This is a genomic window from Paenibacillus sp. A14, from assembly GCF_036864815.1.
Lineage (GTDB): Bacteria > Bacillota > Bacilli > Paenibacillales > Paenibacillaceae > Fontibacillus > Fontibacillus sanfengchensis.
Genome location: NZ_JBAGJD010000017.1, coordinates 1 through 56901, shown reverse-complemented (window position 1 = coordinate 56901; position 56901 = coordinate 1). Strand labels below are relative to the sequence as shown.

General features: G+C 52.8%; 58 protein-coding genes, 2 tRNA genes and 1 other annotated feature (1 of these 61 only partly in view). Of the genes, 10 read left to right on the top strand and 50 right to left on the bottom strand.

The window, feature by feature from the left end:
* The 8 genes from V4U88_RS25070 to V4U88_RS25035 all read right to left on the bottom strand — a co-directional run.
* On the bottom strand, positions 1-145 hold the 5' end (the start) of the coding sequence (locus V4U88_RS25070) for a TraX family protein (RefSeq protein WP_334075929.1). It extends 497 nt beyond the left edge of the window; 145 of the gene's 642 nt are visible here — the first part of the coding sequence; it begins with the start codon at positions 143-145; its stop codon lies off the left edge, out of view.
* Positions 146-329: 184 nt separating this feature from the next.
* Positions 330-1151 (bottom strand): glutamate racemase, encoded by an 822-nt coding sequence (gene racE / locus V4U88_RS25065; RefSeq protein WP_334075928.1) that lies wholly within the window; start codon positions 1149-1151, stop codon positions 330-332.
* 195 nt (positions 1152-1346) lie between these two features.
* A complete protein-coding gene (locus V4U88_RS25060) occupies positions 1347-1769 on the bottom strand; it encodes a YtxH domain-containing protein (RefSeq protein WP_334075927.1) in 423 nt (140 codons plus the stop codon).
* Between the two features lie 117 nt (positions 1770-1886).
* On the bottom strand, positions 1887-2315 hold the full coding sequence (locus V4U88_RS25055; protein WP_334075926.1) for a DUF86 domain-containing protein: 429 nt from the start codon (positions 2313-2315) through the stop codon (positions 1887-1889).
* Between the two features lie 33 nt (positions 2316-2348).
* Entirely contained in the window at positions 2349-2636 is a 288-nt protein-coding gene (locus V4U88_RS25050; protein WP_334075925.1) for a Dabb family protein, read from the bottom strand.
* 159 nt (positions 2637-2795) lie between these two features.
* A complete protein-coding gene (locus V4U88_RS25045) occupies positions 2796-4109 on the bottom strand; it encodes a 6-phospho-beta-glucosidase (protein ID WP_334075924.1) in 1314 nt (437 codons plus the stop codon).
* Entirely contained in the window at positions 4106-5098 is a 993-nt protein-coding gene (locus V4U88_RS25040; protein ID WP_334075923.1) for an N-acetylglucosamine kinase, read from the bottom strand. Before V4U88_RS25040 ends, V4U88_RS25045 begins: the two co-directional genes overlap by 4 nt.
* Positions 5099-5178: 80 nt before the next feature.
* Complete coding sequence (locus V4U88_RS25035; protein ID WP_334075922.1) at positions 5179-6063, bottom strand: AraC family transcriptional regulator; 885 nt, start codon at positions 6061-6063, stop codon at positions 5179-5181.
* Positions 6064-6257: 194 nt separating this feature from the next.
* Between V4U88_RS25035 and V4U88_RS25030 the strand changes: the two genes are divergently transcribed.
* The gene (locus tag V4U88_RS25030) at positions 6258-6572 is read left to right on the top strand and encodes a hypothetical protein (RefSeq protein WP_334075921.1); all 315 of its coding nucleotides are present in this window, start codon (positions 6258-6260) and stop codon (positions 6570-6572) included.
* Between the two features lie 62 nt (positions 6573-6634).
* Here V4U88_RS25030 and V4U88_RS25025 read toward each other — a convergent pair.
* From V4U88_RS25025 to V4U88_RS25005, 5 genes are all read right to left on the bottom strand, one after another.
* Positions 6635-6707: transfer RNA gene (locus tag V4U88_RS25025), tRNA-Lys, on the bottom strand.
* 9 nt (positions 6708-6716) lie between these two features.
* A tRNA-Ala gene (locus tag V4U88_RS25020) sits at positions 6717-6791 on the bottom strand.
* A gap of 163 nt (positions 6792-6954) precedes the next feature.
* Positions 6955-8877, bottom strand: a complete 1923-nt coding sequence (locus tag V4U88_RS25015) for a PTS fructose transporter subunit IIABC (RefSeq protein WP_334075920.1) — start codon at positions 8875-8877, stop codon at positions 6955-6957.
* Between the two features lie 45 nt (positions 8878-8922).
* Positions 8923-9837, bottom strand: coding sequence for a 1-phosphofructokinase (gene pfkB / locus V4U88_RS25010; RefSeq protein ID WP_334075919.1), 915 nt, complete (start codon positions 9835-9837; stop codon positions 8923-8925).
* A 3-nt stretch (positions 9838-9840) separates the two neighbouring features.
* Positions 9841-10587, bottom strand: coding sequence for a DeoR/GlpR family DNA-binding transcription regulator (locus V4U88_RS25005; protein ID WP_334075918.1), 747 nt, complete (start codon positions 10585-10587; stop codon positions 9841-9843).
* A gap of 206 nt (positions 10588-10793) precedes the next feature.
* On the opposite strand from V4U88_RS25005, the gene fabV reads away from it, so the two are divergent.
* Positions 10794-11984, top strand: coding sequence for an enoyl-ACP reductase FabV (fabV, locus tag V4U88_RS25000; RefSeq protein WP_334075917.1), 1191 nt, complete (start codon positions 10794-10796; stop codon positions 11982-11984).
* Between the two features lie 173 nt (positions 11985-12157).
* Positions 12158-14215: a HelD family protein gene (locus V4U88_RS24995; RefSeq protein ID WP_334075916.1), complete on the top strand. Its 2058-nt coding sequence runs from the start codon at positions 12158-12160 to the stop codon at positions 14213-14215.
* 13 nt (positions 14216-14228) lie between these two features.
* Here V4U88_RS24995 and V4U88_RS24990 read toward each other — a convergent pair whose 3' ends face one another.
* The 4 genes from V4U88_RS24990 to V4U88_RS24975 form a co-directional block, all read right to left on the bottom strand.
* Positions 14229-15209 (bottom strand): helix-turn-helix transcriptional regulator, encoded by a 981-nt coding sequence (locus V4U88_RS24990; RefSeq protein ID WP_334075915.1) that lies wholly within the window; start codon positions 15207-15209, stop codon positions 14229-14231.
* A 58-nt stretch (positions 15210-15267) separates the two neighbouring features.
* The gene (locus tag V4U88_RS24985; RefSeq protein ID WP_334075914.1) at positions 15268-15765 is read right to left on the bottom strand and encodes a DinB family protein; all 498 of its coding nucleotides are present in this window, start codon (positions 15763-15765) and stop codon (positions 15268-15270) included.
* Positions 15766-15952: 187 nt separating this feature from the next.
* A complete protein-coding gene (locus V4U88_RS24980) occupies positions 15953-17302 on the bottom strand; it encodes a lytic polysaccharide monooxygenase (protein ID WP_334075913.1) in 1350 nt (449 codons plus the stop codon).
* A gap of 347 nt (positions 17303-17649) precedes the next feature.
* Positions 17650-18483: a patatin-like phospholipase family protein gene (locus V4U88_RS24975; RefSeq protein ID WP_334075912.1), complete on the bottom strand. Its 834-nt coding sequence runs from the start codon at positions 18481-18483 to the stop codon at positions 17650-17652.
* A 444-nt stretch (positions 18484-18927) separates the two neighbouring features.
* Here V4U88_RS24975 and V4U88_RS24970 point away from each other — a divergent pair, with 444 nt between their 5' ends.
* Positions 18928-19134 carry a hypothetical protein gene (locus V4U88_RS24970; protein WP_334075911.1) on the top strand — a complete coding sequence of 69 codons (207 nt, stop codon included), beginning with the start codon at positions 18928-18930 and terminating at the stop codon, positions 19132-19134.
* Positions 19135-19197: 63 nt separating this feature from the next.
* Here the strand turns inward: V4U88_RS24970 and V4U88_RS24965 are convergent, their stop codons facing one another.
* The 8 genes from V4U88_RS24965 to nrdR form a co-directional block, all read right to left on the bottom strand.
* On the bottom strand, positions 19198-19827 hold the full coding sequence (locus V4U88_RS24965; RefSeq protein ID WP_334075910.1) for a DedA family protein: 630 nt from the start codon (positions 19825-19827) through the stop codon (positions 19198-19200).
* Between the two features lie 137 nt (positions 19828-19964).
* Positions 19965-20477 carry a PadR family transcriptional regulator gene (locus tag V4U88_RS24960; protein ID WP_334075909.1) on the bottom strand — a complete coding sequence of 171 codons (513 nt, stop codon included), beginning with the start codon at positions 20475-20477 and terminating at the stop codon, positions 19965-19967.
* Between the two features lie 154 nt (positions 20478-20631).
* A complete protein-coding gene (pstB, locus tag V4U88_RS24955) occupies positions 20632-21390 on the bottom strand; it encodes a phosphate ABC transporter ATP-binding protein PstB (protein ID WP_334075908.1) in 759 nt (252 codons plus the stop codon).
* A 10-nt stretch (positions 21391-21400) separates the two neighbouring features.
* Positions 21401-22288 (bottom strand): phosphate ABC transporter permease PstA, encoded by an 888-nt coding sequence (gene pstA, locus V4U88_RS24950; protein ID WP_334075907.1) that lies wholly within the window; start codon positions 22286-22288, stop codon positions 21401-21403.
* On the bottom strand, positions 22285-23187 hold the full coding sequence (pstC, locus tag V4U88_RS24945; RefSeq protein ID WP_334075906.1) for a phosphate ABC transporter permease subunit PstC: 903 nt from the start codon (positions 23185-23187) through the stop codon (positions 22285-22287). The genes pstA and pstC overlap by 4 nt, the downstream gene beginning before the upstream one ends.
* A 78-nt stretch (positions 23188-23265) precedes the next feature.
* Entirely contained in the window at positions 23266-24225 is a 960-nt protein-coding gene (locus V4U88_RS24940; protein WP_334075905.1) for a phosphate ABC transporter substrate-binding protein, read from the bottom strand.
* A gap of 169 nt (positions 24226-24394) precedes the next feature.
* Positions 24395-24580, bottom strand: a complete 186-nt coding sequence (locus V4U88_RS24935; protein ID WP_334075904.1) for a hypothetical protein — start codon at positions 24578-24580, stop codon at positions 24395-24397.
* A gap of 37 nt (positions 24581-24617) precedes the next feature.
* Positions 24618-25088, bottom strand: coding sequence for a transcriptional regulator NrdR (nrdR, locus tag V4U88_RS24930; protein WP_334075903.1), 471 nt, complete (start codon positions 25086-25088; stop codon positions 24618-24620).
* 161 nt (positions 25089-25249) lie between these two features.
* On the opposite strand from nrdR, the gene V4U88_RS24925 reads away from it, so the two are divergent.
* A complete protein-coding gene (locus V4U88_RS24925; protein ID WP_334075902.1) occupies positions 25250-25471 on the top strand; it encodes an alpha/beta-type small acid-soluble spore protein in 222 nt (73 codons plus the stop codon).
* A 59-nt stretch (positions 25472-25530) separates the two neighbouring features.
* Here the strand turns inward: V4U88_RS24925 and V4U88_RS24920 are convergent, their stop codons facing one another.
* From V4U88_RS24920 to V4U88_RS24875, 10 genes are all read right to left on the bottom strand, one after another.
* On the bottom strand, positions 25531-26094 hold the full coding sequence (locus V4U88_RS24920) for a lytic transglycosylase domain-containing protein (RefSeq protein WP_334075901.1): 564 nt from the start codon (positions 26092-26094) through the stop codon (positions 25531-25533).
* Complete coding sequence (coaE, locus tag V4U88_RS24915; RefSeq protein ID WP_334075900.1) at positions 26091-26687, bottom strand: dephospho-CoA kinase; 597 nt, start codon at positions 26685-26687, stop codon at positions 26091-26093. Before coaE ends, V4U88_RS24920 begins: the two co-directional genes overlap by 4 nt.
* Complete coding sequence (gene mutM / locus V4U88_RS24910; protein WP_334075899.1) at positions 26684-27631, bottom strand: DNA-formamidopyrimidine glycosylase; 948 nt, start codon at positions 27629-27631, stop codon at positions 26684-26686. The genes coaE and mutM overlap by 4 nt, the downstream gene beginning before the upstream one ends.
* A 69-nt stretch (positions 27632-27700) precedes the next feature.
* Entirely contained in the window at positions 27701-30358 is a 2658-nt protein-coding gene (polA, locus tag V4U88_RS24905; RefSeq protein ID WP_334075898.1) for a DNA polymerase I, read from the bottom strand.
* Positions 30359-30497: 139 nt separating this feature from the next.
* Complete coding sequence (gene phoU, locus V4U88_RS24900; RefSeq protein WP_334075897.1) at positions 30498-31157, bottom strand: phosphate signaling complex protein PhoU; 660 nt, start codon at positions 31155-31157, stop codon at positions 30498-30500.
* Positions 31158-31176: 19 nt separating this feature from the next.
* A complete protein-coding gene (gene pstB, locus V4U88_RS24895) occupies positions 31177-31932 on the bottom strand; it encodes a phosphate ABC transporter ATP-binding protein PstB (protein WP_334075896.1) in 756 nt (251 codons plus the stop codon).
* A 156-nt stretch (positions 31933-32088) separates the two neighbouring features.
* A complete protein-coding gene (locus tag V4U88_RS24890) occupies positions 32089-33198 on the bottom strand; it encodes a methyl-accepting chemotaxis protein (RefSeq protein ID WP_334075895.1) in 1110 nt (369 codons plus the stop codon).
* Between the two features lie 146 nt (positions 33199-33344).
* Positions 33345-34070, bottom strand: coding sequence for a response regulator transcription factor (locus V4U88_RS24885; RefSeq protein ID WP_334075941.1), 726 nt, complete (start codon positions 34068-34070; stop codon positions 33345-33347).
* A gap of 121 nt (positions 34071-34191) precedes the next feature.
* The gene (gene pnpS, locus V4U88_RS24880; protein WP_334075894.1) at positions 34192-35994 is read right to left on the bottom strand and encodes a two-component system histidine kinase PnpS; all 1803 of its coding nucleotides are present in this window, start codon (positions 35992-35994) and stop codon (positions 34192-34194) included.
* Positions 35995-35996: 2 nt separating this feature from the next.
* Entirely contained in the window at positions 35997-37592 is a 1596-nt protein-coding gene (locus V4U88_RS24875; RefSeq protein WP_334075893.1) for a fumarate hydratase, read from the bottom strand.
* A gap of 118 nt (positions 37593-37710) precedes the next feature.
* On the opposite strand from V4U88_RS24875, the gene yfbR reads away from it, so the two are divergent.
* Positions 37711-38316, top strand: a complete 606-nt coding sequence (yfbR, locus tag V4U88_RS24870; RefSeq protein WP_334075892.1) for a 5'-deoxynucleotidase — start codon at positions 37711-37713, stop codon at positions 38314-38316.
* A 287-nt stretch (positions 38317-38603) separates the two neighbouring features.
* Here the strand turns inward: yfbR and V4U88_RS24865 are convergent, their stop codons facing one another.
* Positions 38604-39473, bottom strand: a complete 870-nt coding sequence (locus V4U88_RS24865; RefSeq protein WP_334075891.1) for an SDR family oxidoreductase — start codon at positions 39471-39473, stop codon at positions 38604-38606.
* Between the two features lie 168 nt (positions 39474-39641).
* Positions 39642-40523, bottom strand: coding sequence for a glycosyltransferase family 2 protein (locus tag V4U88_RS24860; RefSeq protein WP_334075890.1), 882 nt, complete (start codon positions 40521-40523; stop codon positions 39642-39644).
* Between the two features lie 176 nt (positions 40524-40699).
* Between V4U88_RS24860 and V4U88_RS24855 the strand changes: the two genes are divergently transcribed.
* The 3 genes from V4U88_RS24855 to V4U88_RS24845 all read left to right on the top strand — a co-directional run bounded on the left by V4U88_RS24855 (position 40700) and on the right by V4U88_RS24845 (position 42074).
* Positions 40700-41035, top strand: coding sequence for a helix-turn-helix domain-containing protein (locus V4U88_RS24855; RefSeq protein WP_334075889.1), 336 nt, complete (start codon positions 40700-40702; stop codon positions 41033-41035).
* A 122-nt stretch (positions 41036-41157) separates the two neighbouring features.
* Positions 41158-41631, top strand: coding sequence for a MarR family transcriptional regulator (locus tag V4U88_RS24850; protein ID WP_334075888.1), 474 nt, complete (start codon positions 41158-41160; stop codon positions 41629-41631).
* Between the two features lie 29 nt (positions 41632-41660).
* Complete coding sequence (locus V4U88_RS24845) at positions 41661-42074, top strand: nuclear transport factor 2 family protein (RefSeq protein WP_334075887.1); 414 nt, start codon at positions 41661-41663, stop codon at positions 42072-42074.
* A gap of 106 nt (positions 42075-42180) precedes the next feature.
* Here the strand turns inward: V4U88_RS24845 and V4U88_RS24840 are convergent, their stop codons facing one another.
* From V4U88_RS24840 to V4U88_RS24825, 4 genes are all read right to left on the bottom strand, one after another.
* Complete coding sequence (locus V4U88_RS24840; protein ID WP_334075886.1) at positions 42181-42612, bottom strand: hypothetical protein; 432 nt, start codon at positions 42610-42612, stop codon at positions 42181-42183.
* Between the two features lie 125 nt (positions 42613-42737).
* Positions 42738-43679 (bottom strand): malate dehydrogenase, encoded by a 942-nt coding sequence (gene mdh / locus V4U88_RS24835; RefSeq protein ID WP_334075885.1) that lies wholly within the window; start codon positions 43677-43679, stop codon positions 42738-42740.
* A 15-nt stretch (positions 43680-43694) separates the two neighbouring features.
* Positions 43695-44990 (bottom strand): NADP-dependent isocitrate dehydrogenase, encoded by a 1296-nt coding sequence (icd, locus tag V4U88_RS24830; RefSeq protein WP_334075884.1) that lies wholly within the window; start codon positions 44988-44990, stop codon positions 43695-43697.
* Positions 44991-45067: 77 nt separating this feature from the next.
* Positions 45068-46180, bottom strand: coding sequence for a citrate/2-methylcitrate synthase (locus V4U88_RS24825; RefSeq protein ID WP_334075883.1), 1113 nt, complete (start codon positions 46178-46180; stop codon positions 45068-45070).
* 413 nt (positions 46181-46593) lie between these two features.
* Between V4U88_RS24825 and ytvI the strand changes: the two genes are divergently transcribed.
* Positions 46594-47712, top strand: coding sequence for a sporulation integral membrane protein YtvI (ytvI, locus tag V4U88_RS24820; protein WP_334075882.1), 1119 nt, complete (start codon positions 46594-46596; stop codon positions 47710-47712).
* A gap of 28 nt (positions 47713-47740) precedes the next feature.
* On the opposite strand, the gene argS is transcribed toward ytvI, so the two are convergent.
* From argS to V4U88_RS24775, 9 genes are all read right to left on the bottom strand, one after another.
* Positions 47741-49480, bottom strand: a complete 1740-nt coding sequence (gene argS / locus V4U88_RS24815) for an arginine--tRNA ligase (protein ID WP_334075881.1) — start codon at positions 49478-49480, stop codon at positions 47741-47743.
* Between the two features lie 45 nt (positions 49481-49525).
* Positions 49526-49765 (bottom strand) — a binding site (T-box leader).
* Between the two features lie 53 nt (positions 49766-49818).
* Positions 49819-50211: an FxsA family protein gene (locus V4U88_RS24810; protein ID WP_334075880.1), complete on the bottom strand. Its 393-nt coding sequence runs from the start codon at positions 50209-50211 to the stop codon at positions 49819-49821.
* 84 nt (positions 50212-50295) lie between these two features.
* The gene (locus V4U88_RS24805) at positions 50296-50715 is read right to left on the bottom strand and encodes an acyl-CoA thioesterase (RefSeq protein WP_334075879.1); all 420 of its coding nucleotides are present in this window, start codon (positions 50713-50715) and stop codon (positions 50296-50298) included.
* 139 nt (positions 50716-50854) lie between these two features.
* A complete protein-coding gene (gene pyk / locus V4U88_RS24800) occupies positions 50855-52276 on the bottom strand; it encodes a pyruvate kinase (protein ID WP_334075878.1) in 1422 nt (473 codons plus the stop codon).
* 110 nt (positions 52277-52386) lie between these two features.
* Positions 52387-53409, bottom strand: a complete 1023-nt coding sequence (locus tag V4U88_RS24795) for an acetyl-CoA carboxylase carboxyltransferase subunit alpha (protein WP_334075877.1) — start codon at positions 53407-53409, stop codon at positions 52387-52389.
* Positions 53399-54304 (bottom strand): acetyl-CoA carboxylase, carboxyltransferase subunit beta, encoded by a 906-nt coding sequence (gene accD / locus V4U88_RS24790; RefSeq protein WP_334075876.1) that lies wholly within the window; start codon positions 54302-54304, stop codon positions 53399-53401. The genes V4U88_RS24795 and accD overlap by 11 nt, the downstream gene beginning before the upstream one ends.
* Positions 54305-54397: 93 nt before the next feature.
* Positions 54398-54586: a hypothetical protein gene (locus tag V4U88_RS24785; protein WP_036624401.1), complete on the bottom strand. Its 189-nt coding sequence runs from the start codon at positions 54584-54586 to the stop codon at positions 54398-54400.
* A 116-nt stretch (positions 54587-54702) separates the two neighbouring features.
* Entirely contained in the window at positions 54703-54918 is a 216-nt protein-coding gene (locus V4U88_RS24780; RefSeq protein WP_334075875.1) for a hypothetical protein, read from the bottom strand.
* 610 nt (positions 54919-55528) lie between these two features.
* Positions 55529-56581 (bottom strand): IS4 family transposase, encoded by a 1053-nt coding sequence (locus tag V4U88_RS24775; RefSeq protein ID WP_334073952.1) that lies wholly within the window; start codon positions 56579-56581, stop codon positions 55529-55531.
* Between the last annotated feature and the right edge of the window lie 320 nt (positions 56582-56901).

The window sequence follows — 56901 nt, the reverse complement described above, 5'->3', positions numbered from 1 at the left end:
TGGAAGTGTGGGCGTATCCTTGGACCAGCGCATAGGCGTAAATCGGAAAGGCGATTCGGCCGATCACTCTCCAGATCAGGTCTCCCGGGAAAAACAGCAGCCCGATGTGGTCGATCAGCATCGTAATCATGGCAATCAGTTGCATAAGGTTGCTCCTTCTTCACATAATAAATGATTTCCCTTTACCTCTATTTTACTTTACACGAACAACGGGCCGGAAATGCTTGCTATCCATATAATTAACCCGCAATCGCAATACGACCGCATCTTTCACGTACGAAAAGCAAAAAACCTTTGGCGCAGCGCATAGCTGCCCAAAGGTTTTGCGGTTAAAAGGCCGGGTTGGATACCTGCCAGACGATCGGAGTCAGCTCAATCTGTCTGCCGAGCCACTGCAAGGCGATGCTTCGGAACAAGTCCGGGTCGCCGCTGCAAAAAAATTGGTGTACGGGGATATCGCTGCCCCGGGCGAGCCTTCCTTTTTGATGAAGCACGGTGCTGATCTCCCGGGCCGTCTCATCCGCGGAGCTGATCAGCTTTACCGCAGGTCCCATTACCTGGATCATCGTTCTCGCCAAAAACGGATAATGAGTGCAACCGAGGATTAAGCAATCGATCGGATATTGCCGGATTTCACGGAGCGCGTCTTCCACGATCCCCAGAGCCTCCGGCATTTCGTAACGTCCCTGCTCCACCAACGGAACGAGCGTAGGACAAGCTTCGCTGACGATTTCAATCGCCGGATTCAGTTCCTTAAGCGCCGCGGTGTAGGCGCCGCTGCGGATCGTGCCGATCGTCCCGATGACGCCGATTTTTCCGGTTTTCGTGGCGCTGATAGCCGCACGGGCTCCCGGATGAATCACGCCGATCACGGGAACGGCCACTTTGGATTGAATATAATCCAGAGCCGCGGCCGTAGCGGTATTGCACGCGATAACGATCATTTTCGGATCGAATTGAATCAGAAATTGAACAATTTGCTCGGTAAAGAGGCGTACCTCTTCGGAGGATCGGGGGCCGTAGGGAGCGCGGGCGGTATCCCCGAAATAAATAATTTTCTCCCGGGGAAGCTGTCTCATGACTTCCTTGACGACGGTAAGACCTCCCACACCGGAGTCCAGTATTGCGATGGCTTGCTGCTGCACGAACATACCGCTTCCTTTAGACTAGTTATTTTAAATTTCCGTTTTCTCTTCCTACTTTATGTATTCAAGTCATAAAGCGTACCTAAATCTTAACTCAATTTATACGGAGGGACAACTAAATAGAGACCTTCCATTTTTAACCGGCGGCAACAAAAAAGACCCATATCGGGTCTTGATCGTCACCGGCGGTTCGGGCCGGAATTAAGCTTTCTGTTCCGTCTCGCCGGCGGCTGTAATTTGCTCGCTCGAGACATCGCTTTCGGGATGATCATTGTCGCCAGCCACGCCGATCACCGCCGTCTCCTCCGGCGCCTCATTCTCCCCGAGTGACGAAACGCGTACTTCCGTGTCCTCGTTGTCTTCCTTCTCCTTGGCTGCGCGCCAAGCCTGGAATTCACTAACGAGACCGCCGGCCGTTTCCTTGACGCGGCTGGCCAGTTCCGCACTTTGTTCGCTGACTTTTTCGGCCACTTGCTGCGTCTTCTCCCCAACCTGACGAGCTCCGTCGGCGATATCCTTCCGCAGTTCACGCCCCGGTTTCGGAGCAAACAGCAATGCCGTCACCGAGCCTACGACCGCGCCGATCGCAGCTCCCCAAATCCAACCCTTCGCGTTTTTACTCACGTCACATCTCTCCTTATCCGGCCTTCCCCTACCGGGCGAATGCCTATATCGATAGTTCATTATAAGCAGGAGGGGGCCGTCCTGTCACAGTCCACGGGAAAAATCGTCACTTCGCTTCTAGGACGGAATATTTTCCTTGTCCAGATAGGTTCGTACGTTTGCCGCGAATTCCTCCATCGCTTGCGGAAGCTTTCGGGCAAGCGCATGTCCTGCGCTCCGGTCCCATTCGAAATACTCCTGCACGAGCGGCTTCCGCAACCGTACCAGTTCGGTTAACAACTCGAACAGATGCTGACCGATCACTTTTTCATCACGCATAATATCTATAATGTCCTCATAGCTGCTGGCATCCCGCATTATAAATCCGTCAATGAGGTAGCTTCCCACATCGGTCACGACCTCAATCGCCAAATGCAGAGCCCGTTCCTCGGCGTACCGCAGGATGAGCGGATTGTCCTCGGCGGAGCAAGCCGCCGCAAAAACCTGTTCCAGCTCGGGAAGCACATTCAGCCTGCGTTCAATTTGTTCCCGGTTCACATAATACAAGGCGCTTCCTCCCTCGGGGCTTCTCGCATCCCGCTAAAATTCGAAATCCACCGCAACCTGGCTCTCCCGAACCTGCGTCATATGCTCGATCACTTTCTTGTGCTCGGGATGAACCTGGTATCCTTCCAAATCCTCCAGCGAATCAAAGGTTGCCACCAAGGCAATATCATAGGAACGCGGCGATTTCACGACATCGATGCCTACCTCCAGATCGCGAAGCTGCTCCACCTTGCCTTTTAGTCCGCGAAGCACCCCGGCGGTGGTTTCAATACTTGCCGGAGACGAATCTTTCAGTTTAAACAATACGATATGCTTGATCACTTGCCCACTCTCCTTCAGTCGTCGTCACGGCCGTTTCAAACCGTGCATGTCCTTACTCTTCTATACAAAATATAACATAAAGCGCAGCGTCAAAACAGCCCGGCGCCTTCTCGCGGGCACCGGGCTGTTTATGCGGACAAACATCATAAAGAAAAAGGACTAAGCGTAAAAATTGGGCAAATAGCGGCGGTGGGCCTCCAGCATTTCATCCAGCAGCAGCTTGGCCGTCGAAACCGACGGGACCAACGGATGGTGAACCATCGCCTGTAAAGCGAGTCCGCGATCGCCGCTGACCGCCGCGTCGATCGCCAGGCTCTCATACGTTTTTACCGCATGAAGCAGTCCCTTGATATGCTGCGGCACATGCTGGGGAGTTAAAGGAATCGGGCCGCCCGCGGTAACGACGCAATTGATCTCGATGCTTGCGTCCGCCGGGAGAAAATCATAGATCCCGCCGTTCGGCACATTCAGCGTTTGAATATCATTTCGTCCGGTATACAGCGACTGCATTAAATGAACGGCCGCTTCGGAATAATACGCGCCGCCCCGCTGCTCCAGCTGCTTTGGCTTCTCCTCCAGCGATTCGTCGGCATAGAGTTTAAACAGTTCCTTCTCCACGCGGCTGACGATCTCGGCCCGGGTCCCATCTTTCTCCAAGGAAGCGATCTGTTCGTTCAGCATCTCGGTCGTCATGTAATAATATTTCAAATAGTAAGTCGGAATAGCGGAGAGCGACTGTAAAAATTGCGGGTCCCATCCCAGGGTGGGCACGTTTGTCGCCGAATACTCCTTCTTCCCTCGCAGAAGCTCGGGTAATACCTCTTTCCCGTCAACCAGGGCGGAGGTGACCCAATGCAGGTGATTTATGCCGACAAATTCGGGCAGTACCCGGCTTTCCGGCGTTGCGAACTCCTCGGCCAGAAACTTTTTAAAGTTGATCGGAGAGTTGCATAGACCTACAGTCTTTACGCGGGAATATTTCGTCACCGCTTCCGTCACCATGCCTGCCGGATTGGTGAAATTGAGCATCCAGGCGTGAGGAGCCAGCTCTTCAATGTCACGGCAAATCTCAAGAATGACCGGGATCGTCCGCAGCGCCTTGAACATGCCGCCCGGGCCTGTCGTTTCCTGTCCGATTACGCCGTGCCGCAGCGGGATATGCTCATCCAGCTTCCGAGCTTCAAGCAGGCCTACGCGCATTTGCGTCGTCACAAAGTCCGCTCCTTGAATCGCGGCCCTCCGGTCCAAAGTCAGATGAACTTCGATGGGAAGTCCCGACTTTTTAACCATCCGCTTAGCCAGATTGCCCACGATATCCAGCTTGTGCTTGCCTTCCTCGATATCCACCAGCCAAAGCTCCGATACCGGCATTTCACCGTATCCTTTGATCAGCCCTTCCACGAGCTCAGGGGTATACGAAGACCCACCCCCGATTACCGCAATCTTCACTTTCTTCGGGTTTTGTTGCTTCATTGGTTCACCACTCCCTTTTTATCGGCAAAAGATATTTCTTGCAGCTTCTTCAGCATTTCGGGACCGGCGGTGTATTCCGTCCGATCCATGGCACTCAGCACCGCGCCAACGACAGGCTCCATCGTAATCCGCGTAATCCGGGTCCGGGGCGCGGTCAACCGCACAGTTTCCGCAAGGGCATCCTGCATGATGTTGGTAACGCTTTTTGCCAAAACGCTGCCCCCCAATACGACATCAAACTTTTCGCTCTCCATCCCCAGCCTTCGGATTAACGCCGCCACCGCGTTGCCTAACTCGTGCCCCTGTTCGGTGAGGTGTGACGAGGCGACCTCATCTCCTTGCGCCGCCGCCTGGAACACCAGTTCCGCCAAATGCAAGGGCGGCGCGTAGCCATCGTCCAGAGCGGCGTCGATCATCTCCGGTACGCCGGGAAACCCGGTCGCTTGGAGCACCAGGGGCTGAAGCAGCGTCGGCTTGCCCCGGCCGTCCCAAGCCCGGACGGCCGAGCGAAAAGCGAAATTGGCCAAATCCCTCCCGGCCCCTTGGCCGTCGCCGAACAGGTAGCCAAAGCCGCCGTACTGCAGCTCTTCCCCCGCCGGATTCCGGGCGGCCGCGTTGAATCCGGTCCCGCAGATGACCACCGCTCCAAAGGGCCGGTCCGTTCCCGCCCGCATGGCGATCATCGTATCGCAGGCGATCGTCCAGCGGGGGAAGCCGAGCCTTGCGATCATGGGCCGCAGCACCCGGTAATCCGGTTCACGATCAGCTCCGGCAAGACCAAAGAAAGCATGATCGACCGCCGCAGGCGTAAGGTTCGACTCCCTCAAAGCTTGAAAACAGGAGGCGGCAATATTTTGCTCCGCTTCCGCTTCATGAATCTGATGGTTTCCGTTGCCGGCCACACCCCGCCCGACTACGTTCCCTTTGTCATCCACAATCAGGCAGTAGGTTTTGCTCCCTCCGGCATCCACGCCCAAAAAATACCCCATACGCATCTCTCCTTCTTCTCCAGCATACAAAACAGGACTATCGCATTTCCTCTGCAATAGTCCTGTTTTCTGATACAATCTTACTTTTTTTCTTCTCCCAGCAGTCGTTTTTTCAATACACTGGGCGGCGTTCCGATATGATGAAGAAATAAGCGGTTGAAGTTCGAAAGGTTGCGGAATCCGCTGGCTTCCGCAATCTCCAATATACTGAGCTCCCCCTGCTCCAAAAGGCTTACCGCATAATCCAGCCTTAGTTGAACCAGGTAATTCATCGGTGAGGTACCGGCCATTTGGCTGAACAGAGCGCTGAATCGAGAGGGACTTAAATGGACAAGCTCCGCCAATTCCTTCAGCGTCCAGGGGCGGGCCAGTTCGGCATCCATGATCCGGATCACTTGGCGAATCTGGTCCAGATGCTTGGCCTTCGTGCGCCGCGAATCTCCGGGGTCCAGCCGAAACCGCCGGTTCACCTCCGCAAGAAACAGCAGCAAAAGCCCGCGTATGGCCGAGGCGTGGGAAGGGGAAGCGGCGTTATACTCCTGCATCATCGTTTCAATATAACCCCGGAGCGTTGCGCTGGCCGGATGGGAATGCGGGATGTGATTGGAGAAGCAAATTCCTGTCTGGCGGAACGGCTGCATAATATCGGGATCGTAACGCTGCTCGGGGGCCAACAGCGTCGGATCGAACATGACGATCACCATCTCGAGGTTTTTCCCCTCAAAAGCGCGATGCAAATCGTGAGAGTCAATCAGAAAAAGATCGCCCCGTTCGAATTGAAATTCCTGGCCGTTGATCAAGTAAATTCCGCTTCCGCCAGCGATCCAGTTAATTTCCAGGGCTCTGTGCCAATGAAGCCGCTGAAAGGAAGGCGTCACCCCGGTGGAACTGGATATCGTCAACGGAAAGTGGACCGGCAACGAGATATGATCCGGCTGGATCGGTGTGAATGTTGAGCGGTTCACGCTGGGTTCCCCCTCATTAAAATCATACGATGATCTTCTTTTCCCTCATTGAACCACAAATCCCCAATCCTGCACAACCGCGTTTTCGGTCTATACCCTATCAAACTATCAAACATATTCTATAGTAACTCCCAATGGAATTCATAGATTTCTGGGGAGCCATCAACATTATTCCAGAAAGAGAGGTGAAAGACATGAGTTTGCTGCGATTTCTGCTGTACTCTCCCATGCGAAGACGTCTTCGCATCCTTCAAGCCAGGCTGGAGCTGCTGTCCGATCGGCTCGAACGAATGGAGAAGCACTTGGAGGAGAGCAGGTTTTTGGACCCGGCCACCCGTGAGAAACTAAGGGCGGCATTGGGCAAAACCGTAGCGCTCCAAATGGACGCATCCTCGATTCGGGGCACCTTGGTGTCCGTCCAGTATCACTCGCTCGAAATGAAAAATGAAGCCGGCCAAATGATCACGGTTCCCGTATCCCGAATTACGGCAGTAATGTTTGACGACTGAGTCTTTTCCCGCGTAAAAAGAAATAACCCCTCGGAAACGAGGGGTTATTTCTCAATGTATGATGGACTCTCAGGGACTCGAACCCTGGACCAATTGATTAAGAGTCAACTGCTCTACCAACTGAGCTAAGAGTCCACGATATTATGGTGGAGCGTAGGGGGGTCGAACCCCTGACCTCTTCGCTGCCAGCGAAGCGTTCTCCCACTGAACTAACGCCCCATAGAATCATTAGCAACGAAATATAATATACCATTGCACAGCATGGTTGTCAACCATAAAAATAAAAAAAGTTAAGTATAGACAATAATATAGACAGTATAAAAGGGATGTCCCGGCCAGACGCTATGGCAATGGACATCCCTTTTTTTATTATTGGATTTGTTTAACCCTGCGCTTCCGCATTCTTCTTCCAAACGCCGAGAAGGAGACCCGAGACAACCGCGCCGATCAATACGGCGAGCATAAACAGCAAAGCGTGGTTGGCCAGCGCGGCCACGAAGATCCCGCCGTGCGGCGCGGGCACGTTAATTTTCCACAGCTGAGTCAAACCTCCCGCCACCGCGGAGCCCAGAATACAGGACGTCAGGACGCGCAGCGGGTCGGAGGCGGCAAACGGAATCGCGCCTTCGGTAATAAAGGAAAGACCTAAAACGTAGTTGGTAAGACCGGATTTACGTTCCTGTTCCGTAAATTTACGTTTGAAGAACGTCGTGGCCAACGCGATCGCCAGCGGCGGAACCATCCCGCCCGCCATAACGGCCGCCATCATAGCTCCATTGGTATTGCCGCTGGAGGTAAACACCCCGATGGCGAAGGCATATGCCGCCTTGTTGAACGGACCGCCCATATCGATCGACATCATGCCGCCGAGGATGATACCGAGGATCACCATGTTTCCTGTACCCAGATTGTTCAAAACATCGATCAAGCCTTCATTCATCCAGCTAAAAATCGGATCGACCACATAGAACATAACCGTCCCCGCGACCAGAAGGCCGAAGATGGGATACAGCAGGATCGGTTTCAAGCCCTCCAATGCTTTAGGCAAACCGGCAAATACTTTGCGCAGCAGGATGATGACATAACCTGCCAGGAAACCGGCCGCGAGGCCGCCCAGGAAACCGGCATTGGAGTTGACGGCCATCAACCCGCCGACCATCCCCGGCATCAAAGCGGGACGGTCCCCGATGCTCATGGCGATAAAACCGGCGAGAATCGGAATCAGGAAATGGAAAGCCCCGTTCCCCCCGCCGATCGTTTGCAGCAGTTGAAACAGCGGACTGCTTTCGCCGGCTACTTGCTCGATCAGGAAGGAAATCGCGAGCAGGATCCCGCCGCCGACGACAAACGGCAGCATGTGGGAGATCCCGTTCATCAGATTTTTATAGATGCCGCTGCCGATTCCGCCGGCCTTCTCGCCTTTCTCCGATTCGGCTCCGCCACCCGCGCTACGATAAATCGGCGCGTCGCCATTCAGCGCTTTCCGGATCAGTTCCTCGGGCTTCCGGATACCGTCGCTGACCGGACGCTGCAGCACAGGCTTGCCGTCAAAGCGGGCCATCTCGACGTTCTTATCCGCGGCGATAATAACCCCCTTCGCCCGGCGGATTTCATCCGGGGTCAACACGTTGCCAGCTCCCTCGGAACCGTTCGTTTCGACCCGGATGCTGACACCCATCTCCTTCGCCTTCTTCTTCAGGGCATCCTCGGCCATAAACGTATGGGCGATGCCCGTGGGGCAGGCTGTCACGGCAATCACAAACGCTTCCTCGTCCGTCGGCCCGCTTGTTGCGGCGGCCTTTGGCGCCTCCGCTTTATTTTGCGGCTCCGCCGGCTTTGCCGCCTCTTCGTCCGCCTGCTTGGCGTCGAACAAAGCCGCTACTTCTTTCGGCGTTTGTGTCCCTTTGAGCTTATCGATAAAATCGCTGTCGATCAGCAGCCGCGAGAGCGCCGCCAGCGTGCGCAGATGCGTGCTTCCCGCCCCTTCCGGCGCAGCGATCATGAAGAACAAGTAAGCCGGCTCGCCGTCCAGCGCTTCGAAGTCCACACCTTTGGCGCTCTTGGCGAACACGACGGTCGGTTGTTTGACCGCTTTCGTTTTGGCATGGGGCATGGCAATCCCTCCGCCGATACCGGTGCTGGACTCGCCTTCACGCTTCAGGATCGCCTGTTTGAATTCAGCCGGGTCATTGATCCGTCCATTCTTGTCCAAGCTGGCAATCAGCTCATCGATGGCCGCTTCCTTCGTGGTCGCCGCCAGATCCATGATCATCGCTTCTTTGATCATCAGGTCCGTAATTCTCATTTTGCTCACTCTCCTGTAAAATGTCTTCGCAATAAGATCACGATGTTACGACCACTCCGAAATAGCGACCTGACCTCTCAGTTGACCGATTTTCTCCCCCGTCGCCAAATCATCGGAGAACGCCGTGGCGCTGCCCGAGGCGACCCCGGTACGAAACGCTTCAAGAAGATCTCCACCCTGGGCCAGCGTCCCTACAAACCCGGCAATCATCGAGTCCCCGGCGCCCACCGAATTCCGCACGGTTCCGGCCGGAACGTTCGCGTGATAGACCTTCTCCCCCGCAATGAGAAAGGCGCCCTCCCCCGCCATGGAGATAAGCACGTGCTGTGCCCCTTTCTCCAGCAGCTTCCGGCCATAAGTGATAATGTCTTCCTTGGATTCCAAGGTCACCCCGAACAGTTCGGCCAATTCATGGTGATTGGGCTTCACCAGCAAGGGGCGATGTTTCAACGCTCTGAGCAAGGCCTCCCCGGTCGTATCGATGACAAACCGGGCTCCGGTTTGCTCGCAAACTCCAATCAGCCGTTCATAAAAACCGGAGCCCAGCGAAGGTGGAACACTGCCCGACAAGACGACGATATCTTCCCGGTTCAACGCCGATAGCTTTTGCAGCAAGGCATCGGATTCAGCCGAACCGATCTTGGGTCCCTGACCGTTGATTTCCGTTTCTTCTCCGTGCTTCAGCTTGATGTTAATCCGGGTGTCTCCCGCGATTTGCACAAAATCGGTCCGAACGGACTCTTGTTTCAAAAATTGTTCAATAAAGCCGCCTGTAAAGCCGCCAAGAAAGCCAAGTGCGGTATTCTCCGCGCCGAGCCGATTCAAAATACGGGATACGTTGATCCCTTTCCCTCCGGGAAGCTTCAAATCCCTCTCCATCCGGTTTAGACTTCCCAACTCCAGATCATGAACCTCTACGACAAAATCAATAGAAGGGTTTAGTGTCATAGTATAAATCATATGTTATCCCTCGATTATTCTAGTTTTTTGCCCTATCGGGTCCTTCCATGACTGAGGCACCGCTTCGGTAATCAAAACGGCCTCCTCCAGATCGAACAGTTTAGCGAATGTAATTTCACCGAATTTGCTGGAATCCGCAAGAACATAGCTGCTGCCGGATAACTCATGGGCCTTTCTCTTGATCAGCGCTTCTTCCGGATCAGGAGTAGTATATCCCATCTTGGGGTCTATCCCATTCGCTCCCAAAAAACATTTGTCAAACCTGAAATTTTCCATATTCTGAAGCGCGATGCTGCCGATCACCGCTTTGGTATGCATTTTCATCATTCCGCCGAGCAGGTAGCTGCGGATATTTTTGCCCACCAATGCCTCGACATGGGACAGACCGTTCGTGACGACGGTTATATTTTGCGCTTCGATATACGGAATCATGGTTAATGTGGTAGTGCCGGCATCCAGGTAAATGCATTCTCCATCATTCAGCTGCTTGGCGGCCAAGCGAGCAATGACGTGCTTTTGTTGAACGTTTTTGAGCGTTTTCTCCTCCATTCCCGGTTCGAGGCTTTTTTGCCCCGGCAAGGCGGCACCGCCGTGAATACGCTTTAATAGCTTTCGTTCCTCAAGATCGACAAGATCCCGCCTGACGGTGGATTCCGAAGCACCCAACAGCTCGGTTAACTCCTGGAGCTTCACGACGCCACGTTCTTGTAAGCGCTGTAATATTACTCCGTATCTCTCTTCTGTCAGCATATTTAAACCTCCATCTGCTCCTATAGTACCATAAAATAGATAAAAAACAATCAAAATATTTCACAAACAATCAATTTCGTTCATTCCGATTTCGCATCTTGTGGCCAAACTTTTGCAAATTCGAAAATACAGGTACAATAGTGAAGATGAATCAAATTTAAAATAGGCTGTAGGTTAGTTTTTGAAGAAAGGAACGAATCGATTCTATGATCATTAAACCCAGAACCCGCGGCTTTATTTGCACAACAGCCCATCCGGAAGGATGCGCGCGCCAGGTAGAGCAGCAAATTGACTATGTAAAAAAACACCCTGCGATTCATGGGCCGAAAAATGTGCTTGTCATTGGCGCCTCCACGGGATATGGGCTTGCTTCCCGCATCGTCACGGCCTTTGGAGCGGGTGCCAATACTGTCGGCGTCTACCGTCCGAGCGCCGCCAGCGCCACGCGGACCGCTTCCGCCGGATGGTACAATTCAGCCGCTTTTGAGCGGGCCGCTAAAGAAGCGGGCCTTAAGTCCTTAAGCGTAACCGGAGATGCCTTTTCCGCAGAAACCAAGCGGAAAACGGCCGAGCTCATCCGCAGCGAGCTGGGACAGGTCGACCTGGTTGTCTACAGTGTGGCGACGGCCCGCCGTACCCATCCCGAAACCGGCGAGACACACACCTCCGTGCTGAAACCGATCGGCCAACCTTACACCAACAAGACCGTAAATTTTCATACCGGTGAAGTCAGCACCGTTACGCTCGAGCCGGCCAGCGAACAGGAGATTGCCGACACGGTAACGGTTATGGGCGGTGAAGACTGGCAGTTGTGGATCGAAGCGCTGGACAAAGCCGGTGCTTTGACGGAAAATGCGGTGACGGTCGCCTATTCCTATATTGGCTCCAACATCACGCAGCCGATTTATCGGGAAGGAACGATCGGCCGGGCCAAGGACCATCTGGAACAGACGGCCCGAGAGCTTTCGAACCGCCTCTCCAAAGGCGGAGGCCGGGCTTACGTCGCGGTCAGCAAAGCGCTGGTCACCCAATCCAGCTCCGCCATACCGGTTGTGCCGCTTTATATGTCCGCGCTTTACAGGACCATGAAGGAAAAAGGTGTTCATGAGGGAACGATTGAGCAGATGTACCGTTTGTTTGCCGATCGCCTTTACGCGGGCGGGGAAACTCCGGTTGACGCGGAAGGCCGGATTCGGATCGACGACTGGGAAATGCGTGATGATGTGCAGGCCGAAGTGGCAAAATTGTGGGACGAGCTGGACTCGGAAAATATTTATCGGCTCTCCGATCTGGAAGGTTTCCGCCGGGAATTTTTCCAGTTGTTCGGCTTTGAAGTGGACGGCGTGGATTATGAGCAAGATACCGATCCTGTTGTGGAAGTGATCAACGTAAAATAAGGGAACAAACAAAAACGGTTGGAACAAGGCAGCACCTTGGACCAACCGTTATTTTGTATAGGTATTTTTGGACCCACGTACAAAATATAATAATACAAAGGTAAGTATAAGTCTATACTTTTTTCGCGTTGCTTCTATACTTAGGGGACAGTCCGACAAGAGGAGGCAACGGTATGATCAACCAAACAGAAACGCAAGAAAGAATGTATCTGACGGAAATTACAAACAAGCTCCGGCAGGCTGCGGAAGGGATAAGTCAACATGTATCACTTTCATACCAGGAAATTATTGAAGCCAAAAAATATGTATGGTCAAATATCGGCCAGTTGGATCCCGCGGAGCGAGCGGCGAACCGGATGGATATCGGCCTCCGGATCGATGCGGGAGAGAAGTCCAAGGACAAGCTCAGAAAGCTGACCAAGCTGCTGGAATCCCCTTATTTCGGGAGGGTGGATTTTAAAAAGAACAACGAAGATGACGGCGAACCCTTTTATATTGGAATCCACGCGTTTTCCGAAGAGAAGAATCAAACCAACCTCATTTACGACTGGCGTTCACCGGTAGCCACGCTTTTTTACGATTTTGAAAGCGGTTCGGCTTACTTCGAGGCACCGGCGGGAATAGTCGAAGGCCAAATCACATTAAAAAGGCAGTATAAAGTTCGAAACGGAAACATGGAATATATGATCGAAAGTTCGATGAATATCCATGACGATGTCCTGCAAAAAGAACTTAGCGCAACGTCGGACGAAAAAATGAAAAATATCGTCGCCACGATCCAGAAGGAACAGAATGCCATTATCCGGAACGAGACCTCTTACGAGCTGATCATTCAAGGCGTGGCCGGTTCCGGAAAAACCTCGGTGGCCCTTCACCGGATCGCTTTCCTGCTCTATAAGCAGAAAGGTGTGCTGACTTCGCGCAACATTCTGATTCTGTCGCCCAATAAGGTGTTCTCCGATTATATTTCCAATGTTCTGCCGGAACTCGGAGAAGAAAATATGCTGGAGACCGGAGTCCAGGAGCTCGCCTCCGCCGAGTTGGACGGATGCTGCTCCTTTCAGACCTTCAACGAACAGGTGGTGGATTTGATACAGCGGGATGATTGGCAAACCAAGGAGCGAATCGCTTACAAATCCAGGGTAGAATTCGTTACGGAGCTGGACGAGTTCATCGAATTCGCCGACCGGAACGACTTTATCGCTGCCGATCTGCAAATCGAATCCTTCTTTATTCCCAAGGAGCTGATCAGCACGCGTTACTATGCCCTGCGTAGAATGCCGGTGAAAGCAAGATTGGGTAAGATAGCTAACCAGATTTCTGGGGAACTCAAAGGACCAGACGGTGAGAAGCCTTCCGCCTCCACAGCCCGGCTGATCCGCTCCGCCATTCAAAAAATGTACCGGCACGCAAATCTTCTAACCCTGTACAAGGCCTTTTACAGCTACTTGGGGAAGCCCGAGCTTTTTAAACCTCTACGCCCCAAAACTATCGAATATAGCGACGTGTTCCCGATGATTTATGTAAAGCACTATTATGAAGGCCTTACGCCTTATGAATTCGTGAAGCATTTGGTCGTGGATGAAATGCAGGATTATACGCCGGTTCAATATGCGGTGCTGTCGATTCTTTTCTCCTGCAAAAAGACCATTCTGGGCGATGCCGGACAATCCGTAAATCCGTATTCTTCAACTTCCCTAAATGAGATCAAGTCCATGTTCCCGGCGGCCGAAACCGTCCAATTGAACCAAAGTTACCGTTCCACCTTGGAAATTACCGAATTTGCCCGGAACATCAAAAACAACCCGGATCTTATCCCGGTGAAGCGGCACGGCGAAGAACCCCTTCTACAGCCATGCGGGGGAGCCCCCGAAGAATTGACGCGGATTCAACAACATGTCGAGAACTTTATGCTTTCGGAATATCGCTCCTTGGGAATCATCTGCAAATCGACGAAGCAAGCGAATTCAGTCTACGGATATCTGCAAAATTGCGATATTCCCGTCAAGATGCTTGACTTCAACAGTCTGCAGTACCACGAAGGCATCGTCGTAACCACCGCTCATTTGGCGAAAGGATTAGAGTTCGATTCCGTTCTCGTTCCCTTTGCCGATCAGGACAATTACCGAAACGAGATGGATCAAAGCTTGCTGTATATCGCCTGCACCAGAGCCATGCACCAGCTTGTTCTTACCTACGCCGGGGAACCGTCCCGTTTCCTGCCGGCCTAAATCACGGCTGGTGTCACGTGTTTGGCTGCCCGCTCATTGTTCCGTAGTGATCCGCGATGTCTAGGCTTGCCTCGACCAGCCTTTCGATGAACCAGTCGGGCTCCAGGATGCGCAGCGCCCTTCCATAAGGAAGAAGCAAATGCGGGACATAAGAAATCAACGATTCTCTTCCGAGCCGAAAGACCGCCTCTTCCTTGCCTCGATTGACCAGCGCGTGACCGAATAACCAATGCCGGCACAGTTCGTTCAGCACCTGCTCCTTCCCGGAAACCCGGACGGTCACCAGCGTTTCGCTCTCCAGGGAGCCGGGAAGGAGGCCGGCAAACAAATGCGATTTGGCCGAAAAATTGTCAGGACGCTTGAAATGCTGTTCCGTGGCCGCAAGCCCGGTAATTCGGTCCACCCGGAAGCTGCGGATACTCCCGCGCAGGCGGCAGTAACCCACCGTATACCAGCTTCCCTTCCAATGTACGATTCCGTACGGATCGAACAACCGCGAGGTAGGGGCTCCCTTCCCCTTATCGTACAACATTTCAAGTGTTCTCTCCTCCGCCGAGGCCTGCTCCAGTTGGGCCAAGAGGTTTCTTTCCCGCTCCTCCGAAGGAGGCTGAATGACCGCTAAACCCTGATCATGCCGCTCCATTTCGCTGAGCTGTTCTTCATTGGTGTACAGCTTCAGCTTATCTACCGCCCTCTCCAGCGCCTGCGTGTGAGGGTAGCCCGCCTCCCTGGCGAAAGTGGCGGCATGAACCAGAGCCTTTTGTTCATCCCGGTCAAACATAAGGGGGGATTCCGCAAAGCGTCCCAAGATTCTGTAGCCGCCTCCGGGGCCCGGCTCCGCAATGATCGGCGCACCGCTGGCGCACAGCGAGTCGATACAGCGGTAGACAGTACGGACATGAATCTCCAGCCTTTCCGCGATCTCTTGGGCGGTCATTTTTCGGCCCGAACGGAGCATCCAGAGGATCGACAGCATTTGATCGGCTTTGGACATGTAGCGTTACCTCAATTCCTTAAGGGAAAGTCCCCGAATTTCCTTCATTGTACCTTTTTTATTTTAGAGGTTCCATCCCTGCCTCGACCCAGGATTCGTAGGTTTGCCCATAAACCTCAGGGATTCTCAATCCCGCCTGGCGCATAAGCACCGTCATCTGCCCTCGGTGATGGGCTTGATGCATTAGGGTGAATCGCAGCATTTCCCCTAGCCGATAAGGTTGTCCCATAATCTCCTGCATTTCTTGAAGCCGGGCGTCATCCCATTGGGTTTGCACCGCCTTCTGTAGGGCCAAACTCACTTTTTCATATTGCTCCGCAATGAAAGCCGCCGATTCGGGAACTTCCGCTCCTCCGGCCGGACCGTCAAAAATCAGCCCGCAGCCGGTCATATAATGCGGCGAAAGCGCGAGATGCCAGGCGATATCCCCAAGTGTCCTGCGGCCTGGGATCACCTGCCTGGTCAATGACTCGTCTGTAAGAGCGCTCATCACTTTCTCCGTTAATTTCCGTTCTTCTTCCCATTCTTGAATAAAGGCCTCTATTTTCCAAAACATTTGCATTCCTCCATATCGCGTCAAATGACATGCCTGAACCGAAGTTTTCTTACTCATGACTAAAGTCGCGAGTTTGCGAAAACTCGTTATCAAATTTTCTTTTCGGTACGAGTATACAAAAAAATCACTGACAGTTTCGGTCAGTGATTTTTTCGTTATAATCCTAATATTCTCTATCGGTCAAATCTCATTTCAACCGCCAAAGCGCCGGAGTCGTCGAAGGCTCCCAGCCTTCCAAAGAAGTATGGGCCTGCCGGCATTCGTAGACGGCACCGTTGTAGGTTACCATAGCCCCTACGGCATAGGCGACGTTCGGGGACCATTCCGGAACGGACGGAGCTTCGGACGTTTTCGCGGTCACCGCGTTGCTTGCCGCCGATTCGTTCCCCGCCGCATCCACCGCTTTAACCGTAAAACTGTAGCTCGTATTCGCGCTAAGTCCTGTAACGGAATACGAAGTGGTTGTACCGCTTACCGTTTGGACAAGCGTGCCGCCCCGGTAAATGCGATAGCCGGTTACACCCACGTTATCTGAAGAAGCATTCCACATCAACGCGATGCTGGAGGAGGTTGGCGTCCCCATCACATGCAGATAGCCCGGGGCAGTTGGCGCATGTGTATCGTTGACAACTTGGCCTGTCCTTACGTTTACCGCGTTGCTTGCCCCCGACTCGTTCCCGGGCGCATCCACCGCCTTGACGGTGAAGGAATAAGCCGTATCCGCCGACAAACCGGTCACGGTATGGTTCAAAACCGTGCCCGGGACTGAAGCGATTAGACTCCCTCCCCGATAAATCCGGTATCCCGTGACACCCACATTATCTGTGGAAGCGTTCCAGGAAAGGTTGACGGTGGTGGAAGTAATTCCGCTGGCCGCCAAGGAACCGGGGGCACTCGGTTTTTGCGTGTCGACCGGGTTCGTCCCCCCGAAATTCACGTCGATGACGTTATAAAAAGCATTGGCCGTATCCGCAATCTCCCAGACCGCCAAAATCACATGGTAGCCGCTTCTTTCCGGTACATTGCAAGTATCGGAGTAGGTATACGGCGGGCGGGCACCACCGTAGTCCACGGAGCAAAACGGTGTCAGATCGAAGGAGTTCCGCGACAGTGGAGCATTGGGATTCCATCCCGGTTTTGTAATATAATATTTCCAACTGCTGGTAGCGTGAGGAACTTTCAAATCCCAGGTGAACGTATTGGGACCGGAAGAGATATTTACTTTACTCCAACGGGTGGCGGACTGTTCATCCAGCTTAGGGAATATACCGCCTGCACTGGCAATTTTCCCGTCCGCCGGCCCGGCCGCCGGAAATCCTTTGGGCGCTTCCAGACTCTGCGGTTCATAAATAATCGCACCGCAATCGGTATTCTGGCCGTTCTTGCACAAGATCGCCCGACTTCCGGGAGAATCAACGTAACCATGGGCGGAAGCTTTTTCCGATAACAGGACCATACAAAAAACAGCAACCAACATAACCCCCAAAGAAGTAACCGCTTTCATCGAAAAAGACCTCGAAAGACGAATAGCTGCCATAACCTATGCCTCCTTTGATTTTGAAGTTGTCCGTCCCCATCCTGCTGTCTTTCCTGTTACTCCAGTGTATGAAAGCCCGCCTCACTCCTTCCCGAAACCGATTTATATAAATCTCTCACGAGATCTATATACGCAACGACCGAAACGATCTAGGAAGTGATTTACTAAGTTTGCCTAACTTGCCCCATTATAACCTTAAATTTGAAATTTGTGTGAATAAAACCCAAGTTACAGTGATAAATGACAGAAATTGTAGTTTTTTATAATCCCCATCCTATTCCAGCGGTTTGAACCCGCAAAAAAAACTCCGAATCGGATTCGGAGCTTCAGGTTCGGATCGCCTCTTTTTAAAATAAGCGGTGTATCTCATCCATTCGCTTCATCGCCAACTCGTATCCATGCTGACAGGTTTCGCGCAGCTTTCCGATATCCTTCTCAAAGCTGTCGAGGGGAACCTCCGGCCGAAGAAGGATGGCTTGGCCCTCTCGTTCCAGTTGCTCGCAGAAGGCAACGGTTTCATTATAGTGCTTATGCCGCGTCAAAAGAACTTCCTCCAGCTTGGGAAATCTGCGGCGTAGCAGCTTTGCCGCCCGTACGGTCCGCTTGCTTAACCTTTTCTCATACCCTTTAGGCTGGGTCAATACAATGAGGTGTTTGGCATTCCCGTCGGCCACCGCCTTGCGGATCGGGATGGGATCCGCCAATCCTCCGTCGTAATACTTTTGGCCATTCAATTCGATCGCCGGAAAAACAAAAGGAATGGCGCAAGTGGCGCGCAGCAGGGTCCACTGTTCATCGGCTTCAAGGCCGTTCAAATATTCGGGCGATCCCGTATGCGCATTAGTAACGCCGACAAGAACCTTTCCCTTATAAGACCTGTAAGTAGGCGTATCAAAGGGAACCAGCCGGGACGGGATTTCCTTAAAGATAAAATCCAAACCAAACAAACTGCGGTTTTTGAAAAAGTTCCGGTAGCCTATGTATCTGGAATCATTCCGATAATTCTCCATGATCTCCAGGTTTCTTCGCTTTTGTTTGGAAATATAGGAAATTCCGTTGCTGATTCCCGCGGAAACGCCAATGCAATAAGGAAACATAATCCCCTCATCCAATAGGGCATCCATCACGCCGGAGCTGAAAATCGGACGAAGAGTCCCGCCTTCCAACACTAAACTTGGCACGCCAATCCTCCTCACGTCTCCTGAGTTCGGGTTATCTTATTAATCATAGACCAGGACAGCGAGGATGTAAAATGAAACCATGAAAAAGGACCCTGGCGCAGCAGGGCCCTTCCTCGACGTCAAAAGGTCTTAATAGAAGCCTTTGGATACGATAACCAAAAGGATAAACAGGACCAGAATAACACCCGTAGAAGTCCAAATTCCGCCGACGTATCCGCCATTATTTCCGTTTTCGCAATATCCCGACATGACTTTCCCTCCCTTTTCTCAGTATACGGTATCATATTAAGCATAACGTCCAAAGGCCACGGCAAGCGCACAGAAGCCGGCCCAAATCACGCTTCCCGCCGGTCCGGGGCGAAAGTCCAACCTTTACAGCGCCTACTCCCTTTACGCACCCCCGGCATATCCTGAGATAAAGACGATTTAAAGCAGGTGGTACGTATGCCCAATAAAGGAAAAGTGGCGATCAGGAGCAAAAATAAGAAGAACTCGCGCGGCGGTAACAGTACGATCACCAATTCAGAGATAACGGCGGACGATTTGGCCCTCATTGGGGCGGGTCTTACCGTCCTGGGAGATCTTTTCGCCTTTTTGTCACTGGTTAAAGTCCGTCAAGAAAACGAGGATGAAGGAACGGAGAAAAGCTAAAGAAAAAAACGCCGGATATGTCGGCGTTTTTTTATGTACTGCGCCGAGGATTCGGCACTCGCGTCATGGAGTTTTGACCTGCTTAAGCTTCCATTTTCTCCACTTCCGCCACTTTATATATAAGATTCCCGCCAATAAGGCGCCCAAGCCTCCGAAAAAATAAACGAGATATTTCTCCACCAGTACGATAACCTGCTGCCACTGCTCGCCAAAAATATATCCGATACCGACAAAAACGCAGACCCACAAAAGTGCACCAGGATATGCATAAAGCGCAAAAGTTCGAAAAGGAACCCGGATAATGCCGACAAAGTAACCGAAAAATTGCCGGACTCCCGGAACAAAAAAGCTGATCAACAGCATTTTATTACCGTATTTATCATAGATTTTGCGCGTCTTCTCCAAATAGGCCGGTTTCAGCATGATCCATTTTCCGTATCGCTCCACCAGCGGGGCACCCACATGATGCCCAATCAAGTAAGTAATCGTAATTCCTATCGCAGAACCTGCAAATCCCGAGAGAATCGACGGCAGAAAAGCGAGCACTCCTTTATACGACAAGTAACCGGTATAGGTCAATGTCGTTTGCCCCGGGGGCAGCGGCAGCGCAATGAAGTCCACGGGAAGACCGAGCAGCAGCACAAAGTAACCGAACTCTCGGAACATTCCCTCTATCCACTCCAGCAATTGCATAAATATCCTGTCTCCTCATCCAGTCACCCGGCGCAGTCAACTGCACTGGCCGAAAAAGTATATTATCAGTATGATCGTAAAAAGGAAAATTCAAAATAGCCTCCGGTCGCGTTGCTTCCCCGTCCATGGTCCAGAATTTATAACTGGTCCAGCTCAGCTTGCAGCCGAATGATAATCTCTTCTTCCTTCATCATCATATCTTGCAGGTAGAGCGACAATTCCCGTGAGAACAGGGGCAAATCTCCTTGCCCCAGCTTTTCCAAACGCAGCCGTTTCTCGGCCAGTGCTTGTCTTCTGAAGACGAGAAGTCGCATACGCGCCGGCTTGTCCAGAAAATGATAGTAGGCCAGCCGAAGACCCCATTCCTCATCCGATTCGATCAGCTCCGGCGAAAAACGGTGAAGGGTGTCCAAAAAAAAACGCCGTCCCGACTCTGTGATCGCATATACATGGCGATTAGGTCTCTTATCTTGCTCCTCCATCGTTTTGCTGACCATCCCCCGCTCTTCAAACCGTTTTAGCTTCGGATATAGCGAGTTGTTGTTGATCATTCTCTGACTGTTCAAAACAACCACGATATTCTTTTTGATTTCGTATCCGTGCTTTGGCCCTTGCATCAACTGAGCCAATATCAGTACTTCAATATCCATTCCTGATCCTCCGAACCGTAATATCCAGTAAAGGCCGTCATATCCTCTTATTTTACTCGATCCTCCCATTACGTGCCAACACTTGTTCAAATGACAAGAAAAAGGAAAATCCGGCCGGCCCCTTGGGCCAGCCGGATTCGGTCCGGAATTGAAATTATCCAAATCTGCCGGATATATAGTCATCGGTTCGCTTATCTGTCGGATTGGTGAAAATTGTGCTCGTATCGTCGAATTCGACCAACTCGCCCATAAGGAAAAACGCGGTTTTCTCCGACACGCGCGCGGCTTGATGCATGTTGTGCGTTACGATGATAATGCAGTATTCGCGCTTTAGATCGGCGATAAGTTCCTCGATTTTCGCACTGGACACCGGGTCCAGCGCCGAAGCCGGTTCATCCATCAAAATGATGCTCGGATTGACCGCGATCGATCTGGCGATGCACAGCCGCTGTTGCTGCCCCCCCGACAGGGAGAGGGCCGAGCGGTCCAGCCGGTCCTTCGTCTCATTCCAGAGGGCTGCTTTCGTCAACGCCTCTTCCACGATTTCATCCAGCTTCTTTTTATCGCGGATGCCATGGTATCTCGGCCCGAAGGCAATATTCTCATAGATGGACTTATGAAAAGGATTCGGCCGTTGCCAAACCATGCCGATTTTCTGGCGCAGCAGCACCACATCAGTCTTGGGGTCGTTGATATTCTCGTCTCCGATCCAGATCTCCCCGGTGATCTGGGCTCCATCGATTAAATCGTTCATCCGGTTCAGACTGCGCAAAAAGGTGGATTTGCCGCAGCCGGACGGGCCGATCAGCGCCGTGACCTGGCGTGAGGCAAAATCGAGGGAAATTTCCTTGACCGCCTGCTTTTCCCCGTAGAATACGCTCAAATCTTTGGTGGACAGTTCTATATTAGGCATGGGAGTCCTCCTATTTCGTTGCCGTAAATTTCTTGTGCAGCATGCGTCCGATCCACCGGGCCGCCAAGTTGAACAGCAGTACTGTAATAATCAGGACGGCCGAAGCACCCGCGGCAATTTCCGGCGCATCCGGCGCCAGCCCCTCGGAATTGATCTTCCAGATATGAACGGCCAGCGTTTCCGCCGGACGGAACGGATTGAGCGGTGACATCGGACTCAGCGGATTCCAATCGGAAAAATCGAGTCTCGGGCTGCTCATCCCCGCAGTGAACAGCAGAGCGGCAGCTTCGCCGAAGACGCGGCCCGCGGCCAAGATCGTACCGGTCAGAATGATCGGCAGGGCGATGGGCAGCATAATCGATTTGATCGTTTTCCATTTGGATAAGCCCAGGGCCAAGCTTGCTTCTTTCTGCGCCTGCGGAACGCTGGCCATCCCCTGCTCCGTAATCCGGACCATCAGAGGCAGGTTAAATACGGTCAATGCCAACGCACCCGCGAACAAGGAGAAGCCAAAGCCGAACACGTTAACGAACACCAGCAAGCCGAACAAGCCGACCACGATAGACGGGAATGAAGACAGCACTTCGACAATAAGGCGAATAAAATCGGTAACCTTCCCCGGCTTCGCGTACTCGCTCATGTAGATCCCCGCTCCAAGCCCGAGCGGAACCGTGATAATCATTGTGAGGACAAGCAGGAAAAGCGAGTTAAACAGCTGCGGTCCGATCCCCCCGCCTTCCTTGATCGTTTCCGGCGGCGATGTCAAGAAATCAAAGCTGATATGTCCAATGCCGCGTACCAAGATAAATCCGAGCAAACCGGCCATAATCAACAATATAATACCGGCGAAAAAAATGATGACGGCTGTTGCGACTTTGTCTGCGGTTTTTGCGTTCATCGGTTTGCTCTCCTTTCAAGCCAGCGAACAATAAAGACGAAAACGAAGGTCATTAACATCAAAATGAGGGCCAATGTCCACAAAACGTTGTTTTGCGTCGAGCCCATGACCGTATTCCCCATGCTCAGCGTAATCGCACTGGTCAAGGTGGAAGCGGACTCGAACAGGGAGTGCGGAATATGCGGCGCATTCCCGATGACCATCTGAACGGCGAGCGCTTCGCCGAAAGCCCGTGCCATGCCGAGAACGACTCCCGTCATCAGGGAGGGAAGCGTCGTCGGAATCACGATTCTGGCCAGCGTCTGCCAACGGGTGGCCCCAAGCGCATAGGAACCTTCCTTAAGGCCCGGCGGCAAAGCCGCGAGCGCATCCGTAGCAATCGATGTCATCGTGGGCAGGATCATAATGGACAGCACGCTGGCCCCGGCGGCAATCCCGAGGCCTTGTCCCGGGAAGATATCCCGGTAAAACGGAACGATCACGCTGAGACCCACAAACCCGTAAACAACGGATGGGATCCCGGCCAGCAGCTCGATCGCGGGCTGCAGATATTTCCGCCCAACCTTCGGCATAATTTCAACCATGAATAAGGCTGCGCAAATACTAAGCGGGGCGGCGATAATCGCGGCCATAATCGACGTACTGAAGGAACCTATGATAAACGGAAGCGCGCCGTACAAAGGCGGTTCTCCCTCCGGCTTCCATTCGGTCCCTCCAAAGATTTCTCCAATGGAGATGCCATCTTTGATAAAGGAGCTAAACCCTTTGGTGGCGACAAAATAGACTAACGAAAATATAGTCACAACAAGCAGCACAATACATAAGGAGGTAAAAACTTTACCAGTCCACTCTTCCATAATGTGCTGTTTTATTTTGCGATTTTCTCTGGACCGAGCCATGAGACCTCTCCTTTTTGAAAGCACAGAAAGAGGCAGAATACTCCGCCTCTTGTCTTGCCGTATGATGATGTCGATCTATTATTTCGTGATGTTGCCATCCAGATCGCGCTTCACCTGCATTTTGCCGGCCGGAATGTAACCAAGCTCTACGACATCCGCGTTTTGAATTTCATCGGATACCATGTAGTCCAGGAACGCCTTTACCACTTCATTCGGCTCGCCTTTGGTGTACATGTGCTCGTAAGCCCATACCGGATAAGTGCCGTTCGCTACATTTTCTTCCGTCGCTTCCACACCTTCATATTTTACAGTCTTCACTTTTTCGTCCAGGTAAGAAAGTGCCAGGTAACCGATCGCGCCGGGAGTTTCGCTTACAAGCTTTTTAACCGTGCCCGAGGAATCTTCCTGAATGGCGCCTGGAAGGTCTTCGGTCTTCGTGCCGAGCGCGTATTTCTCAAAAGTAGCGCGCGTACCGGAGCTGGACGGTCTGTTTACGATTTGAATCTTTTGATCCGGACCGCCTACGTCTTTCCAGTTGGTGATTTTGCCGGTAAAGATTTGAACCAACTGGTCTTTAGTCAGATTATCGATCGTAATTTCAGGATTTACCACCGCAGCCATAGCCACCACCGCAACTTGATGGTCAACCAGTCCTTTGGCAGCCGCCTCATCCAATTTCTCTTCCGCAAACACGTCGGAGTTACCGATGTCCGCTTGTCCGCCGGATACTTGCGTCAAGCCCGTACCGCTTCCTCCGCCTTGAACTTGAATCGATACTTTAGGGTTCTTCTCCATAAATTTCTTGGAGGCTTGATCCACCAGCGGTTGAAGTGCGGAGGAACCTACAGCCAGGATCGAACCGGAAAGCTCGGAAGTTGTTGTTTCTCCACCGTTTGCGGCACCTTTCTCTCCACTTGCGGAATTCGTGGTTCCGGTGTTTGTTCCGGCACCCTCACTATTCGTCTTGTTCCCTTGACCGCAAGCAGCCAATGCGAAACTTAAAACCAAAGTCATTACCAAGACCAAACTCTTTTTCATTGTTAAGGTTTCCCCCTCATTTGTTTGTACAACTCGATTATAAGCAGCAAATATCAAACCCATGTTTTTGTTTTGTAAACGCAATGTAAAAAATTCGAATAAAAAAAACGCCTGCCCAGAAGAAACTCCGGACAAACGTTTACCAATGTTATATGCGCGAACTTTAGTTTTAGTCCACCTGCTTTTGTAGAATCTTTACAGCTATGGCTCCGAGGGCCGCACCGGCCAGACCGAAGAATGACACGGAAGCGATGACGGAGTAAGATGTCCATCCCAGCAAAAAAGCGATCCCACTGCCGAAGGTGGTGCCCCCCAGAAAACCGCAAGCGGGTCCGATGAGCCGATTTGCCTGCATCTCGCTCTCACTCCTTAGTAAAGAAAATAACGTATTGTTATTGATCCTCTCCGGTTGTTTTGGATAAGAGACCTTTCAGTTCTTTCATAAACATATTGATATCCTTAAATTGGCGATAAACCGAAGCGAACCGCACATAAGCGACCTCATCGACGGGATAAAGCTGTTCCATAACCAGTTCGCCGATTTGCCTGCTTTCCACCTCCGCATTGGCCGATTGCCGAAGAGAACGCTCCGCTTCGGAAACAATGGACTCCAACTGCTCTACGGAAACCGGCCGTTTCTCACAGGCCCGGATCAAGCCGCGAAGCAGCTTCTCTCTGCTAAATTCTTCCCGGCTGCCGTCCTTCTTAATCACGATCAGCGGCATCTCTTCCACCATTTCAAACGTGGTGAAGCGGCGGTTGCACTTTTCGCACTCCCGGCGGCGGCGGATGGAACGGTTCTCGTTCGCCGGTCTGGAATCCAACACCTTTGTACCTAAATAATCACAATAGGGACATTTCAAAAGAATCTCCCTCCTTTCGTTCTCGCCCTAAGCTCTATATCACGATTCATTGAACTACGGCTTTCTTATTTCTTGATTCCAATATATAACTTTAAAAACAGGTAATGAAGTTGCCGAATCCCGAGCATAATACAGTTACCAACCACAAGGAGGTGAACATCATGGCCCAAAACAACAATTCTTCGAATGACCTGGTGGTTAGACAAGCTTCCGGAGCACTGGAGCAAATGAAATATGAAATCGCTCAAGAGCTTGGAATCTCTTTCCCACAAGACGGATATGCAGGTAACCTGACTTCTTATGAGAACGGTTCGATCGGTGGTTTCATCACTAAACGTTTGGTGACCCTGGCCGAGCAATCGCTGGCAGGTCAATTCAGATAATAAACACCGATCAACGGGAAGTGAGGGCAGCTTTTTAGCTGCCCATGCTTCTTTTTGAATTAAAAATCCTCATATATACTTGAATACTGTTTATAATAATGGGAAACCCGTTGTACATAATGCCTCGTTTCGCCAAAAGGAATATCCTTCGCGCTCTCGAGCCGCCCGTCCCATCGGCCGCTGCGAAGCCAGTTTTTCACGTTGGTCGGCCCCGCATTATAGGCGGCGATGACCGCTATCATATTCCCGTCAAACTGGTCGGAGAGCGATTTCAGATACCAGGTTCCGATCCGGATATTGGTCTCCGTCTCCTCTTTCACCCGATCCAACGGGACATCCTCCAGCTTGGCCTTCTCGATGACCCATTTTGCCGTATCCGGCATGATTTGCATGATGCCAAGCGCTCCCTTTTTGGACTCCGAGCCCGGTTTATAATTCGTTTCCACTTTGATAATCGCGGCCACCATCAACGGGTCCAGACCGTTGCTGCGGGCATGATGGCGAATTTCCTCTTTATAAGGGATCGGATAAAAAAGCGACAGCCATGCGGAATTGAAAAATAAGATCAGGATAAAGCCCAAAAACAACAAAAGCAGCACTCTTTTTTTACGAAGCCAACTCATGCCAGTCCCTTATCCTGCCAAAAGGTATCAATTTGACGTTCCGTCTCTTCTCTGCCGTGACTGTTATCGATCAAAACATCCGCCCTCTCTCTTTTTTCTTCGATATCCATCTGGGCATTCAGTCTGGCTTCCGCTTCATCTAAAGTCAGCCGATCCCGCAGTATCAAACGCTCCAATTGAATGGCTCGGGGGACGTAGACGACCATCACCTCTTCGTACAACCCTTCCAGACCAGACTCAAAGAGGAGCGGAATATCCGCCACAACCAGTCTTCGCGGCTCCGCCGCTTCGATTCCCGTCATCATTCTCTTCATCTCCGCACGAATCGCCGGATGCGTAATGGCTTCCAGCGCCTTGCGCTGGCCCGTGTCGGAAAAGACGATCGCACCAAGCTTCTTGCGGTCAAGGCGCCCATCCGGCAGCAGGATTTCCCTTCCGAACCGTTCCGCCACCGCGTCCAAAACAGGATGACCCGGCTCCATGATTTCTCTGGCGATGACATCGGCATCGATTAACGCCGCTCCCCGCTTAACGAGCATCTGTGATACCGTGCTTTTTCCGGTCGCGATCCCCCCGGTTAACCCGATATTCATCCTCTCACTCCATTTCCGGTATGAGCCCGTTTAGAAGCGGGACCTTTCGCTTTCGCCTTCGTTTTTTCCTTAGGCTTCCCCTGAACGCTGTTTTTCTTCACAACAGGTTCGTCCGCATATTGCGGCTGGCAGCTCGGGCAAAAATGGGTTCCGCGTCCTCCCACGACCGTCTTCTCCACGGCTTGTCCGCAATTAACGCAAGGTTCTCCCTGCCGGCCGTAAATCCGCAGCGAATGCTGGAACATCCCCATTTCGCCCTGTCCGTTCACATAGGATTTGATCGATGAACCGCCGGCCTCCACCGCTTCGGTTAACGTAGCCAATATCGCCTCGTACAGACGGGTCAGTTCGGCATCGCCGAGCCGGTTGGCCGGGCGCTCCGGGTGAATGCCCGCGCGGAAAAGCGCTTCATCCACATAAATATTCCCTAGCCCGACCACGTATTCCTGGTTCAGTAGCGCCGGTTTGATCTTGGTGGTCCGCCCCGAGATCGCCTTCCGGAACGCTGCCTCGGTAAAGGTATCGTCGAGCGGTTCCAAACCCAGTTTGGCCAACGGCTGGTTGCTAAATTCCTCGCCGGGCAAAAAAAGATGCATCGTCCCGAACTGGCGTACATCTTTATACCGCAATTCCGTTCCGTCCGTAAAATGAAATATGACGTGCGTATGCTTCTCCAGCGGATCGCTGCCATCATAAAGGCCGTACCGGCCTTCCATCCTCAGATGAGAGACCAGCACCAGCCCGTCCATAATGATCCGCAAAAATTTCCCCCTGCGGCCCACATCCAGAATCCGGTGTCCCGCCAGTTCCAGCTCGAAGCGCCGGATATCGTCCGGCCGCTGGATAATTCGCGGCAGCAGCACACTGACCGATTGGATGGTTTTGCCGACAATGAGTCCGGTCAGCGTTCTTCTGACCGTCTCCACTTCCGGTAATTCCGGCATTGTCTTGTCACCTCGATGTCTATAGTAAAGCTACGGCTGTTGAAGAAGGCCCAGCCGATACTCGAACGGTTACTTGGCCTCATACCAGTTCGTACCGCTGCTGACCTCGGCCTTCAACGGCACGGACAGGTCCAGCGCTTTCTCCATCGTTTCCGGTACCAGCTTGGTCATGGTGTCAAGCTCCTCCGGCGGCACTTCAAAGACAAGTTCGTCATGCACCTGCAGCAGCATCCGGCTTCGGAGCCCGCGGGTGCGGAGCGCCTCGTCCATCAGCACCATCGCCAGCTTGATGATATCGGCGGCGGTTCCTTGAATCGGCGTATTCATCGCCGTTCTTTCGGCGAAGGAGCGCAGGTTGAAGTTGGACGCGTTAATCTCCGGAAGATAACGCCGGCGTTCCAGCAGCGTTTTGACATAGCCGTCCCGTTTCGCATCGCGAACGATATTGTCCATGTAACGCCGCACGCCCTCGAAGGCGTCGAAATACTGGTCGATAAAACGAGCCGCTTCCTTCCGCGTGATGTTCAAGTTCTGCGAAAGCCCGTAATCGCTGATGCCGTAGACGATGCCGAAGTTTACCGCCTTGGCGGAACGGCGCATATTCGCATCCACCTGATCCGCCGGCACGCCGAAAACGTCCATCGCGGTCTTCGTATGGATGTCCATGTCGTGCAGAAACGCTTCCTTCAGTCCGGGATCATCCGAAATATGCGCGAGCACGCGGAGCTCGATTTGCGAGTAGTCAGCGCCCAGAATGAGCCACCCTTCTTCCGACGGCACGAAGACCTTGCGGATTTTCCGGCCCTCCTCAAGACGAATCGGAATGTTCTGCAGGTTCGGGAACTGGCTGCTTAGCCTGCCCGTGGCCGCTACCGTCTGGCGGAAATACGTGTGCACTTTTCCGGTCTTGCTGTGAATTTCCTTAAGCAGACCTTCAACATAGGTCGACTGCAGCTTGGCCAACTGGCGGTATTCCAAAATATACTGCACGATCTCGTGATAAGGGGCCAGTTTCTCCAGCACTTCCGCGTCGGTGGAATACCCCGTTTTCGTCTTCTTGATCACGGGAAGGCCAAGTTTATCGAACAGAATTTCGCCCAATTGTTTGGGGGAATTTAAGTTAAATTCCTGACCGGCGATCTCGTAAATTTGGGAGACGAGCTTGTTGATCTGAGCCTCGAACTCTTTGCCGAGCTCGATCAAGGCATCCCGGTTCACGGCAACCCCCTGCTTCTCCATATCCGCCAAGATCCGGGATAACGGCATCTCCAGCTCATAGAAAAGCCGGTTCATCTCGTTCTTCTCGAGTTCGGCCTGCTGAAGCGGAACGATCTTCGCAATCGCCCCGCATTTGCGGGCCAAATGGCGGCTGAGCGTCTCCTCATCCGGCACTTTGAACTTGGCTCCCTTGCCGTATACTTCCTCATCCGAGGCCAGGAAGGACAGTCCGTATTTGGCGGCCAGGGCGCTGAGCGTCTGATCGCCTTCCGTCGGATCCAGCAAATACGCGGCAAGCTGGATATCGAAATCCGCCCCGGCGAACGGGATGTCCTGCCAATGAAGGGCAAGATCGGTCCGGTGCAGATCATACCCGTGTTTTTTGACGTTGGGATCGGACAGCCAGGCAAGAACCGGCCCGGCCTCTCCGCTCTTCAAAAACTCGGGCGAGAGATAAAATTGACGGTCCGCCGTCGAAAGAGCCATGCCCATCACATCCGATTGGTGCGGATTTTCCCCGGTCGATTCCACATGCATGGCTTCGATCCGAGGCAGGGCTTCCACCAGTTCGGACAAGGTCTCAGCATCCACAATCGTCACGTTTACCTCTTGCTCCGGTTCCGCTGAGGCTCCCGCTCCCGCGGTGTCTCCGCCCAAATTCAGCCGCTCCAGCAGCGATTTGAACTCCAGCTTGCGCAATATCGGCACCGCCGTCTCTTCACGGAGACCGTTAAATACCATATCGTTCCAGGTCCGTTCCACCGGCACCTCCCGGAAAATCGTCGCCAACCGTTTGCTCATTCTTGCATCCTCGGCATGGTTGACCAAATTTTCCTTCATTTTCCCCTTCAGCTCATCCGTACGGGACAGCACTTCCTCCACGGAGCCGAATTGATGCAGCAGCTTCAGCGCCGTTTTCTCCCCGATCCCGGGAACCCCCGGAATGTTATCCGAAGCATCGCCCATCAAGCCTTTCAAGTCGATGATTTGCAGCGGGGTTAAACCGTACTTCTCCTCGATCTCCTTCGGCCCGTAAGGCTCCACCTCACTGATCCCTTTCCGCGTCAGCGCCACGGTAACTTTCTCGCTGACGACCTGCAGCATATCTTTATCCCCGGTAACGACCAGAACCTCACGACCCGATTCTTCTCCCTGCTTGCTGATCGTGCCGATAATATCGTCCGCCTCGTAACCGGACAGCTCAAACCAGGAAATCCCGAAGCTCTCCAGCAATTCGCGCATCAACGGAAATTGTTCCGACAGCTCGGAAGGCGTCTTTTCCCGGCCTCCTTTATACTCCTGGTAGCCTTCATGACGAAATGTCTCTTTGCCCGCGTCAAAAGCAACCAGGATATGGGTCGGTTTCTCCTCCTGGATCAGACGTAGCAGCATATTCGTAAATCCGTATACGGCGTTCGTGTGTAAACCGCTCGAATTGGTCAGCGGCGGCATCGCAAAAAAAGCGCGATAAATAATGCTGTTGCCGTCAAGTAGCATCAATTTTTCCATATGACACCTCGTCCTTCAGCTTAATCCTTTACCTATTCTAACACATGCGCCACTTATATAAAAAAGCAAAAACAAAAAAGGAGCCCCCGGACAAATGCCGGAGGATCTCCTTTAAAACTTGCTCCACTGTTAAAGTTCTTTATTGGTTAAGATCCGGTCGGTGACCCGTGACCAAATATACGGTGCTTTCCCCAATATTGGTGGCATGGTCGGCAATCCGCTCGATGTAACGGCCTACCAATGTCAGAAGCATGGCCTGCTGCAGCGTGTCGGGATGCTCCGTCATATGGGAGTACAGATCCCGGATGATTTGGCTGTATAAATGATCGACTTCATCGTCGTCCTTCGCCATTTTGTAAGCCAGGTCGGTGTTTTCGTCGAGATAGGACTCCAGCGATTCCCGTACCATCGCGATGACCAGTTGGGCCATTTTCGGAATGTCCACCAGCGGCTTGATCAGGGTTTGCCCTTCCAGACGGATCGTGACTTTGGCGATATCGATCGCAAGGTCCCCCATCCGCTCCAGATCGCTGGATATCTTGAAGGCCACGATGATCCGGCGCAAGTCCTTCGCCACCGGCTGCTGGGTGACGATGAGGCGGGAGCCGAGATCCATCACCTGTTCTTCCAATTCGTTAAGAATCACGTCGCGCTCCACGATTTTCTTGGCCAAGCCCGTATCCAAGGCTTGCAGAGCGGAGATGGCCTCGCTTAGCGCATCCTCCACGTGTTCGCCCATTTTTCTGAGCAGTTGTCTCAGATCCTCCAAATTCTGGTCAAATTCTTTTCTTTGTATCATCTCGGGTAGCCTCCTTCTGTTAACCGAAACGGCCGGAAATATAGTCTTCAGTACGGGAATCCCGCGGGGTGGAAAAGAGCGTGCGCGTATCGTCGGCCTCTACGATCTCCCCGTTGAGGAAGAAGACCGTGCGGTCGGAAATCCGTGCTGCCTGATGCATGTTATGCGTGACCATAACGATGGTATACCTGGATTTTAATTCCTGAACCAGCTCCTCGATCTTGAGCGTCGAAATCGGATCCAAGGCCGATGTCGCTTCGTCCATCAGCAAAATTTGCGGCTGCACGGCTATTGCCCGGGCAATACAGAGCCGCTGCTGCTGGCCGCCGGAAAGACTGAGCGCGGAGCGTTTCAGGAAATCCTTCACTTCATCCCACAAAACCGCCTGACGCAAGCTCTGTTCGACGATCTCATCGAGTCGGGCTTTATTTTTCATCCCGTGCAGTCTTGGACCGTAGGCTACATTATCATAAATTGATTTCGGAAAAGGATTCGGCTGCTGAAACACCATCCCTACCTGCTTCCGCAGCGTTTCCACCTGAACATCCTCACCATAAATTTCCGCCCCCGCAATCTTCACGGAGCCTTCAATTCTCGTGGCCGGAATCATGTCGTTCATCCGGTTCAATGTCCGCAGCAGTGTCGATTTGCCGCAGCCGGAAGGCCCGATAAAAGCGGTGATCGCTTTTTCCGGAATGTCGAGAGACACGTTTTTTAACGCGTGGAATTGATCATAGTAAAGGTTCAGTTGGTCAATATGAATAATCGAGGTCATGTCATTTCTCCCACTCTGTAAAAATGTAATCTCAATACGAAGCACGGACCTCACGCTTGGCGAGCCCGTGCTGACGCTTAGGTAAATGGGTACATGACGATTCTACCTCAATTATGTAAAAGGGGATAAGCTCAAATGTAAACGCTGTGTAAAAATTCACTCTCCATCGGCTTCGGCAAGCTTCGTTAATTCTTCCCTGACAAGCCCGGTCGTCCGCACGGCGGTTTCCGCCGAATGGGCGACTTCCTTCCCGCGGACTTCGGTCTGCCGAGCCGATTCGACGAGCTGGGAAAACGTATGCTCCGCCTTGTTCACCCGCCCCTGGCTTTGTTCCATCTCCCGGGCCGTCGAAACGGCGGTATCTGCGGTTTGATTCACCAGGCTGCCCACCAGTTCCAGCGTCGCACCGATTTCGCCCGACAGCTTCTTCGTCTGAAAAGCCAGCTTGCGGACCTCGTTCGCTACGACCGCGAACCCGCGCCCGTGCTCCCCCGCATGCGCCGCTTCAATGGTCGCGTTCATCGCCAGCATCCCGCTCTGGTCCGCAAGCTCGCGGATCCGGGCGGCAACCTGCGAAATTTCCCCCGCGCGGGCGGCGAGCTCGGTGACCTGGCCTTCCTGCGAACGCGTCAACTCGGCGACGCGGGCGAACATCGCCTTCACCTCTTCCAGTTCCAGCCTTCCTGCGGTTGCCAGCCCCGACATACGCTCGGTCTCCTTGAGGCTGCGCTTGGCGGCTTCGGACGCCTGCCCGGCCGCCCGTTCGATTTCCAACACGCGAGTAGCGCTCTGCGTCACGGCGATTCTTCTCGCTTCCTCCGCCTCCCGCTGCAAATTTCGCGAGAGCATCATCAGGTCCTGCACCGTCATAATGCCGAAAAACTTTCCGCGCTCCGTGATGATAAGACAATCGTAAAAATGAAGGCCTTTGCGGCCAAGCGCCGCATCCAGCAATTCGTAAGCCGGTACGGACAGCTCGCAGCGGAGCGGGGATCGCTCGGAGAACTCCAGCGCGGGCCGTTCATAGAACAGGTCGGCGGCAAAACGACCGGCCAAATAGCGATAGAACGTATCCCGCATAATTAACCCGACCGGAAAATGACGTTCGTCGGAAATCACGATGCACGGAATATCGGACTGCTTCTGAAACATCTGCAGCACCTCCCGGCACAATTCATGCGGGCCGATCACCGGGACATTTCGGCAGTATTCCGCCGTATCCGTAAAGGTATCCCTGTTTAGCTCCAGTACTGCCTGATTGCTCATCTCCTACCACTCCTTGTCCCTACTTCAAACAGGGGTATGTCAGAAATGATAGTTCAGGATTGTTACGGGAATATTCACAGGACGATAGACCCATGTAAAATAGCCTAATATTCATCATTTTGTAAAAAAAGTCCATCATCGAAAAATCAATGATGGACCGACTTTTTCTTGTTTACCACAAGTTTATAACCAACCCCGCGAATCGAATCGATGTGCACCGAACCCGGGTCCAGTTCCAGCTTTTTGCGCAGCGAGCTGACATGGACATCCACCGTTCGCTGGCCGCCGATATAGTCGAATCCCCAGACGGCGTTCATCAGGTCGTCGCGCGTCATCACCACACCGGGCTTTCGGGCCAGATAAAGGAGCACTTCAAATTCCTTCGGCCTCAGCGTGATCTGTTCCCCATTCAGCGTAACCTCGTACTTCTCCGGATATACCGTCAGCGCTCCGAGCGAAATCTGCGCCTCTTCGGACACCGCCGTGGTCTCCCGTTCTTCCTGGCCGTTGGAACGGCGGAGCACGGCAGCCACCCGAGCCAACAGTTCGGCCACGCCGAACGGTTTGGTAATGTAGTCGTCAGCCCCAGACTTCAGTCCCTCAACAACCTCCTGCTCCGCATTTTTGGCCGTCAAAATAATGATCGGCGTCTTGACGCCCTCTCCACGCAGCTTGGACATAATCTCAAACCCGTTCATGCCGGGGAGCATCAGATCCAGCAAGATGAGATCAAAATCCTGCTGCATCGCCGTATCAAAGCCCGCTTGGCCATGCTCGGCCACCACGACTTCGTACCCCTCGCTGGTCAAATTGTAAGACAGCAGTCTCGAAAGCGTCGGCTCATCTTCTATTACCAACAATCGCTGCGTCATAGTAACCCCCATTTTCTCCAGTAGTTGCAGATCCATCCCATTTCACGCCCTTTAAACAAGCCAAGCATATCATGGATATGTTAACGGGGTGTAAAAATATAAAAATACGGAAAAAGCGAGCTTAACTTTCCTCATCGTGATGCTGCATAAACGGAAGCTCCACGATGAAAGAGGAACCTTCACCGACTTTGCTCTCAACGCGGATCGTCCCCCGGTGCAGCTCCGTCAAATGTTTGACGATGGAAAGCCCGAGCCCCGTACCGCCGGAACTGCGAGACCGCGCTTTATCCACCCGGTAGAAGCGTTCGAAGATGCGGGGCAGATCTTTTTTCGGAATCCCGATCCCCGTATCGCTTACCGTAATCCGCAGTTTTTCCTCCTCGTCCCCGTCGCCGAGCACCTCAGCCTCCACTTTGACCCGTCCGCCTTCCAGCGTATAGCTGATCGCATTGGATAACAGGTTCATAAAAATTTGCCGCAGCCGATCCTCGTCCCCTTCTATAAACAAATGCTCGGGAACCATCTGCAGCATCACGATCGATTTCTTCCTGGCCGCCGGATCCAGCATTTCAAAGATGCTGTCAAACAGCTCCTTTAAATGAACCGGAGCGTATTCTAGGGGAACCCGCTTCGATTCGATCTTCGACAATTCCAAAATGTCGCCGATCAGGCGGTTCAGCCGTTCGCCCTCATCCAATATGATCTGCAGGAAGGATCGCTTCGTATCCTCGTCCTTCACGCCCCCGGCCAATAAGGTCTCCGCGAAGCCCTTCACCGCGGCGATCGGCGTCTTCAGTTCATGGGACACATTGGCCACGAATTCGCTGCGCATGACCTCCAGCCGGCGGATATCGGTGACATCCTGGAGAAGGAACAGCATCCCCCGATAGCTCCCGTCATCCTCAAACATGGGAACGCCGTCAAACTGGACGATCCGTTCCTCGGGCGAATACAAATTCCGCTCCTCCCGCAAAAATTCCTTACGGGTGATCCCCTCCTCCACAAACTTCATGAACTCGTAATTCCATTTCAGCTCATGGTACGGCTTTCCCTGAACCTGGTCGCTGCGCAAATGAAGGATCCGTTCCGCCTCGCGGTTGATCACTGCGATATTCTCGGACGCATCCACCATCAGTATGCCGCCGGTCATGTTGGCGAGCACACTCTGCATCAAATCCTCGTTATCGTGGATCACCTTGAGCTGCTGCTGAAGACTGTCGGCCATCCCGTTGATGGCATGCCCCAACTGGCCGATTTCATCCTTCCGGTCCAGATTCACCCTGGCGTCGTAATCCAGCCGGGAAATCCGGTTCGCCACCCGGGTAATATGCTCCAGCGGCTTGGTTAATCCGGACGCGACGCGGTAGCTGACGAGGGCGGCCGCGACAAACAACAGGAGAAGCCCGCCCGCCATCAAGTACCAGCCTTTATTCATCTCTTTCCCCACGGCTTCGAGGCTCATCGACAAACGGATATAGCCCTCAAACCCCCGGTCGGATTTGACCCGGTGCGCAACATACAGCATATCCTCGCCGATCGTTTCGCTGTACCGGATCGCACTGCCGACGGCATCCCCCTCGGCAGACTGGATTTCCTTGCGTCCGGCGTGGTTGTCCATCTCCCCCGGAAGCATTTCCGAATCCCCTATGACCTCTCCGTCAAGCGTAATAAACGTGACCCGGGAGTCCGTCAGCCGATCAAGCTCCCGCGCCCGGTCCGTGTAATAATCGACGGCATCCGGGCGATCGGGAGGAATGAAAGCGAACGTGCTCTCCAGTAAATTGATTTCCCGTGCCATATTTTCCTCTAGCGCACGAATGTGGGAATCTTTAAAAACCTGAGCCATCGTAAGGCCGGCGGCCAACATCGAGACGCCGACCAGGCTCATTAAAATCAAGGTAAGCCTTGTGCGAAAGGTTTTCATCGTTATTTAAACACCGTTTCTTTAAAAGTAGACAGCTTTTCCAGAGAAGCCTTCTCCACACCGGCATGCAGGCTGTCGCCATGCGAATCCATCGTCACGATCGCCGCAAAGCCGTCCACCTCCAAATGCCACATCGCTTCGGGAATGCCGAATTCCATGAAATCGACGCCGTTAACCTTCTTGAAGCATTCGGCATAATACTGCGCCGCTCCGCCGATGGCATTCAAATAGACAGCACCGTGTTCCTTGAGGGCGGCCAATGTTTTCGGCCCCATCCCCCCCTTGCCGATCACCGCCCGGATGCCGAATTTCTTGATGATATCGCCCTGGTATGGCTCCTCGCGGATGCTGGTCGTCGGACCCGCCGCCTTGACCTGCCATTCCTCTCCGTCCTTCAACATGACGGGCCCGCAGTGATAAATGACCGCCCCGTTCAAATCGACCGGCGCCTCGTGATCCATTAGGTATTTGTGCAGCGCATCCCGTCCCGTGTGCATCTCGCCCTGAATAATGACAACGTCGCCGACCCGAAGCTCGCGGATTTGCTTCTCGGTGATCGGCGTGCGCAGGACGATTTCGCGGCCTTGACTGGGTGCGGACGTTCCGCTTGGGCCATCGTTTTGGCCGGCTGCCGGTACGGTGGCGGCCGCAGCGGCTTCGCGAGCGGGTTCTTCGAGGGAATCTCCGACCTGGACCTCGCTGCCTGCCGGATAAATCCAGCTCTGGATCCCGCCCGTAGCCGGGTCCAGCTTGACGCCTTGACGGCGGAACGCCCAGCAATTGTAGGCGACCGAAACGAAAAAGCTCGCCGGCAGCCGGTTGGCTGCTCCGATTTTACAGCCGAGCAGCGTGACCTCGCCGCCGAAGCCCATCGTGCCGATCCCAAGCCGGTTGCCGGCTTCCATAATGTAGCGCTCCAGCCGGTCGAGCTCGGGAACCGGGTTCACATCGTCCACTTCGCGGAACAACTGCTGCTTGGCAAGCTCGTAACCGGTCGTCCGGTCGCCGCCGATGCCCACGCCGATAAAGCCCGCGCTGCAGCCTTGCCCCTGCGCCTGATAAACCGCGTGCAGGATGCATTTGCGGATGCCGTCCAGATCGCGGCCGGCGCGTCCAAGCCCCTCCAGCTCCGCGGGCAGGCTGTACTGGATGTTTTTGTTCTCGCAGCCGCCCCCTTTCAGGATCAGGCGCAGGTCGATGAAATCCTGCTCCCACTGCTCAAAGTGAATCACCGGCGTCCCCGGACCAAGATTGTCTCCACTGTTCTCGCCCGTCAAGGAATCCACCGAGTTCGGCCGCAGCTTGCCGTCTTTCGTTGCCCGCTGAATCGCCGCGCGGATTGCTTTCTTCATTTCAATCTGGTTCGCTCCCACCGGAGTATGGACGATAAACGTCGGCATTCCGGTATCCTGGCAGATCGGGGAAATTTGCTCCTCGGCCATTCGAATATTCCGGGTGATCGTCGACAGCGCAAGGCCAGCACGCGTGGCCTGGTTCTCCATGGCCCGCCCCCGGTTCACCGCCCTGCGGACATCCCCGGGCAAGTTTGTTGACGTTTCCACAATCAATCGATATACGCTCTCTTCAAACTGGTGCATGATCCGATCTTCCCCTCTCTTGTCCTGAATTTCTCGATAGCTTTATAATAACATAGTACTATCCCCGAGGTTGAAATATCTACAAATTCATCATGTCAAAAAGAGAGGTTTCTCACGGATGAGCTACCATTTTTCTGCTTATATGTATCGTCTGCGTTCTATCCAGCGCTGGAGTCTGATGCGGAGCACCGCTGCCGAAAACGTCGCGGAACATTCCTTTCACGTCGCGCTGCTCTCCCATTTGTTATGCGAGATCGGCAATCATGTCACAGGGCGCAGTTTGAATGCCGAACGGGCCGCCACGCTCGCGTTGTTTCACGATGCCACCGAGGTGTTTACCGGGGATATCCCAACGCCCGTGAAGCACCACAATCCCAAGCTTCTGGCGAGCTTCCGGGAAATGGAAGGGATTGCCGCCGAGCGGCTGCTTTCCATGGTGCCTCCTTCTTTGCGGGCCGTCTACGCCCCATTGGTCTCGCCTTCGACCCATCAAGGGCCCGACGGGGACGCCGAGCTGATGAGAATGGTGAAGGCGGCCGACACGCTTGACGCCTATTTGAAATGCGCCTGGGAATTGGCGGCCGGAAACCGCGAATTTGCGGTGGCGAAGCAGCAGCTCCTTGCCAAGCTGGAACATATGTGTCTGCCGGAAGTCGACTTCTTCCTGAGAGAGTTCGCACCCAGCTTTGAAATGACACTGGACGAGTTGTCAGATGAGGCATGACAAACAAGCTCCATCCGCTGGCCCGGGTTGTGAGTACACCACTGGCACGGCTAACGGAAATAGTAGCTGATAATCTCGACATTTCCCCTATTTCAGTGTTCTAAAGGAAACAATAGCCTCTATTCCTCCGAAACATGGTCGTAACAGTCGGTATTTTAGAGAATAGCTGCTATGGCTTCCGTTAGGATCATCGAATGGGCATATTGCGCAAAATAGCTGCTATAGCTTCCGTTAAAATTAAAAGGGTGTCACCTAGTCATTTTTGACTTTTGGGGACACCCTTTTGTTTAACCGTTGACGATTTCGCCGCCGTTAATGTGCAACACTTGTCCGCTCATGTAGGAAGCATCGTCGGAGGCGAGGTACACATAGGCCCCGGCCAATTCTTCCGGCTGCCCCGGGCGCTGCATCGGGACATTCCCGCCGAACTCGGACACCTGCTTGGCGTCGAACGTCGACGGAATGAGCGGTGTCCAGATCGGCCCCGGCGCTACCGCGTTGACGCGAATTCCCTTCTTTCCGACGATATTCATCGAAAGCGCGCGCGTAAAGCTGACGATCGCCCCTTTGGTGGAAGAGTAGTCGATCAGCGTCGGATTGCCTTTATAAGCCGTGACCGAAGCTGTATTGATAATCGCGCTTCCCTTCTTCAAATGCGGCATCGCGGCCTTTACGAGGTGGAACATCGAGAAAATGTTCGTCCGGAACGTCCGCTCCAACTGCTCGGTCGTAATATCCTCGATCTGCTGCTGCGGATGCTGCTCCGCGGCGTTATTGACCAGAATATCGAGGCCGCCGAGGCTATTGACCGTTTGTTTAACCGCTTCCTTGGCGAAGCTCTCATCGCCCACATCCCCCGGAATCAGTACGCATTTACGGCCTTCCTGCTCAATTTCCCCTTTCGTTTTGTTGGCGTCATCATGCTCGTTCAAATAGACGATCGCGATATCGGCGCCCTCCTTCGCATAGGCGACCGCGACCGCGCGGCCGATCCCGCTGTCCCCTCCGGTAATCAGCGCCACTTTACCGCGCAGCTTGCCCGCCGCCAAATAAGTTCCTTCGTATTCGGGGCGGGGATGCATTTCCGATTCGATTCCGGGCTGTTGATCCTGATGCTGCGGAGGCATCGTTTGCTTCGATTGTCCGTTTCCTGACATGGTTCATTCTCCTTCCGTCAATCGTAGTCCTGGTTACCCTTTCTAGGATAGGCCTACACGCCGAAGCTTATGCCGAGTCCCTAAATGGTGAAAGACAACCCGACGTGAAGGTATAGCCGCTTCCAGAACTAACTTACCACCGGAGGATTGGGACCAAACAGGAAATCGTTAAACCGGAATCCCGAAATGGTCAAAAAACCAGGAATCGTCCCGCATGCGCCGAACCGCATATTTTTCTCTGGAAAAAGACGTTGCGCGGGATATCTCCTCCAAAGGGCCCAGCGCCCCCTCACCGAATGCCTGGACCACCAAACTCCGGCAAGCCGCAATCCGCTTCTCCTGGAAATGAAGCTCGGCAAGCCTGAGCAAATCGCCCCCCCATTTCTTACCGCTGTCATCGCTGGGGAAATTTTGTCTGTAGACCAGCATTAACGTGGTTGCGGAAACCAGCTGGCAACGCCCTCCAAAAAGCCAGATTCGCAGCGAAAGCTCGGAGGTTTCCAGCTCTTTGCCGACAAAGTTCTCCTCCACCCCGCCAATTTCCTCAAATTTCTCCCGGGAAATCGCAAAGCAATCCGGGGATAACCAGGCAAGCGTTTCGTCGTCAATCCTCCAAGGATACTGTTCCATACTGTGAAGAAGCTCCCCTTCGTAACAAGGCTCGGGAACGAATCGGGAAGTTTCATGGATCTCCATTCGCGGGGATACCCCGTCGGCCTCGCCCCCCAATATCGGTGCCAACAGGGATTCCATCCAATGATCCTCAAAATACAACCGCGGCGTACAAAAGATCAGGTAGGCGCCGAACGCGTGGGCCGCACCCAAATTCCGGGAAGGTACACCGGTCTGGCCCTTGAGCAAACGGAAAGGCCGGGGAAAATTATAATTCATCAAAAAATCGCAGCATCCGTCCACCGATCCCTCATTGACCAGGATCAGCTCGTAAGGTATGGAAGTTTGCGAAACCTTTAAGGACTCCATGGCCATAAACAGATCGATCCCGTTATTTTTTACCGTCATAATGATAGAAACCATAGGTTGGGAAGACATAAAAATTCTCCTTAGCACGCATAATAAATAAATCCAGAATCAGGGTATACTTCTTGTTTTATCCGATTCCAAATACCATAATACTTCAATTCATGCTTTCAGTAAACAGAAACAAAACTAACAGTTTATTATCTTTGCCTCTCAATCTCACTATGGTTAAATACAGGAGGGGTAATATGGACTATGACGCACTAGGCAAGCGGCTGCGGCAGGAGCGGCACAAGATGAATCTGACTCAGGAAAAACTCGCTGAGAAAATCGAGGTTTCCGACGCATACATAGGGCAGATTGAGCGGGGCGAACGCAGTTTATCCCTGGAAACTCTCGTTAAACTGGCCAATCAACTGGGCGTTACCGTCGACTACTTGCTGCACGATTCCATCGAGATCAACGATGACCAATTTATGAATCAAGTAAGGCAAATCATGATGGAGCGTTCGCCGAAAGAAAAACAACTGGCGCTCGACATCCTGAAGTTGATGTTTGCCCACTTGGATGATATGCAGAAGTAGAAATAGAAAACGTGGGATGAAGGTTCTTCTTCAACTCGCGTTTTTTTCGTGCTTGACAAGTTTTTGTTAACTGGTAAACTAAAATATAGTTAACCGGTTAACTATACAGAAAGGGGTACCCCATGGAAACCGATAAACAGAATCAAGCCCTTGAAGCCGTTCAACAATTCATTATGAGAAGAGAAAAACGGGTGCAAACGCGAAGCACGGCGGCCGAGATGCTCGCTTCCGAATTGACTCCCGCAGCGGAATCAAAATGGACGCTCACCCAGCTCCACATTCTCTCTCTGGTCAAAAAACAGCCCGGAGCATTAAATAACACGCTGCTTGCGGAGCGGCTTCATCTTTCCAAGCCTGCGGTAACCAAAGCTGTCCGTCCGCTTGTGGAACGGCAGTTGCTGCTTCCCTCGCACAACGTCGCAAATCAGAAAGAAATTTATTATCGCTTATCTGAACAAGGCGGTGCATCGGCGGAGGCCCATGACCGGATTCATGAACGTTTGAAGGATGAATATATCCGGCTGTTCGGCGCTTTTTCCGACGAGGAACTAGACGTGATTATTCGATTCTTGAACGCATGGTCCAGCTTGATCTGATCACAAATTTCCTAAACTCGGAGGTTATTATGATGAACAAGACGGAAGCTATTTTATTTTTGGAGGAAATGTACCGGGATATCGTTGAGAATTTAAACATCGACAAAATACCGGATTACTTTGCCGGCAACTACATGCAGACTACGGACGGCGTTACATCCGACCTGGTCGCCTTCCGAAATCATATTGCGGAATTGAAAAGGATCGCCGGGCAAATCCGGGTGTCCCCTTTTCATGATATCGTGTTTGACCAGGAGGAGCAGATGGCGGCGGTTCGATATGAAGTGGATGTTACGAAGAAACACGGAGCCCGCGGACAGGTGGAACTGTTAGCTTTGTTCCAATGGGCAGATTCCAAAATCGTTCGCTGCCACGAGCTGTCGCGCCCGGTTTCCTCCGGGGAGGAGTTCAAGGATATTGCGAGCGTGAATGCCCGGCCGTGATCTGATGGCTTGGCCAAAAAGACCATTCCTAAGCCGGGCAGCGATTTCAGTCGCCTGGCTCTGGAATGGTCTCTTTATGCCCTTATGTAGGGAATTCCATTAATGGCTAAATGATATTTCTGTACACCATAAAGAAGGAAATCAGCAGCACGCAAAGGCAAAGCAGCGTACTGAAGGTCCGAAGCTTTCCGGCCGTGTCCTGAATCCCTTTGTTGGCCCGGATTGCTTCCGTCGCCTGACGGAGCGGCTTCCCCAGCATCCCGCTGAAGGCTCCAATCGCCAGGAACAAGACCACAACAACGATCATCCATGGCACCGAATATCCGCCACCGCCGCCGCTGATCAAATATCCGCCGGTCAACAATTGAACGACCAAGCCGATCTGCGCATACGTATTAAGCGTCTTCACGGCGGACACGGTACCTTCCTGGGCAGCCGGCGTCAGCTTGGGCACATTGCTGAATACGATCGGCAGCACCAGGTAGAAGCCCAGCGCCAAGGCACCCACGATGTGGAGAAACATCATGATTCCATACATATCACAACCACCTTTGTCAATTAGATTTATTACAATCTATTATACCTAGAGTTGTCATTAAAAGAAAGGAATCCCCCCGAGACGGGAGGATTCCTCATTTTCAAAAATTCACATTTCTGACATGTTTACCCTCGAACGATCGAAATGACTTCGCGTATAGACGCCGCGGATTTATCCAAAGCCGCTTTTTCTTCCGGAGTCAGCTCCAGCTCGAACACTTTTTCGATGCCGTCCCCGCCCAAAATGACCGGTACGCCCATGAACAGGCCGTCATAGCCGTACTCGCCTTCCAGAAGAGCGATAACCGGAAGGATCCGTTTTTTATCCTTCAGGATCGCTTCCGTCATCTGCACGAGCGATGCGGCCGGCGCATAATAGGCGCTGCCGTTGCCGAGCAGGTTGACGATCTCGCCGCCGCCCGCGCGCGTGCGCTGGACGATGGCCTCGATCCGTTCCTGCGGAAGCAGAGCTTCGATCGGAATCCCGGCGACGCTGGAATACCGGACAAGGGGTACCATGTCGTCGCCGTGTCCGCCGAGCACAAAGCCGCGAACGTCTTCCATCGAAACGTTCAGCTCCTGCGCGATAAACGTACGGTAACGCGCGGTGTCAAGCACGCCGGATTGGCCGATCACGCGGTTTTTCGGGAACCCTAGCGTCCGGTAAGCCGTATGCGTCATCGCGTCCACCGGGTTGCTCAGGATGATGACCGTGGAATTCGGGCAATGTTTCTTCACGTTTTCGCAAACGGAACGCACGATCCCCGCGTTCGTATTCACGAGATCGTCGCGGCTCATTCCCGGCTTGCGGGCAATCCCCGCCGTAATAATGACGATGTCGGATTCCGCGGCGTCTTCGTAGGAAGAGGTCCCGACGATATGGCTGTCGAAGCCTTGGACCGGACCGGCTTCCAGCATATCGAGCGCCTTGCCCTTCGTCGGGTTCTCCAACTGCGGGATATCGAGGAGAACGACGTCCCCGAGCTCTTTTTGCGCAAGCATCAGCGCCGTAGTCGCGCCGGTGGAGCCGGCGCCGACGACCGTAATTTTTTTACGACGAATAGCCACGTTGATCAAGACCTCCTACATGTTTTTAATGACTTGATCCGCGAACTCGGAGCACTTCACTTCCGTAGCGCCCTCCATCAGGCGGGCAAAGTCGTAGGTAACCGTCTTGTTGTTGATGGATGTTTCCAGACCTTTATAAATCAGGTCGGCCGCTTCCTGCCAGCCCAAATGCTCAAGGAGCATCACCCCGGACAAAATCACGGAGCCGGGATTCACCACGTCAAGATCCGCATATTTCGGAGCCGTACCGTGAGTGGCTTCAAAAATCGCATGCCCCGTTACATAGTTGATGTTCGCCCCCGGCGCGATGCCGATGCCGCCGACTTGAGCCGCCAAGGCGTCGGACAAGTAGTCGCCGTTCAGGTTCAAGGTAGCGATCACATCGAAGTCCGTCGGGCGCGTCAACACTTGCTGAAGCGCGATATCCGCAATCGCGTCCTTGATGATGATTTTGCCCGCGTCTTGGGCTTCCTTCTGCGCTTTATTGGCCGCATCGGTTCCGGATTCTTCCTTGATCCGGTCGTACTCGGCCCAAGTGAATACCTTGTCGCCGAATTCGGCCTCAGCCACTTCGTAACCCCAGTTTTTGAAGGCGCCCTCGGTGAATTTCATGATATTGCCCTTGTGTACGAGGGTAACGCTCTTGCGGCCATGCTTGATCGCATATTCCACGGCCGCGCGCACCAGACGCTTCGAGCCCTCTTCCGAAACCGGCTTGATCCCGATGCCGGAGGTTTCCGGGAAGCGGATCTTCTTCACGCCCATTTCATTTTGCAGGAACTGGAGCACCTTCTTCACTTCTTCAGAGCCCTCTTTGTACTCGATTCCCGCATAGATATCCTCCGTATTCTCCCGGAAAATGACCATGTCCACGAGATCGGGACGCTTCACCGGAGAAGGAACGCCATCGAAATAGCGGACCGGGCGAAGACATACGTACAGGTCCAGCTCTTGGCGGAGCGCCACGTTCAGCGAACGGATGCCGCCGCCGATCGGCGTAGTCAACGGGCCTTTAATCGCCACAATATACTCGCGGATCGCAGTCAGCGTATCCGCTGGCAGCCATTCCCCGTATGTATTGTAGGCCTTCTCCCCCGCGAATACTTCGTACCAGGCTATTCTTTTCTCGCCGCCGTAAGCTTTCTCCACAGCGGCATCCAGAACCCGCTTGGAGGCTTTCCAAATGTCGCGGCCTGTGCCGTCCCCCTCTATGAAAGGAATGATCGGATTGTTCGGCACCTGAAGCTTGCCGTTATCGATAACGATTTTTTCGCCTTCGGTCGGAAGACTGAATTTTTCCAATTTCAGCATGTCTTTGATTTCCTCCTTATATTCGTGTGTTATCCATTTTAACATAATACCAACCCGGTTTCCCGGGTTGGTCGGCGTTATCTCAGATCGATCGGGATGTAGCGCTGATTCGTCGCTCCCGTGTATTCGGCGCGCGGACGAATGATCCGGTTGTCGTCAAGCTGCTCCAAAATATGAGAGGTCCATCCGGACAGGCGGCTGATCGCGAAGATCGGCGTGAACAGATCTCTCGGAATGCCCAGCATCGTATAAACCGAGGCCGAATAAAAATCGACGTTCGGTTTCAGTCCCTTTTGATTCGTCACGAGCTCTTCCACTTTGACCGAAATGTCGTAAAGGGTCGTATCGCCCTTCATCAACCCCAGCTGACGGGACATTTTTTGCAGGTGCTTGGCGCGAGGGTCCCCGTTTTTGTAAACCCGATGGCCGAAGCCCATGATCTTCTCCTTGTTGGCGAGCTTGTTCTGAATGTAAGCCTCGACTTTATCCAAGGTGCCGATTTCGCTCAGCATCCGCATCACCGCCTCATTGGCTCCCCCGTGCAGCGGGCCCTTCAAGGTACCGATCGCGGAGGTGACGCCGGAATAGATATCCGACAGCGTAGCGACCGTGACGCGGGCGGAGAAGGTGGAAGCGTTCAGCTCATGATCCGCATGCAGGACTAGCGCTTGATCCAGGGCGCGGACGGCGACCGGATCCGGCTCCTCGCCGGACAGCATATAAAGGAAGTTGTGAGCCAGCGAAACGCCTTTCAAGGGAGCGACCGGTTCTTTCCCTTCGCGGATCCGGGCAAAAGCGGCAATCAACGTAGGCAGCTCGGCCTGCAGTTTGATCGCTTTAAGTTGATTGCAATCGCGCGTATTGTCATTCGCCTGCTCGTCGTACAAAGCCAGGGCCGAAACGGCTGTACGGAGAACGGCCATCGTATTCGCGTTGGCCGGATAGAGCTTCATTTGCTCGAGAACCGCTTCCGGTACCGGCGCATATTCGCTTAGTTGATTCTGCAGGTTGGCCAACTGATGTTTGGTAGGCAGCTTGCCGTACCAAAGCAAATAAGCAGTCTCTTCATAAGTCGCACGCTCCGCCAGGTCATCGATATTAATGCCGCGATAGGCAAGAACCCCGTCGTGAATCGAGCTGATGGATGAAGTCGCTGCCACAATCCCTTCCAGTCCTTTGGTAGCCGTCATAGTGCATCTCTCCTTTAAAAACGAAATATGAGCCGAACAAGCCAATGAAAACATTTTCAATTTAAAAGTTTAAAATTTTCAGAGCATGGCAATAACAAGGCCCGGACAAAGTAGATATCTGGCTATGACGCCGGGTACCGTGTTCATCGGTAACTCGGTTCATCCTGTAAATTCATCATACTGGATTTTTAAAAACAAGGGAACCCGAACAGCCTGGTCTGGGATATCAAATTGTTTTATCGTGGTGATAAATGATTTTTTGTAATCGCTTTCGTTTTGCAATGAAAAAAGTCACTTTATATCTTTTTGCTTTCGATGACTTCGTGAACTTCCTGGGCAAATTGTTTCCGGCATAGAAAAAGAGGCTAAGTAATAGGGTAGAAAGAGGACCTGTCCGAAAAGGGGAATGCCGTTTGGATAATGTATTGAGAAACCGCCTGATGCGGGGGACCGGAGTGCTCCTGGTTCTGATCCTGCTGGCCGGCGGCTTTTACTGGGCGCTGCCGCTAGTGTATCCGTTCCTGATCGCCTGGCTGATCGCCTATGCGATGAACCCCTTTGTGCGCTGGCTGCAGGCCGCCGTCAAACTGCCGCGCTGGCTCGCGGTTACCGCGGCGCTCCTGGTTTATTTCGGGGGAGCTGGGATCGTCCTGTCCGCCGCCATCACTCGGCTCGTCAAAGAGCTGATCAGCCTGGCCGAGTCTTTGGACCAGCATATCGAAAACTGGCGGCAATGGTTTGTCGAATGGAGCCAAAGCGAAGGAATCCAAAACATCATCAATGAAATCAACCGCTTTATTGCCGATAACCCGGATTACGAAAACACGATCAATCAAAACATCGACAACACAACAAGCACAATCAGCTCGGCGGTATCGCGCCTGCTCAGCGGTCTGCTGAGCGGGATCGTTCAACTGTTGACCTCGCTGCCCAATCTCGGGCTGATTCTGGTCGTCATCTTGCTGGCCGCTTTTTTTATCAGTAAAAACTGGGAGCGCCACATCCGGTTTCTCGCCGGCTTTATCCCTCCTGCCTTTCGTAAGACCGCCGGAGAGGTCTGGAGGGATTTGCAAAAAGCGCTGTTCGGCTATTTGCGCGCCCAGTTCATCATGATCTCGATCACGGCCGTCATCGTCCTCATCGGCCTTCTGATTTTGCGCGTCGAATCCGCCTTCACCTATGCCTTATTAATCGGTCTGGTGGATCTGCTCCCTTATCTCGGCGTCGGAACCATCATGGTCCCCTGGCTGCTTTATGCCTATATGACAGGGGACCTCGGACTAGGGATCGGGCTGTCGATTCTGTACGGCGTGATTCTGATCGCACGCCAACTGATCGAGCCCAAAGTGCTGGCCAGCAGCGTCGGTCTCGATCCCCTGCCCACGTTGATCGCCATGTTTGCTGGACTGAAGCTGTTCGGTGTGCTTGGGCTGATTATCGGCCCCGTCTCCTTCGTCGTCATCGGCGCCATGATCCGCGCGGGCGTGATCCGCGATCTGCGCAACTATATCGTGAACGGAAGGCTGCGATGATTCATTGCAGCCTTCCTCCACGTTCGCCCTACATCCGCTCCGGCGCCTGCAGCCCGATCAGTCCCAGCCCGGTCTTCAACGTGATCCGCACGCCTTGAACGAGAGCCAGGCGGGCGATGCGCAGCGAGGCTTCTTCTTTCAGAATAGGACAATCGTGATAAAACCGGTTAAAAGCCTGGGCGGTATCCACCAAGTAGCGGGTAATCAGCGAAGGCTCCAGCTTAGCGGCCGCCTGCCCGACCACTTCCGGGAACAGGCCGAGCTGTTTGATCATCCTGAACTCCGCCTCACAGCTTAACCGTTGAGGGTCCCAATCGATGCCGGGCCTAAGGTTCAAGCCGTGCAGATCCTCGGTTCCCGTCCCCATGCGCAGTACACTGCAGGCCCGGGCGTACGTATATTGAACATACGGCCCTGTCTCCCCTTCAAAGCTGAGCGCCTCTTTCCAGGAAAAATCGATGTCCTTGATCCGGTTTCCCCGCAGGTCATTGAAGATGACCGCACCCACGCCAACTTGCCGGGCAACCTCTTCTTTGTTCTCCAACTTGGGATTTTTCTCCTCAATAATCTCGCGGATTTTGGAAACCGCCTGATCCAGCACCTCTTCCAGCCGGACAACTTTCCCCCTCCGGGTGGACATGGCCTCGCCTTCCAGGCTGACCCGCCCGAACGGAACGTGGACAAGTTCGGACGCCCACCCGTAGCCCATCCGTTCGATCACCTTAAACCATTGGCTAAAATGCAGGCTTTGCGAATAGTCCGTCACATACAAGGCTTTATGGAAGCCGAAGGTCCGCTTCCGGTACAGCGCCGCCGCTATGTCGCGGGTAGGGTAGAGGGAGCTGCCGTCTTTTTTCAGAATCAAGGCCGGGGGCATGCCGTACTCCTCGAGGCGGACAAGCCAAGCGCCCTCATCCTCCTCAAGCAGGCGTTTTTCCCTCAGTTCCCGCACAACATCATCCATATACTCATTGTAAAAGCTCTCCCCGGTCACAAAATCAAACCGCACGCCGAGCCGATCGTAGATCTTCTGGAATTCCGCCAGACTTACATCGACGAACCGTCTCCACAGCTTCTTAGCCTCCTCGTCTCCCTGCTCCATTTTGACGAACCACTCTCTGGCCTCATCCTCCAAAGCGGGGTCCTTGTCGGCCTCCTCATGAAAACGCACATACAACCCCAACAGCTCGTCGATGGCCGCTTCCTCCAGGCGGGAGGCGGTTCCCCAGCGGAGGTAGGCCGTGATCAACTTCCCGAACTGCGTCCCCCAATCCCCCAGGTGGTTGATACCGACACAACGATAACCCAGATACGAGTAAATCCGGTACAGCGCGCTTCCGATGACCGTGGAGCGCAGATGGCCTACGTGAAAAGGCTTGGCGATATTCGGGGAGGAAAAATCGATCACCACCGTTTTGCCCGCTCCTATATCCCCCGCTCCATACCGCTCCCCGCTTTCTAAAATCCCGGGCAATATCGCCTCGGCTACTGCGGCATGATCCAAAGAAAAATTGACGTAACCCGTTTGCGACGACACTTTGATAAGGCCGGACCCGGCGATACCCCGGGCATGAAGCCCCTCCTCAAGCTCCCGGGCGATCCCCGCGGGGGAAGCCTTGCGCTTTTTGGCTAACGTAAAGCAAGGAAACGACAAGTCGCCCATGGAAGCGTCCCGCGGGATCTCCAGCAAGTCCCGGATTTCCTGCTCCGTAATTTCTTCCAGCACTCTAGCGATCTGTTCCGCGACGATTTTTTTAAACCAATCCATTCCAATCCCCTCTTTTCTCCAAATAAAAAAGCCCCTCATCTCCATTGAAGAGACGAGAGACTTACAGTTCCCGCGGTACCACTCTGCGTGTCGGGACCCATCGTCCCAACCACTCTGAAGGATAACGGCCAACACCCGGATTTGACTACGGCTTGCGGCAACCCCCGCCGCCTTCGGCAAACCATCTCCCGGGCCCGCTTCCGCCCACTTCCCCATACCGGCTTCCACCCTCCCGGCTCGCTTTTATGGTTTCCAGCAGCGTACTGTCCCGTTCGCAGATATTTCATATGCAGTTCCAAAAATAGTTAAACTAGTTATATCGAAAAAAAATCAAAAAGTCAACGCCGGAAAAAGGTGATCGTTCCGTCTTTGATTTTTTTGCCGATCCATTTCATCAATAGCAAACGATAAAGGGGACGCGTTAAAGGAAACACCATCGTAAACCCGATCGCATCGGTTACGAAACCCGGAATCAACAGCAGGATCCCGCCGCCGAACACGCATAAGCCCTCGATCATCATTTTGCCGGGAATCTGGTTGCCAATCATTTGAGATTTGGCATCCGCCATCAGCTTGCGGCCCTCAAACTGCATCATCAGAAGGCCGATCACCGAAGTGGCCAAGGTCAGAAAGATCGTTTTTCCGACACCAAGCCGCTCCCCGACCCACACATAACCCCAAAACTCTACCAGGGGAACGACTACGATAAATACCGCTATCCATTTGCGCATACAATAACTCCTTTTTCCTGCGGCGTAACTCCATGAATTATAGCAAAGCTCTAAAGAGTATTGTAACGTTTTGATGTACCGGAATCAAAATTTACTGGCCCGCTCGAATACTTCATACCAGTCCGGAAATACTTTTTTGAACTGAACGGGCTTGAAATCCTCCCTTCGGACCACATAATGCGTAGATGATCCGACGACGCAAAGCTCGCCTCCCCCGTTCAGCACCTCGTAGGCGTACTCCGTTTTGACGCCGCCGTTCGAACTGATCCAGGTTCGGAGCAAAACGTCATCCCCGTAACGGATCCCTTTCCGGTATTCCACCTTCATTTCATGAACCGGCGAAATATAACCCGCCCGCTCCATGTGAATGTAGTTTAGTCCCAGTTCCTCAATCAACGCGGTCCGTCCCGCTTCAAACCAGCCCAGATAGTGGGCATGATAGACGATGCCCATCATATCGAACTCAAAATATTTGGGCTTGATCGCCAGCTCGCTAACATGCATCTTTAGTACGCCCCTTTCCCTGTCATTTACAAGAGTTGCACCGTTTCTAGTTCGGCTTAATCTAGCAAAAAAGCAATGGAAAGCCCGTTGTACGGGCAGCCCATTGCTTCTGATATGCGGCTAGCTGTATCTAAAGCTATTACTTGCGGATTTGTCCGATTTTGACCAGGTTCGTCGAACCGGAGCGGCCCAGCGGAATCCCTGCTGTGATCACAACCAGATCGCCTTCCTTCACAAGACCGGAATCCAGTCCACCCTTCATCGCGTTGTCGAACATTTCGTCCGTGGAAGTGGCCAATTGACCTTTCACCGGAGTTACGCCCCAGTTCAGCGCAAGACGGCGCAGCGTTTGGTCTTCCGTGGTGACGGCGATAATCGGCGCTTTCGGACGGTATTTGGAGACCATACGAGCGGTATAACCCGTTTCCGTCGAAGTGATGATCGCTTTGGCGTTCAGATCCAGCGCGGAGTTAGCCACCGCTTGGGAAATCGCCTCGGTCACCGTTGTTTGTTGCGCATTGCTTTGCTTTATAAACATTTCGCGATATTCCAGCGCGGATTCCGCTTTCTCGGCAATACGCGACATCGTCAGCACGGACTCCACCGGATATTTCCCGGCAGCCGTTTCGCCGGACAGCATGATCGCGTCGGTACCGTCGAAAATCGCATTGGCCACGTCACTTGCTTCAGCGCGTGTAGGTCTAGGGTTGCGCTGCATCGAATCCAGCATTTGCGTCGCCGTGATGACCGGCTTGCCGACGCGGTTGCATTTCTCGATCATGCGCTTCTGTACCAACGGCACATCTTCCGCAGGAATTTCCACACCCAAGTCACCGCGGGCAACCATCAGGCCGTCGGAAACTTCCAAAATCTCATCCAGGTTGTCCACGCCTTGCTGGTTTTCGATCTTAGAGATGATTTGGATGTGCGTGGCATTGTGACTCTCCAGCAATTGACGGATTTCAAGAACGTCGCTGGCTTTACGAACGAAGGAAGCCGCAATGAAATCGATGCCTTGTTCGATCCCGAAGATAATATCGTTAGCGTCTTTCTCAGTGATGCCTGGCAGGGAAATGTTTACGCCTGGGACGTTAACGCCCTTCTTGCTCTTGATGGTACCGCCGTTGACAATACGACACTTGATTTCCGTTCCTTGAATATCCACTACGGTCAAACCGATCAAACCGTCATCGATCAGAATGGTTGAACCGACTTCCACATCGCCAGGAAGCTCTTGGTATGTGATGGAGATGCGGTCTTTGTCGCCGAGAATTTCTTCGGTTGTCAAAGTGATGAACTCGTCTTGCACAAGCTCGATCGGTTCTTCCTTCAATTTGCCGGTGCGGATTTCAGGACCTTTCGTGTCCAACAGTATGGCGATTGATTTCCCCAACTCTTCGCTCGCTTGGCGGATCGTTTTGATCCGATTCCCATGCTCCTCGAAATCTCCGTGGGAGAAGTTGAGGCGAGCGACGTTCATCCCGGCCATGATCAGTTTCTTGGTGTTGTCTAACGATTCACTGGAAGGACCGATAGTACATACGATTTTTGTTTTGCGCATTTTGGGTTTCCTCCGTTTATTTAGTTCTCTCTATACATCATTTCCAACAATTAAATTTACTACATTTTCCCCATTTTGTATAGGAAGTTTATCATATTGTAACAGTCTATCTAGTCATTACCCACTAGGGAGGAATCTATAATGGGCTCTGCTTCTTTTTCCTGCGCCCGGCTCGCCCCGCCCTCGGCAAATTGTCCGATTTTGCGGAATTTCCGGTATCTGTCTTCCACAAGCTCGTCCGGATTCATAAGAGACAATTCTTCTAAATGCCGAACGACACTCTCTTTGATGGCCACGGCCGTAGTCTCGTAGTCCCGGTGCGCACCGCCTCGAGGCTCCGGAACAATCTCCTCGATCACGTCCATTTCCAGCAAATCCTGGGCGGTAATCTTCATCGCTTCCGCCGCCTGATCGGCTTTGGAGGCATCCTTCCAAAGGATTGAAGCCGCTCCGTTCGGCGAGATGACGGAATAAATCGCGTTCTCCAGCATCAAAACCCGGTTTCCGACGCCCAACGCAAGCGCGCCGCCACTGCCTCCCTCGCCGATGACAACGCAGACGACAGGAACCCGCAGCTTGGCCATCTCCAGCAAATTCCGGGCGATGGCTTCCGACTGCCCCCTTTCTTCCGCCGTAATCCCCGGGTATGCTCCCTTCGTATCGATAAACGTAACGATCGGACGGCCGAATTTTTCCGCTTGCCGCATCAGACGGAGCGCCTTCCGGAAACCTTCGGGATGCGCGCTTCCGAAGAAGCGGGCGATATTGTCTTTGGTATCCTTGCCCCGCTGCTGTCCGAGCACGGTCACCGACGTCCCGTTCAGCTTCGCCAGTCCGCCGACAACGGCCAGATCGTCCCCAAACACGCGGTCGCCATGGAGTTCCATGAAATCGTCAAAAATAAGCTCGATCAAATCCAGGGAAGTCGGACGCTGATGATGCCGCGCCAAGTGCATCTTTTGCGAAGGGGAGATGCTGCTGTAAATCTCCTCCTCCAACTGCTTGTACCGCTCTTCCAACCGGGCGATTTCCTCGTTGAAATCGATCCCTTTCTCCTGACCAAATTGCTCCAGCTCCCGGATTTTCTCGCGAAGTTTCACGAGAGGGGCTTCAAAAGGCAGCTCACCCGCCATGATTAACTCCTCCCTTCACGTTGTGCAGATCCAGTACCTGAGCCAAGGTGGCCCGCAGCTCTTTACGGTGGACGACCATGTCCAGTTGACCGTGCTGCAAGTTGAACTCCGCCGTCTGGAAATCATCCGGCAGCTTCTGGCGGATCGTTTGCTCGATCACGATCCGGCCGGCAAAACCGAACACCGCGCCGGGTTCGGCGATAATAAGATCGCCGAGCATGGCAAAGCTGGCCGAAACGCCCCCGGTAGTCGGATCCGTAATGACCGAGATATACAGGCCGCCCTGCTCGTCCAGACGGGCTAACGCAGCGCTGGTTTTGGCCATTTGCATCAGACTTAAAATGCTTTCCTGCATCCGTGCTCCACCCGAAGTCGAGAATATAATCAACGGAAGACGCTTCTTCGTCGCCGTTTCTATCGCTCTCGTAATCTTCTCGCCTACGACGGAGCCCATACTGCCCGTGAAAAAATCAAAACTCATCACGGCCATGACCGCCGGAAAGCCGCCGATCGTCCCTTCTCCGGTTACAACGGCTTCACGAAGCCCGGACTTCAGCTTCTGCTGTTCCAGCTTGTTCGCGTAACCCGGAAAATTTAGCGGGTCGACGGAAATTAAATCCGCATCATATTCAAGGAAGCTTCCCTCATCCAACGTCATTTGAATCCGTTCCAAGGCGTTTAAACGCATATGGTGCCCGCAGGAAGGGCAGACTTTAAGATTCTTTTCAAGCTCTTTGCTGTATTGAATGCTGCCGCAGCGGCTGCATTTACTCATCAGACCCTCAGGTATTTCACGCTTCGGCCGGTCTCCCGGCTGCGGACTTTCGCTGGTCCCCAAACGTTCTGAAGGAATGGTCGCGTATTTCCTTTTTTTCTGAAACAAGTCTTTAAACACAACTACACCTCTTCAGCCGTTAAATTTATTGGCCGCATCACAGCAAGACAAGGAAACAATGCCGGTAAGTTGCCCATGCCTATTTCCTTGCCCTCAGGGATGCAATATCGAATTAAGAACCTCTTGAACCTCTTCCAGTTCACCAGACGGAACTAAAATTTCAAACTGCTGTTTGGATAAATTAACAGGACGTGTTTGGACAAGAAAGCCTTCTTCGGTGAGTTTCGTCTTGATCATGTCCGCCACTTTGGCGGTAGGCGCAATGTACATAACAGTCCACATGTCCTCTTCCAAGCCCCCAATCTTTTCTCGAGCCCATATAATAGAGTAATGATAACATAATTTTAAAAAATCCCGCAACAAAGGGAAGGAACCTGGTCCTGGGGAAAACCAGACCATCACCCCGCTTCGCTTCCAGCGTTAGACCCGGCCGTTGCCCGGCGCGCCTTCGCGCCCGCGTTCCCGGCTGCGGAAGATTCGACGCGGACGATTCTTGCGCGGGCGTTCCCGCACAGACGATTCGGCGCGGACGATTCCGCGTGGGCGATTCTTGCGCGGGGCGATCCCGCACGGGCGATTCCGCGTGGGCGATTCTTGCGCGGGCGATTCCGCACGGGCGATTCGGCGCGGGCGATTCTTGCGCGGGGCGATCCCGCACGGGCGATTCGGCGCGGGCGATTCCGCGTGGGCGATTCTTGCGCGGGCGATTCCGCACGGGCGATTCGGCGCGGGCGATTCCGCGTGGGCGATTCTTGCGCGGACGATTGCAGCAGGAAGGGATCCAACACTAATAACGCATCGACGTTACATCAAATCTGACAGGGTACGGACCATTTTAATGCTTATTCGACGAGTTAAGAAGCGGTGTGGCGTGCTGGATCCGACGCCCGTAATTTTACCCGGCCGCCCGCCACGTTAACGGCCTTTTGGGACGCTATTTCGTCCCGCTTCGGCTCCGGTGGAATCATAGCGGTTAAAAAAGGCCTTATTGCCCTGTGGCTGGCCTCGAAATCAGGGTTTGGCCCGCTTGTTCCGAAAATAAGGCCCTAAAAATCACTGGCATTGCACCAAAGCTTACATGATGGCTTACAGAGATGTTGTGTAATTTTTTTCCATATCGATTTTTAAGTAATTGGCCAAAAAATGAAGGGGGTCAGAAAATAGATGCGTTATTCCATTTTATGGATATTAACTTTTTGTTCTATTTTGCCTCTTCACTCAGCTTCATTTTCTTCTTGGCTTGATCATTCCAACCGATGTGTTCATAATAGGCGGTTCCTTGTACATTTTTGTACTCCTTTGACGCCCTTTGTTGTTCTGGCTTTTACTCCTTCGATGAAGCTCGGATTCAAGTAGCAAATTAGGTTTCTCCCATAAAAGACGAAGTGATTGAAGCACTTCCCACAAACTCATTCGGGTTCCACTGATCACATGAATGAGCATGGCCATAGCATAAGCGATCAAAGCGATAAAGATCTGGTTCCATATCCCTTGAGGATCATAGCTATACAGCTTCACTAATCGCAAATGCTGCTTCATCCACTTGAAAAATAGCTCGATCAGCCAACGCTGCCGATAGATGTCCGCGATTTCCTCAGCACTTAGGTCAAAGCACGAAGTAGCCAGACGATACTTGCGCCCCTTTTCATCCAAAAACTCTACAAGGCGTAAAGAATTCTCTGTCTTGCGAAAGGCACTCCCTAATTGAACGATAGCATCTCGGATGATGTTTGAATCCGGATGAACCGGCAGCTCTTGCTCCACCTGCCAAACCCTATGTTTTTCGTTGATTCGAGTTACGAATTGAACTTTTTGCTCTAGCCAAGTATCGAACTGTTTATACTTCACATAACCGCGATCCATCACGTATATTGTGCCGTCATCTTCGACCAGAAAGTTCATGGTTTCGTAGTCACTCACATTCCCCGTAGTAGGGATGGCCTTCTCAGGAATGACCTCTTTCTCTTCATTTTTAGTCAAAACCAAGACTCGAACATGAATTTTGATTTGAGTGTGGTCACGGGTTACGTACGCCCAGTTGGCCAGTGTCGCCGGAAGTCTTAGACAAGTCGAGTCGATAATCCGAATCTGTGTGCCCTTGATTTCCGATGGAGCTTTCTGCTTGACCTTGCCGATGAGTTCAAGGAATAGACCTTCGAGTATCTCGGTAGGAATCATCTTTAGACGCCTGGAGATTTGAGAACTACTGATGCTGGATAGTTCCAGACTTTCCTGCAGCGTTGTGCTTGTTCGAAGTGGCTTGAGAAATGTGTTCATAAGAATCCCACTTAGCGAGTTGGGAGGCTAAAATTAACTTGATACTTTTTAAGGTAGTAAGCTTGCGAACACGATGATCGGAAATTGGAAAGCTAAAATTTTCTTCAGAAATATAAGAAAAGCATTGACGAATCACAGATAAATTGTGTATGTTACCCATGGTTGGCTCCTTTTGTTGAGATGAGTTATGGGTAACGCATCTAACTCAACAATAGGAGCTTTTTTTATTTTATTCCATGAAAATAACATATAAATTAACATATTTAGTAAATACTGTTCCGTTAATTTCTTGTGTCAGGTTTAATGCAATGCTAGTGCCT

Bases quoted from the DNA above. Each gene is read 5' to 3' on its own strand.
- V4U88_RS24855 (WP_334075889.1), top strand. From the start codon at position 40,700: ATGGACTATGACGCACTAGGCAAGCGGCTGCGGCAGGAGCGGCACAAG.
- V4U88_RS24985 (WP_334075914.1), bottom strand. From the start codon at position 15,765: ATGTTTTGGAAAATAGAGGCCTTTATTCAAGAATGGGAAGAAGAACGG.
- V4U88_RS24980 (WP_334075913.1), bottom strand. From the start codon at position 17,302: ATGGCAGCTATTCGTCTTTCGAGGTCTTTTTCGATGAAAGCGGTTACT.
- V4U88_RS24935 (WP_334075904.1), bottom strand. From the start codon at position 24,580: ATGCAGGCAAATCGGCTCATCGGACCCGCTTGCGGTTTTCTGGGGGGC.
- V4U88_RS24825 (WP_334075883.1), bottom strand. From the start codon at position 46,180: ATGACGGCTACCAAAGGACTGGAAGGGATTGTGGCAGCGACTTCATCC.
- V4U88_RS24775 (WP_334073952.1), bottom strand. From the start codon at position 56,581: ATGAACACATTTCTCAAGCCACTTCGAACAAGCACAACGCTGCAGGAA.
- V4U88_RS24840 (WP_334075886.1), bottom strand. From the start codon at position 42,612: ATGTATGGAATCATGATGTTTCTCCACATCGTGGGTGCCTTGGCGCTG.
- V4U88_RS24890 (WP_334075895.1), bottom strand. From the start codon at position 33,198: ATGAGCAATCAGGCAGTACTGGAGCTAAACAGGGATACCTTTACGGAT.
- V4U88_RS25005 (WP_334075918.1), bottom strand. From the start codon at position 10,587: ATGCTGACAGAAGAGAGATACGGAGTAATATTACAGCGCTTACAAGAA.
- V4U88_RS24995 (WP_334075916.1), top strand. From the start codon at position 12,158: ATGATCAACCAAACAGAAACGCAAGAAAGAATGTATCTGACGGAAATT.
- argS (WP_334075881.1), bottom strand. From the start codon at position 49,480: ATGGATTGGTTTAAAAAAATCGTCGCGGAACAGATCGCTAGAGTGCTG.
- V4U88_RS24850 (WP_334075888.1), top strand. From the start codon at position 41,158: ATGGAAACCGATAAACAGAATCAAGCCCTTGAAGCCGTTCAACAATTC.
- V4U88_RS24865 (WP_334075891.1), bottom strand. From the start codon at position 39,473: ATGTCAGGAAACGGACAATCGAAGCAAACGATGCCTCCGCAGCATCAG.
- pyk (WP_334075878.1), bottom strand. From the start codon at position 52,276: ATGCGCAAAACAAAAATCGTATGTACTATCGGTCCTTCCAGTGAATCG.
- polA (WP_334075898.1), bottom strand. From the start codon at position 30,358: ATGGAAAAATTGATGCTACTTGACGGCAACAGCATTATTTATCGCGCT.
- coaE (WP_334075900.1), bottom strand. From the start codon at position 26,687: ATGAATATCGGGTTAACCGGGGGGATCGCGACCGGAAAAAGCACGGTA.
- pstA (WP_334075907.1), bottom strand. From the start codon at position 22,288: ATGAACGCAAAAACCGCAGACAAAGTCGCAACAGCCGTCATCATTTTT.
- pfkB (WP_334075919.1), bottom strand. From the start codon at position 9,837: ATGATTTATACTATGACACTAAACCCTTCTATTGATTTTGTCGTAGAG.
- mutM (WP_334075899.1), bottom strand. From the start codon at position 27,631: ATGCCGGAATTACCGGAAGTGGAGACGGTCAGAAGAACGCTGACCGGA.
- icd (WP_334075884.1), bottom strand. From the start codon at position 44,990: ATGCTGAAATTGGAAAAATTCAGTCTTCCGACCGAAGGCGAAAAAATC.
- V4U88_RS25045 (WP_334075924.1), bottom strand. From the start codon at position 4,109: ATGAAGCAACAAAACCCGAAGAAAGTGAAGATTGCGGTAATCGGGGGT.
- V4U88_RS24795 (WP_334075877.1), bottom strand. From the start codon at position 53,409: ATGGCGGGTGAGCTGCCTTTTGAAGCCCCTCTCGTGAAACTTCGCGAG.
- V4U88_RS24990 (WP_334075915.1), bottom strand. From the start codon at position 15,209: ATGTCCAAAGCCGATCAAATGCTGTCGATCCTCTGGATGCTCCGTTCG.
- pstB (WP_334075896.1), bottom strand. From the start codon at position 31,932: ATGACCTCGATTATTCATATTGACCAACTGAACCTTTACTATGATCAA.
- pstB (WP_334075908.1), bottom strand. From the start codon at position 21,390: ATGCCTAATATAGAACTGTCCACCAAAGATTTGAGCGTATTCTACGGG.
- V4U88_RS24845 (WP_334075887.1), top strand. From the start codon at position 41,661: ATGATGAACAAGACGGAAGCTATTTTATTTTTGGAGGAAATGTACCGG.
- pnpS (WP_334075894.1), bottom strand. From the start codon at position 35,994: ATGAAAACCTTTCGCACAAGGCTTACCTTGATTTTAATGAGCCTGGTC.
- V4U88_RS25040 (WP_334075923.1), bottom strand. From the start codon at position 5,098: ATGGGGTATTTTTTGGGCGTGGATGCCGGAGGGAGCAAAACCTACTGC.
- V4U88_RS25015 (WP_334075920.1), bottom strand. From the start codon at position 8,877: ATGAGAATTACGGACCTGATGATCAAAGAAGCGATGATCATGGATCTG.
- V4U88_RS24920 (WP_334075901.1), bottom strand. From the start codon at position 26,094: ATGAGTTGGCTTCGTAAAAAAAGAGTGCTGCTTTTGTTGTTTTTGGGC.
- V4U88_RS24960 (WP_334075909.1), bottom strand. From the start codon at position 20,477: ATGGATATTGAAGTACTGATATTGGCTCAGTTGATGCAAGGGCCAAAG.
- yfbR (WP_334075892.1), top strand. From the start codon at position 37,711: ATGAGCTACCATTTTTCTGCTTATATGTATCGTCTGCGTTCTATCCAG.
- V4U88_RS24940 (WP_334075905.1), bottom strand. From the start codon at position 24,225: ATGAAAAAGAGTTTGGTCTTGGTAATGACTTTGGTTTTAAGTTTCGCA.
- V4U88_RS24875 (WP_334075893.1), bottom strand. From the start codon at position 37,592: ATGCACCAGTTTGAAGAGAGCGTATATCGATTGATTGTGGAAACGTCA.
- V4U88_RS24805 (WP_334075879.1), bottom strand. From the start codon at position 50,715: ATGCATGTTAGCGAGCTGGCGATCAAGCCCAAATATTTTGAGTTCGAT.
- V4U88_RS24925 (WP_334075902.1), top strand. From the start codon at position 25,250: ATGGCCCAAAACAACAATTCTTCGAATGACCTGGTGGTTAGACAAGCT.
- V4U88_RS24965 (WP_334075910.1), bottom strand. From the start codon at position 19,827: ATGCAATTGCTGGAGTGGATAGAGGGAATGTTCCGAGAGTTCGGTTAC.
- V4U88_RS24970 (WP_334075911.1), top strand. From the start codon at position 18,928: ATGCCCAATAAAGGAAAAGTGGCGATCAGGAGCAAAAATAAGAAGAAC.
- V4U88_RS24785 (WP_036624401.1), bottom strand. From the start codon at position 54,586: ATGTGGACTGTTATGTACATTGCGCCTACCGCCAAAGTGGCGGACATG.
- V4U88_RS24885 (WP_334075941.1), bottom strand. From the start codon at position 34,070: ATGACGCAGCGATTGTTGGTAATAGAAGATGAGCCGACGCTTTCGAGA.
- racE (WP_334075928.1), bottom strand. From the start codon at position 1,151: ATGTTCGTGCAGCAGCAAGCCATCGCAATACTGGACTCCGGTGTGGGA.
- phoU (WP_334075897.1), bottom strand. From the start codon at position 31,157: ATGATACAAAGAAAAGAATTTGACCAGAATTTGGAGGATCTGAGACAA.
- pstC (WP_334075906.1), bottom strand. From the start codon at position 23,187: ATGGCTCGGTCCAGAGAAAATCGCAAAATAAAACAGCACATTATGGAA.
- V4U88_RS25030 (WP_334075921.1), top strand. From the start codon at position 6,258: ATGAGTTTGCTGCGATTTCTGCTGTACTCTCCCATGCGAAGACGTCTT.
- V4U88_RS24810 (WP_334075880.1), bottom strand. From the start codon at position 50,211: ATGCGCAAATGGATAGCGGTATTTATCGTAGTCGTTCCCCTGGTAGAG.
- fabV (WP_334075917.1), top strand. From the start codon at position 10,794: ATGATCATTAAACCCAGAACCCGCGGCTTTATTTGCACAACAGCCCAT.
- V4U88_RS24860 (WP_334075890.1), bottom strand. From the start codon at position 40,523: ATGTCTTCCCAACCTATGGTTTCTATCATTATGACGGTAAAAAATAAC.